Genomic DNA, 56,553 nt, shown 5'->3' with positions numbered 1-56,553 from the left:
AGGGGCTGGCGCAGTGGATGAAGGACCAGAACCGGCTTCTGATCACCGACACCACGATGCGCGACGGGCACCAGTCGCTCTTGGCGACCCGGATGCGCTCGCTCGACATGGTGAAGGCGGCGCCGGCCTATGCGGCGAACCTGCCGGAGCTGTTTTCCGTCGAGTGCTGGGGCGGCGCGACCTTCGACGTGGCCTACCGGTTTTTGCAGGAATGCCCGTGGCAGCGGCTGCGCGACATCCGCGCCAAGATGCCCAACATCCTGACGCAGATGCTGCTGCGCGGCTCGAACGGGGTCGGCTATACCGTCTACCCGGACAACGTGGTGCAGGCGTTCGTGAAGCAGGCGGCCGAGAGCGGCGTCGACATCTTCCGCGTCTTCGACTCGCTCAACTGGGTCGAGAACATGCGCGTGTCGATGGATGCCGTGGTCGAGGCCGGCAAGGTCTGCGAGGGCACGGTCTGCTACACCGGCGACCTGTTCGACGAGGCGCGGCAGAAATACGACCTGAAATACTATGTCGAGATGGCGAAGGCGCTGGAGAAGGCCGGCGCCCACGTGCTGGGCATCAAGGACATGGCGGGGCTTCTGAAACCCGTCGCCGCGCGCGCCCTGTTCAAGGCGCTGAAGGAGGAGATCGGCCTGCCGATCCACTTCCACACCCATGACACCGCCGGCATCGCCTCGGGCACGATCCTTGCCGCCGCCGAGGCCGGGGTGGACGCGGTCGATTGCGCGATGGACGCGCTGTCGGGCAATACCAGCCAGGCGACGCTGGGCACGGTGGTGGAGATCCTGCGCCATACCGAGCGCGACACCGGGCTGGACGTCGAGGCGATCCGCGAGATGTCGAACTACTGGGAGGCGGTGCGCGGGCAGTACGCGGCGTTTGAGAGCGGCATGCAGGCGCCGGCCTCCGAGGTCTATCTGCACGAGATGCCGGGCGGGCAGTTTACCAACCTCAAGGCGCAGGCCCGGAGCCTGGGGCTGGAGGAACGCTGGCACGAGGTCGCCAAGATGTATGCCGAGGTGAACCGGATGTTCGGCGACATCGTCAAGGTCACGCCCTCGTCCAAGGTCGTGGGCGACATGGCGCTGATGATGGTATCGCAGGGTCTGACGCGGGAGCAGGTGGAGGACCCCGAGGTCGAGGTGTCCTTCCCCGACTCGGTCATCGACATGATGAAGGGCAACCTGGGCCGCCCGCCCGAGGGCTTCCCCGACGCCATCGTCAGGAAGGTCCTGAAGAAGGAGAAGCCGCTGAAGGACCGGCCGGGCAAGCATCTGAAAGCCGCCGATCTGGAGGCGGCGCGCAAGAAGTGTGTCGAGAAGACCGGGCAGGACTGCGACGACGAGGACCTGATGGGCTACATGATGTATCCCAAGGTCTACACCGACTATGCGCTGCGCCATGCCGATTACGGGCCGGTGCGCACGCTGCCCACCAAGACCTTCTTCTACGGCATGGACCAGGGCGAGGAGCTTTCGGCCGAGATCGACCCGGGCGTGACGCTGGAGGTCCGGCTGCAGGCCCTGGGCGAGACCAACGAGGACGGCGATGTGCGGGTGTTCTTCGAGCTGAACGGCCAGCCCCGCGTGGTGCGCGTCCCCGACCGCAAGGCGACGGGCGGCGCGGCGGCGCGGCCCAAGGCCGAGATGAACAACCCCGCCCATGTCGGCGCGCCGATGCCCGGCGTCGTGGCCACGGTCGCGGTGCAGCCGGGCGCGACGGTCAAGCAGGGCGACCTGCTACTGACCATCGAGGCGATGAAGATGGAGACCGGGCTGCATGCCGAGCACGACGCCGTGGTAAAGGCGGTGCATGTCACGCCGGGCGCCCAGATCGACGCCAAGGATCTGCTGGTCGAGTACGAGGAGTGAGCGGGGAGTGAGGCGGGGACGCGGCGCGCGCGCCGTGATTAAACACGCAACGCGCCGTTTTGTTCCAAACGGCGCGATCACATTAAGTTCACGGAAAACGGTTAGACATCAGTGACTTCAGGCTACCTGCATTCGGTAATCGCGGCGCGTTCGACACGCGCCGCACCATCGAACGAATGGAGGGAAATCATGACCCGTATTATCGCAGCCGTCTGTGCCGCCACCATGGCGCTCCCGATCGCCGCCTCCGCGCAGGAGATGTCGGCCGAAGCCCAGGCGCGCCTCAAGGCCGCGCAGAGCGCCGAGGGCAGCAACGAGCAGCAGATCTACATCAACGGCAAGCTGCTCAACACCGAGACCGGCGCCTACACCACCGGGCCCGACGGCGAGGTCTTCATCCGGATGGACCCGGAATACGACCTGACGCCGTCCGAGGGCGACGACACCGGCATGGCGCTCAGCCCCTCGGAGTTGTCCCAGATCTGCCGCACCGGCAGCACGCTGGAGAAGAAGGGCATCAACTGCGAGGCGTACTGACCCCGCCGCGCAACTGCGCCTGACCCGGAAATGGGGCCCGCCGGGCCCCATTTTTTCGTGGCGTGTCGTCGCCCTGCGCCGCGCCCCCGCCTTGCCAATGACGCGCGCCGCGCCCATCTTCGCCGGACACCGGACGAGGGGCGCCGATGATCATTATCGTGACACCGATCTACGCCGGGCTTCTGGCCCTTCTGCTGGTCGTCCTGTCGGCCCGGGTGATCCAAGGAAGGTACCGCTACCGGGTTTCCGTGGGCGACGGGGGAAACGCCGATCTCGCGCAGCGCATGCGCGCGCAGGCCAACTGTGCCGAATACGCGCCGATCGGCCTGATCCTGTTGCTGGCGGGCGAGGCGCAGGGGATGCCCTACTGGATGGTCCATCTGTTCGGCGTCCTGCTCGTGCTCGGCCGGCTACTCCACGCCTATGGCTTCGGCCGCCGCGCCCAGGTCATGGCGCTGCGCACCGCCGGGATGCTGCTGACTCTCGCCATGCTCGTGCTGTCCGGCGCTGCCAACATCGCCTACGCCTTTCTCTGAGAGCGCCGGCGCCGGACGCGCCGCGGCCCCCGCGGGCAGGGAAAAAGTCCGCCCGGGCGTGCATTTTGCCCTTGCAGCCTGGGCTGGTTCTTTATATCTGACGCCTCACCTTACGGATGCGGGCGTAGCTCAGGGGTAGAGCATTACCTTGCCAAGGTAAGGGTCGTGAGTTCGAATCTCATCGCCCGCTCCAAAAGGTCTTCTCATACAGTCGCATCACACCGCCTGACGCCTGGAAATCCACGAGTCCGGGTCGGGCGCGTTTTCCGGGCGCCCCGGCACGACACAAGCACTGCCGGAGGGCGGCGAAGGGCGATCCGAAGCCCGCTGGAAGCGGTTCGCGCCGGCATCGCCGATCTGGACCCGCCGGGCGGGCGCTTCGCGCTCCGCACTCCGGAAATTGTCGCGGCCTTAGCCGCGCTCCCGCATCAGGCCGCTCAGGAACGTGTCGCCGGGCCAGTCCTGTTCTTCCTCGGCGTAGAACTTCAGCATCCCCTCGCTCATCCGGCTGGGGACGCCGGCCTCGGCGAACATGTGCGCGGCATAGCGGGCGTCCTTGGCGGCATTCGCCAGCGAGAAGCGGTGCGTGTCGTAGGTTCCCGCGATCACACCCTCCATCACCTTCATGTAGGTGCCCGACCGCGAATCCGAGGTCGATATGACGTCGTACATCATCTTCATGTCGACGTTGACGGCCCTGCACCGTCGCATCGCCTCGATCGTCAGGGCCGACTGGCCTTGCGTGATGAAATTGTTGATCAGCTTGGCGGCGTGCCCCGCCCCGGTCGGGCCGAAATGGAAGACCCCCTTGGAGTAGCATTCCAGAAGCGGCGTCGCCTTTTCGACAAGCCCCTCGCTGCCACCGACGAGCGAGTTCAGTTCGCGCGCCATCGCGTGCTGCGGCCCGCCCGTGACCGGCGCGTCGATGAAGTCGATCCCGTGTTCGGCCAGCATCGCGGCCATGTCCCGGCTGGTGTCCGGCAGCGACGTCGTCGTGTCCACCACCAGCGTCCCCGACCGCATCGCGGGCGCAAGCCGGGTCAGTACCTCGGCCACCAGGTCGGCATTGGGCAGGCACAGGAACAGTGCGTCGACCGAGGTGGCCAGGTCTTCCTGGCTGTCGCATATGTCGATCCCGGCCGCCTTCAGGCGCGGCTCCGTCTGGCGGTTGCGGTGCAGCCATGTGGCGACCACGTGGTGGAGCGCGAGGTTCACCGCCATGCCCTCGCCCATGAGGCCTGCGCCCAGAAATCCGATCTTCATGTCCATGCCTCGGTTGCATCCTGTTCGCGGCGCAGCTCAAGCAGGCGTCCGGCCGGCAGTTCGATATCGCCGCAGGTGATCATCGCACCCGCCCGTACGGGCCGCGCCAGCCGGGCCTCGATCGCAAGGAAATAGGGCACCGCCGCCGCGTCTCCGAGCGGGGCGTAGTCGGTCAGCAGGGGCGAGATCCCTTCGATCCGGTGATGGTGGCCAAGGTCGGCCAGCCGCTCGCCAGGTGCAAAGTCGCGATCGGCGCGCATCGCGACATCGCAGACGGGGCGCGCGCGCTGTGCGCCGGTCGACAGCCCCAGCCGGTGCGGGACCATGATCGACATCGGCGCCTCGACCCCCAGAAGATGCGTCGGATTGTAGACCAGCACGTGCCGCGCATCGCGGCTTACCGGGATGCCCTTGGCCCGGAACAGCTCTCCGGTGTCCGCATCCGGGGTTTCCAGCACGGCGAAGACGCCGCCCGCCGCGCTGATCTCGTCGTCCCGGCGCAGGCAGTTGAAGATGTCGAGCGTGCCGCCGGCCGTGAACGCGCCGCCGTATTCGGCCCCCCGAAACAGATCGGGCAGTTCCAGCGGACGCGCGATGGCGGCGATCATCTCCGGCCGGTCGGGACGCAGGCCGGAGGCATTGGCGACAAGGCACATCTCGCAGAAATCGGGCGGCGTGCGCTGCGGGATCGCAGAGAGGGCGTCCGCCCGCCGCGCGACCAGGTCCGGCAGGGGGATGTCGGACGCCCACAGATCCTCGGGAAAGGGGGCGGAGTGTTCCAGCCCTTGCGCCCGCACGCGCCCCATGGACGGCGACCAGACGAAATCGTGCTCCGAGGATTTCCCGGCCCCCGCCACCTTCAACCCGAGCGCCCGGGCACGCGACAGAAGCCCCAGCAGCAGGCTTGGCTGATCGCCGTCGACCTGGCTGAGCACGACACCCGCCGCCGCAGCCCGGCGTGCCAGGATCGGGCCGGCGACGCTGTCGGTCTCCTTGGACACCAGGCAGACGTGGCGCCCCTGCCCGATCGCCGCCTCGACATTGCGCGCGCCGGCCTCGGCATTCCCGGTCGCCTCGACCACCACGTCGGCGGGCAGCGACACGGCAAGCTCGGGATCGTCGGTCAGCACGGTCTGCCCGGCTTCGAGCGCCGCCAGCGCCCGTTGGCGGGATCCGGTGGCGACGATGTCGTCCTCGCCCAGCCCCGCCGACAGGGCATAGGCCGTCATCCGGTCGATGTTCAGGTCGCACAACACCCGCAGATCCAGAAGCGCGATACGCCGCGACTGCATCAGCAGGGTCCGGCCGAACTGGCCGACCCCGATCAGCGTGCCGCGGGTGGGCACCGGGCCCGACCGGGCAAGAAGCGTGGAGATGTCCATCAGATCGACAGGCCACCCGCGCCGAGCGGCATACGGATCGTCCGGAGTTCGTGCGCAAAGTCCGGCCGGGCGATCTCGTAGAAGTAGAACAGGTCCGTCCCGACGATCAGCGCCTCGACATAGCGCAGCCCGCCGCGCCCGTGGGGCGAGCGCAGGATGCCGCGTTCGTGCCCCAGCTTGTGGAAGGTCCGCAGGTCGAAGCTGATCGCCAGGCCGGGGTTTTCGCAATAGGCCGGACCGATATTGGGACGGCCGTCGTAGATGCAGGTGAAGAAGGGCGGCGTGTGGATCAGCGAGGTAAAGCGGGCAAGGTACCTGTCCCAGCCGTCGCCCGTGGGCAGCACGACGCCCTGCCAGTTCCAGTTGATACCGTCGTGACTGGTCGCCAGGCCCGAGGGACAAGGCATCTCGCCCGAGACGAAGGCGTTGCCCTCCTTGTGCATCCGGTTCAGTCGGCCGGGATCGCCTGCCTCGGGCGTCGGGCAGCAGTTGGCGAACATGTGCCACAGCCCGCCGACATTGTAGATCACCGGATCCTTCACGCCCTCGGTCCCCGTCATCTCGGAAGTCAGCACGACCTTGGCGGTCGCGGGGTCGAGGTTCGCAGGCGTGTCGGCCTCGATCATCGCGATACGCCAGCGATAGTCGAATATCGCGGTGTAGGACACGTAGAGCCGGAAGCGGCCGTCGCTGGTCTGCACGAGGCAGGACTTTTCGATCGACAGCGCCTCGAACGCGGATTTGTCGGCCTTCCAGACCTCGGAATAGGTCTCGCCGTCGGCGCTCTCCAGGATCGCGGTTTCCCCGCCGCGCCCCGCGCGCCCGTGTTCCAGGAGTTTCGTGCGGCGGCGGATCGACAGGTAGAGCTTCTGGCTGTTCTCGTCGAAGACCGGGCTCGGGCCGCCGACCCAGTACCCTTCCTCGTTGCCCGGCGGTTCGGCGATGACCGTTCCCGCCATCGGCTCGAAGATCGGCAATTCGCCGACCGACTTGCGATGCCCCGGGCTTAACGATGCAGGCGACGTCAGGACGGTCATGACAGTTTCCCTTTCAAGGTTCGACGATTCAAGATTCGATGGCGATGGCGCGCACGGGGGCGCCGTCGCAGTCCGGAATGCTCAGCGGCAGAGCGACGAACTCGACCCTGGGCCGTGAGATCGCGCCGAAATTGCACAGGTATTCCATCATCGTGATCCCGTGCAGAAGCAGCTCGACATGCGTGGTGTTCTCCTCGAGCGCGGGCTTGCGGGCGCCGGTGACGAAATCGCGGATGCACCGATCCTGCGGAAAGTCGAAGCCGACCGCCTTGATCCCGCGACTGCGCAGGAACCGGCAGCCCTCGGCCGCCATCCACGGCGCGGTGTCCCAGAAGCGCGGCTCGCTGATCGAGGCACGCCGGTCCCAGCCCGTGTGCAGCAGGGCAATGTCGCCCTCTCGAAGGTCGGCCCCCGCCCGTTCGATCAGTTCGGTGGGGATCGGCGCGTTTTCCTGCGCCTCGGTCAGGTCCAGCACCACGGCAGACCCGATGCAGCGGTCCAGCGGAATGTCCGAGGTCGTCTGCCCTCCGGGCTGGAAATGCCGCCCGGCATCCATATGGCTGAACCCGTGGATCGGCCAACCGATCCAGGTGGCCTGCGTGTAGCTGCCCGGCGTGTCGTGGCTTTTCAGCAGCCTTCGCTCGACAGTCCAGCGGAAATGCCCGGTCTCGATCGGGACCGACAGGTCGATGACGCGCCGGGTCACGGCTGGCTCCGGTCGAAGAACAGCTCGGGCAGCGTCAAGGCGATGGCGGGCACGAAGGTCACCACCAGAACCGCGCCGATCAGTACCGCGATGAAGGGCAGGCTTTCGCGGATGACCTCTTCGGGGCGGCACCCGGCCAGGGTCGCGGACATGTAGATCAGGATGCCGATCGGCGGTGTGCACAGCCCGATCAGAGAGGTCAGCACGAAGACGATCCCGAAATGGATCGGGTCGATGCCAAGCTCCAACGCGATCGGGTAGAAGATCGGGACCATGATGATCATGACGGGCAGGTTTTCCAGGAACAGGCCGATGATCAGAAGCGTGACGTTCAACAGCAGCAGAAAGACCCAGGGCCGGTCGGAGATCGAGAAGACCAGATTGGCGATGTCCTGGCTGACACGGAACTCGGCAATCAGGAACGCAAACAGCGACGCCGCGCCGAGGATCACAAGCACCTGGCCCGTCCCCGTTGCCGCCCGAACGAGCCCGCGCGCCGCCCCGGTCCAGCTCAGCTCGCGCAGCCAGAACCGGCCGATGACAAAGGCATAGAGCGCGGCGACCGCCCCGGCCTCGGTCGCGGTGAAGACGCCGCCGAGCACGCCGCCGATGATCAGGACCGGCGCCAGAAGGGCGGCGATCGCGCTGACGAAGCTGCGCCAGATCTCGCCTGGACCGGCCTGACTGGAAACCGGATAGCCGCGCCGGCTGCTGATGACGTAGGCAACCGCCATCAAGCCCACGCCGACAAGCAGCCCCGGCAGAATCCCGGCGACGAACATCTGGCCTATGGAGACCTCGGCCAGGAAGGCGAAGACGATCATGGGGATCGAGGGCGGAATGATCGGCCCGATCACCGCAGAGGTCTGGGTGACGGCGGCCGAGAACCCTGCCCCGTATCCCGACTTCTTCATCGACGGGATCAGCACCGAACCAAGCGCCGCGGTATCCGCCAGCGCCGAGCCCGAAATCCCCGCGAACATCATCGACGAGGCGATATTGGTCTGCGCCAGCCCGCCCCGGATATGGCCCACCAGCGAATTGGCGAAGGTCACGATGCGCTGGGTGATCCCGCCGGAGTTCATCCACTCGCCCACAAGGAAGAAAAAGCCGAGTGCGAGCAGGGGATAGTTCTGCACGCCGGCGACGAAATACTGTGCGAATATCTCGTCGGGGAAGAACGGGCGATAGATCGCGATCGTCAGCAACGAGGCCCCCAGCATCGCGAAGACGATCGGCACCCCCAGAAAGGCCAGGATCAGCATCGACCCGACAAGCACGAGCGTGTTCATGCGGCCGAGCCCCTCCAGCGCTCGTAAGCTTCCAGCCCGATGCGCACCGCCCAAAGCGGGCCGACCACGAGCAGCGGGATGTACAGCCATTGGCGCGACACCCGGGGCAGCGCGATGAAGAAGTCGTCTGCCGTGAATCTGGCCATGCCGAGGGCGGAGTCGGTCAGCACGTAGAGCGTTCCCAGGCAGATGATCGCGATCATGAGGTCAAGCAGCGGACGCAGCCGCGGCGGTGCGAGGTCGATGAAGAAATCCACCCGAATATGCGCCGCGCGCAACACCGAAAGCTGGATCATCCACGCCCACATCAGCATCGATGCCTCGACCGCCCAGGGAAGCGCACCTTCCCAGAGGTAGCGATTGAAGGTCGCCACCAGCGTTATTGTAACGATGGCCAGAAGCAGCAGCCCCAGCATCGCGTCGACGGTACGGTGAAACCAGGTTCTCCAGCCCGCCGACACGATGCTGCCGGACCCGTCAGCCACTTACCGCGCCGCTTCGATGGCCGCGGTCAGCTCGGTCCCGAACTGTTCCTCGTAGGCGCTCTTGACCTGCTCGTAGACGGCATCGCGCATCGCCCCGCGGTCGACGCCCTCGGACACTTCCATGCCCGCGTCCTTGAGGTCCTGAAGCCGCGCGGCGCTCTCCTTCGCGATAAGCTCGCGCTGGAAGGCGGTCGCCTCGACGGCGGCGTTGTGGATCCATGCCTGCTGATCCGCGCTCAGGCCGTTCCAGCGGCCTTCGTTCATGAAGACCGGCAGCGCCGTGTAGGCGTGCATGGTCAGCGTCATGTAGTCGGTCACTTCCTGGAACTTCATCGCGTAGACCTCGGTCACGGGATGCTCGGTTCCGTCGATCACGTTGGTCTGAAGCGCGAGATAGACTTCGCCGAACGGCATCGGCTGCGGGTTCGCCCCCAGAAGCTCGAAGGCCTGGATATGGGCCTTGTTGCCGGTGGTGCGGATCGTCAGCCCCTTCAGGTCGTCGATGCTGTTCACCGGGTGGGCCGAATTGATCACGTTGCGAAAGCCGATTTCCCAGAAGGCCAGCAACTTCAGGTCGTGTTCTCCGAGGCTCTCGCCGAGCTTCTCGCCCACCTCGCCGTCAAGCACGCGATAGACGTGCTCGGGGCCGTCGAAGATAAACGGGATGTCCAGCACGTTCTGCACCGGGTTGAACCCCGTCATCCAGGGATTGCCGGCCATGCCGATGTCGATCGTCCCGAGGCGGACGCCCTCGATCATCTCCTGCGCGTTGCCAAGCTGGCCGGCCGGGTAGATCGCGATGGTCAGGTCGCCCCCCGATTTCTCGGCGACCAGCCGCGCGAACTCTTCCGCCGCCTGGTTTTCGTAGCTGGTGGCAGAGTTGCCATGTGCAAAGCGCAGTTCGGCCGCGTTCGCGGCGCAGGCGATCAGAATGGCCGCGCTTGCGGCGACGATCCGGTTGAAAACGGTCATGTCGGTCCTCCCCTGAGAGCTCATTTCTCCCTGCGAAAGGGGTTAGCACACCAATTTTGGGAACGCTACCAAAAATCGCGGAGACGCCGCGTGCGGCCGTTCCGCTCCCTCGGATCAGCGGGTCAGCAAAAGGCTTCCGCTCCCGTAGGCAATGTGGCAAATGACTTGGAGCAATGGCTGTCGACGGCATTCATACCAAGCGGGACCGCGAGACGGTCACGCTGAAACAGGTGGCGGAACGCGCCGGCGTGGGCATCATGACCGTGTCGCGGGTCATCAACACGCCCGAGGCGGTCTCCGACAAGCTGAAGGCGCGGGTGAACGAAGCGGTCCGCGAACTCGGCTACGTTCCGAATCGCTACGCCGGCAGCCTCGCATCGGCGCGGACGAGCCTGGTCACGGTGATCGTGCCCTCCCTGTCCGGGCGCGTCTTCGGAGAGATCATCAAGGGCGCAGACGAGATCCTGTCGCCCCGTGGCTACCAGATCATGGTGTCCAACACGGCCTATTCGCTGGAGGACGAGGAACTGGTGTGCCGCCGCGTGCTGGGCTGGCGGCCGGAAGGTGTCATCATCTCGGGCATCGACCACACCGAGGGGACGCGCCGCCTGCTGCTCGATGCCGAGATCCCGGTGGTCGAGGCGCTCGAGCTCGGCGGGAACCCGATCGACATCAACATCGGCCTGTCGCACCGGGACGCCGGGCGTGCGGCCGTCGATCACCTTCTCGAACGCGGTTACCGCCAGCTCTCCTTCATCGGGGCGCAGATGCAGATCGATTTCCGCGCGCAACGACGGCGGCAGGGATTCCTCGACGGCCTGGCGGCGGCGGGACTTCAGGCCGTGCATGACATTTCGTTCGACGGCAAGGTCGCCTTCGAAGCCGGTGCGGCCGCCTTCGCGCAGTTGCAGGACACTGGCGAAGCGACCGACGCGGTGTTCTGCGTCAGCGACGAATTGGCCATCGGTGTGCTGGGCGAGGCGCAACGACGCGGCCTGCGCGTGCCACAGGACCTTGCCATCATCGGGTTCAACGATCTCGACGTCAGCTCGGCGGTCATGCCTGCGCTGACCACGATCCGGTCGCCCCGGAAGCAGATGGGCCGCCTTGCCGCGCAGGCCCTACTGGGCGATGGCGACCTGGCCAAGAAGATCGACGTCGGGTTCGAACTGATCCCGCGCGGATCGACGTAAGGCGCGTCGCGGCGTCTCGAAGAAACGGAAGCAGGATCAGCCGCGCATCGCCAGATCGCCTGCCGGGGACGGCAATTCATACATGCTCCCGGGCTCGTCCTCGGCTTGCGGCACAGGTCATATTATTTAGATTTAAAGTTTCGAACTTGAAATAGCCTCCGGCTGCAAGCCATACTGGAGCTCCGGACGCTGTTGGAAGGGGCATGTCATGCGAAGCGATACGGAACACTTCCAGTGCACGATCGAAGACGGGATCGCCCGCATCCGGCTGGACCGGCCGGAGCGCAAGAACCCTCTGACCTTCGACAGCTATGCCGAGCTGCGCGACTGGTTTCGCGATCTGGCGCATGACGACGAGGTGACCGCGGTGGTCATCCTGTCCAATGGCGGCAACTTCTCGTCGGGCGGAGATGTGCATGACATCATCGGGCCGCTCACGCGCATGACCATGAAGGAGCTCCTGGCCTTTACGCGGATGACCGGCGATCTGGTCAAGGCGATGATCGGATGCCGCACGCCGGTGATCTCGGCTGTCGACGGCGTCTGCGCCGGGGCCGGCGCGATCATCGCCATGGCCTCGGATCTCAGGGTGGCGAGCCCGGCTGCAAAGGTCGCGTTCCTGTTCAACCGTGTCGGGCTGGCCGGCTGCGACATGGGGGCCTGCGCGATCCTGCCGCGGATCATCGGCCAGGGGCGGGCGTCCGAGTTGCTCTATCTCGGCCGCGCCATGACCGCCGAGGAGGGCGCAGCATGGGGCTTCTTCAACCGCGTGGTCGAGGCCGAGGCGCTGGACGACACCGCGCTGGAGCTGGCCGGGCGGATTTCGAAAGGGCCGACCTTCGCGAATGCGATGACCAAGACGATGCTGGCGCAGGAGTGGTCCATGTCGCTGGAGCAGGCGATCGAATCCGAGGCACAGGCGCAGGCGATCTGCATGCAGGGCAACGATTTCAAGCGCGCCTACGACGCCTTCGTGGCGAAACAGAAACCCGTGTTCGAGGGCGACTGATGGCGGATCGCAGCTTTCTCGACTGGCCCTTCTTCGAGGACCGCCACCGCGCCCTGGCCGATGCGCTCGACGGCTGGGCGGCGGAGCGGCTGGGCGATCTCGACCATGCGGACACCGACGCGACGTGCCGGGCCCTGGTGCGCCATCTCGGCGCGGCGGGCTATCTGGAACACAGCGGCGCAATGGACGGGCAGCTCGATGTCCGGACCCTTTGCCTGATCCGCGAAACGCTGGCCCGCCATGACGGGTTGGCGGATTTCGCCTTTGCCATGCAGGGGTTGGGGACCGGGGCGATCTCTCTTTTCGGGACCGAGGCCCAGAAACGGGAATGGCTTCCGCTGACCCGGTCCGGGCAGGCGATTGCCGCCTTTGCCCTCACCGAACCGCAATCCGGCTCCGACGTGGCGAACTCCACGATGACGGCGGTGCGCGACGGCGGCGACTATGTCCTGAACGGCGAGAAGACCTGGATTTCCAATGGCGGAATCGCCGATGTCTACACGCTGTTCGCGCGCACCGGCGAGGCGCCGGGGGCGAAGGGGCTTTCGGCCTTCGTCGTCCCTGCCGGCCTTCCCGGCTTCGAGATCGCCGAGCGGCTGGAGACCATCGCGCCGCATCCGCTGGCCACGCTGCGCTTTACCGATTGCCGGATCCCGGCCTCCGCGCTGCTGGGCGAGCCGGGACGCGGGTTCGCCGTGGCCATGTCCGTGCTGGATGTGTTCCGGTCGACGGTGGCGGCGGCGGCGCTCGGCTTTGCCCGCCGGGCGCTGGACGAGGCGCTCGACCGGACCGCGACACGGACGGTTCAGGGCGCGCCCCTCTTCGATCTGCAGATGGTTCAGGGGCATATCGCGGATATGGCGCTCGATGTGGATGCTGCCGCGCTGCTGGTCTACCGCGCGGCCTGGACCCGCGATTCCGGCGCGCCCCGCATCACGCGCGAGGCGGCGATGGCCAAGCTCTTCGCGACCGACCGGGCTCAGCGGGTCGTCGACATGGGCGTGCAGCTTCACGGCGGCGACGGGGTGCGCAGCGGCCATATCGCCGAGCGGCTCTACCGCGAAATCCGCGCGCTCCGGATCTACGAGGGGGCGTCGGACGTGCAGAAGGTGATCATCGCCCGACAGACGCTCGCGGCCGACCAGGACCGCTAGGAGATGTCGTTGATGTCTAAATTTGTTGAGCCCGCGTCGCCCCGAAAATTGACCCTCGCTCGCAAGATATTAAGGGATCAGAAAGCTGTGATGATTGTAGCATACGTTTCATATTTAAAGTTTATATCCGGTCTGGTACGCTGCCTCGGACCAAGCGGGAGTACCTGGGCATGAAAATCGCCGTTCTCGGTGGCGGACCCTCCGGCCTCTATTTCGCGATCTCCATGAAGCTGCGCGATGCCGCCCATGACATAACCGTCTACGAGCGCAACCGGCCCGACGACACCTTCGGCTGGGGCGTGGTGCTGTCGGACGAGACGATGTCGAATTTCGACCAGAACGACCCCGTGTCGGAAAAGATGATCCGCGATCACTTCGCCTATTGGGACGACGTCAAGGTGATCCGCGGCGACGAGAGCATGGTGTCGGGCGGGCACGGGTTCTGCGGCATCGGGCGCAAGAGGATGCTCCAGCTCTTGCAGGAGCGCGCCCGCGATCTGGGCGTTACCATGGTGTTCGAACACGAGGTAAGCGAGGAGCGGCTGGAGGCCCTGCGCGCGAGCCACGACCTCGTGGTCGCCGCGGACGGGCTGAACTCGAAGACGCGCAGGATCCATGCCGACCGGTTCCAGCCCGAGATCGACATGCGGACCAACCATTTCGTCTGGCTCGGCACGCATCAGAAATTCGACGATGCCTTCACCTTCATCTTCGAGAAGACCGAGCATGGCTGGATCTGGGCGCATGCCTATCAGTTCGACGACGACACCGCGACCTTCATCGTGGAATGCGGCCCGGAGGTGTTCGAGGCCTTCGGCTTCGACAGGCTGAGCCAGCAGGAGAGCATCGCGCTCTGCGAGAAGATCTTTGAACGGCACCTCGGCGGCCATGCGCTGATGACCAATGCCAGCCACATCCGCGGCTCGGCCTGGATCCGCTTCCCGCGGGTGACCTGCGAACACTGGTATTTCGACAACGTGGTGCTTCTGGGCGATGCCTCGGCCACGGCGCATTTCTCGATCGGCTCCGGCTCCAAGCTGGGCATGGAGAGCGCCATCGCCCTTGCCGACGCGCTGAGCGCCGGCACGCCGCTGTCCGAGGCGCTTCAGACCTATCAGGACGATCGCAAGCTGCAGGTGCTGCGCGTCACCTCGGCCGCGCGCAATTCGACCCAGTGGTTCGAAGAGATCGAACGCTATCTCGATCTCGACATGATGCAGTTCAACTATGCGCTGCTGACCCGGTCGCAGCGGATCAGCCACGAGAACCTGCGCCTGCGCGATCCCGACTGGCTGGCCTCGGCGGAGGCCTGGTTCCAGGCCCGCGCGGGCAGCAATTCGGCGCGCAGCCCGATGTTCGCGCCGTTCCGGCTTCGCGACATGGAACTGGTCAATCGCGTGGTGGTCTCGCCCATGGCGCAGTACAAGGCGAAGGACGGCATGCCGACCGACTGGCATTTCGTGCATTACGCCGAGCGGGCCAAGGGCGGCGCCGGGCTCGTCTTCACCGAGATGCTCTGCGTCAGCGAAGAAGGGCGGATCACGCCCGGCTGCCCGTGCATCGGCGAGGCTCAGGTTCCGGCCTGGAGCCGGCTTGTCGATTTCGTGCATGAGGAAACGCCCGCCAAGATCTGCGCGCAGATCGGCCATGCCGGGCGCAAGGGCTCGACCCGGCTGGCCTGGGACGGCATCGACCAGCCCCTGCCCGAGGGCAACTGGCCGCTGATCTCGGCCTCGCCGATCCCGCTGATGGAGGGCAACGTCGTCCCCCGCGAGATGGACCGCACCGATATGGATCTCGTGCGCGACCAGTTCGTCGCGGCGGTGCGCGCCGCCGCCGCGGCCGGGTTCGACATGATCGAGATGCATGCCGCGCATGGCTATCTGCTGGCCTCCTTCCTGTCGCCGGTGACAAACAAGCGCCGCGACGCGTACGGCGGTTCGCTGGAGAACCGGCTGCGCTTCCCGCTTGAGGTGTTCGGCGCCATGCGGGCGGAATGGCCCGAGGCGAAACCGATGACGGTGCGCATCTCGGCGCATGACTGGATGGGCGAGGATGCCATGACGCCACAGGAGGCGGTCAGGGTGGCGGCGGCGTTCAAGGCGGCCGGGGCGGATGCGATCAACGTCTCCTCCGGGCAGACCGACAAGGCCGAGCAGCCGGTCTATGGCCGGATGTTCCAGGTGCCGTTCTCGGACCGGGTGCGCAACGAGATCGATGTGCCCACCCTCGTGGCGGGCAACATCTACGAACCCGACCACGTCAATTCGATCCTCATGGCGGGGCGTGCCGATCTGGTGCTGCTGGCCCGTCCGCATCTGGCCGATCCCTACTGGACGCTGCACGCGGCGGTGGACCTCGGCGACACCGAGCAGACATGGCTCAAGCCCTACGAGGGCGGACGGCGCCAGGCCAACACCCTGGCCGAACGCGAACGGGCCATGAACTCATGAGCCTCTCGGGGAAATCGGCCCTTGTCACCGGCGGCGGCTCCGGCACCGGCGCGGCCATCGCGCTGACGCTGGCCGAGGCGGGCGCGGCGGTGACGATCTGCGGGCGCCGCGCTGCGCCGCTGGACGCCGTGGCCGCGGGGCATGCCGGCATCCGCCCCGCGGTCTGCGACGTCACCGAGGAGGCGGCGGTGGCACGGCTCATGGCCGAGGCCGCGCCCGATATCGTGGTGGCCAATGCCGGGGCATCGGAAAGCGCGCCCTTCGTGAAGACCGAGCTCGACGCTTTCCGGCGGATGGTCGAGGTGAACCTGGTGGGCAGCTTCCTGACCCTGCGCGAAGGCGCGCGGGCGATGCAGGGCAAGCCCTGGGGCCGCCTGATCGCCATCGCGTCGACCGCCGGGTTGAAGGGCTATCCGTACGTCGCCCCGTACAGCGCCGCCAAGCACGGGGTCGTGGGCATGGTGAAATCCGTGGCGCTGGAGCTGGCCCGCAAGGGCGTCACCGCAAATGCCGTCTGTCCCGGTTTCCTCGACACCGAGATGACCGACCGCTCCATCGCCAAGATCGTCGAAAAGACCGGCCGCAGCCCGGAAGAGGCGCGCGCCGCGCTGGAAGCGACAAACCCGATGCACCGGTTGGTGCCGCCAGAAGACGTGGCCAAGACCGTGCTCTGGCTGTGCTCGGAGGGCACGGACATGATCACCGGCCAGTGCATCTCGGTCTCCGGGGGCGAGACATGAGCCAGGTTTTCTCTATCCACCGTCAGGTAGAGTTCAACCACTGCGACCCCGCGGGCATGGTGTATTATCCCAGGTACTTCGAGATGATCTCGGCGCTGACCGAACGCTTCTTCGCGGATGCGCTGGATTACGCCTGGAGCAGCATGGGCGAGGCCGCGATCGGAAACGGAACCCCGATGGGACGGATCGAGGTCCACTTCATGTCGCCATCCTTTCTCGGTGACTGGCTCGAACTGACGCTCGGCGTGGCCCGGATCGGCACCGCTTCGGCGACCTTCGAGATCGCCTGCCTCGGCGCCGGGGAGCGCAGGTTCTTCTGCCGCGCCACGGTGGTTCACGCGAAGATCGGCGGCGGCAGGTCCGTCCCCTGGCCCGCGCCCGTGCGCGCGGCGATGACGCCCTATCTCATCCCGTCCGACGAAACAGCCAAAAAGACACGCACATGCCCGCCATGACCCCTCACATGTTTCTCCAGCCCGACGGCTGGGTGCCCGCGAAAGGCTATGCCAACGGCATGCTGGCCGAGGGCCGCATCGTGTTCACCGGCGGGCTCGTCGGCTGGAACGCGGCGCAGCAATGGGAGCATACCGACATGGTGGGCCAGTTCCGCCAGACGCTCCTCAATATCGTCGCGGTGCTGGCCGAGGCCGGCGCCCGGCCCGAGCACCTGGTGCGGCTGACCTGGTATGTCACCGACAAGTCGGAGTACCTGGCGAACCTCAAGGAATTCGGCGCGGCCTATCGCGAGGTGATCGGTCGCCATTTTCCGGCCATGGCCGTGGTGCAGGTGGTGGCTCTGATGGAGGACGAAGCCAGGATCGAGATCGAGGCCACCGCCGTGATACCGAGCCCCGGCGCCCCTGCCCGCGAGGCATAGGTATTTCATACCGAAAGCATCCTCTGGCAGGACCGACCGCGTCGCGGCCTGCGGAGGCTGTCCGCAAGGCACTGGAATGCCGCATTTCTATCCGGTGCGCGGGTGTCGGTCCTGGCCGAGGGGGCATCCGTAGCCGGCCCCTTTACTTGCAGTCTGGAATGATTGATATGTGAGTATTGCGCATATGGAGACCTTCGGGACGATGAGCCAGAGCCAGGACCCTCAGCACGATGACGACCGCCTTGCCGTGCATCGTCTGCGTCTCTGGCTGCAGATGCTGAAGGCCGTGCGCCACGTGGAAAGCCAGCTGCGCGAGAAGCTTCGGGTCAACTACGACACCACCCTGCCCAGGTTCGACGTGCTCGCGGCGCTGCATGCACAGCCCGAAGGCATGAAGATGAGCGAGCTGTCGCAATTCCTCATCGTCTCCAACGGCAATGTCACCGGAGTCGTCGATCGACTGGTCACCGACGGGCTGGCCGAGCGCCGAAACCTGAGCACCGACCGCCGCGCCATCCAGGTCTGCATCACCGACAAGGGCCGCAGCCTGATGGATGCGATGGTCGAGGATCACCGGCTCTGGATCGACGAGATGTTCCGCGATGTGTCGGAAGCCGATGCCGCCCGCGGCATCTCGATCATGCTCGACATCCGCAAGGGATCGGCGGCCGTCGCCAAGAGCTGAGGTCCGCCGCAGCCTGGTTCCGGTCCCGCCCGTGCTGCGCATGCATCGGATGCAGCGGCAGCCGGAAAAAGCCATCAACTCCGCCGATCGAAACGACGCGCTGGACGCGCCTGCCGGGAAGCCCATCGCGGGCATCATGTATTTCAAACTCATAACATCCCGACTTGAAATATCAGGCCCGTCAGGTACAGTCCTTACCGGGCCATTGCCAACCTGGGATGTCGCGCCCGCCCGCGGGCCGCCATGCCAAACGAAACAGATGCCAGCCGTCCATGACGAAGCGAACGATCATCGAACAAGACCCTGCGGCATCTTTCGGATCGGGGCACCGATCCTGCGACACCAACAGAGAGATCAGTCATGCTCAGACCATCGGCTCATTCGGATACCTTCGCCCGGGATAACCTGCCCCCGGCGGATCAGTGGCCCGACCTGCTGCTCGACGGGTTCGACTATCCCGACAGGCTGAACGCAGCGGTCGAGTTGACCGATGCCATGGTTGCCAGGGGCCATGGCGACCGGATCGCGCTGATCGGAAACGGACGCCAGCGGACCTACAAGGAGCTGGCCGACTGGACCAACCGGCTCGCCCATGTACTCGTCGAGGATCTCGGGGTCAAACCAGGCAATCGCGTCCTGATCCGCTCCGCCAACAACCCGGCGATGGTCGCCGCCTGGCTCGCCGCCACCAAGGCCGGGGCGGTGGTCGTCAACACCATGCCCATGCTGCGCGCCGGCGAACTGCTGAAATACGTCGATGAGGCCGAGATCACCCACGCGCTCTGCGACACGCGGCTGATGGAGGAGATGCAGATCTGCGCGGCGCAAAGCACGACCCTCACCTCCGTCACCGGCTTCGACGGCACCTCCAACCACGACGCCGACCTCGACCGGCTCGCCCTTGAAAAGCCCGTCGCATTCGACGCAGTGGAAACGTCGCAGGATGATGTCGCGCTGATCGGCTTCACCTCGGGATCGACGGGCAAGCCCAAGGGCACGATGCATTTCCATCGCGACCTGCTGATCATCGCCGACGCCTATGCCAAGGAGGTGCTGGACGTGCAGCCCTCGGACGTATTCGTTGGCTCACCGCCCCTTGCGTTCACTTTCGGCCTCGGCGGTCTCGCCATCTTCCCGTTGCGTTTCGGCGCGACCGCGACCCTGCTCGAAACCGCTTCGCCGCCCAACATGATCGAGATCATCGAGAAATACCGCGCCACCATCTGCTTCACCGCGCCGACGGCCTACCGCGCCATGCTGCAGGCCATGGACGATGGCGCCGATCTCACATCGCTGCGCGCCGCGGTCTCCGCCGGCGAGACCCTGCCCGCCCCGGTCTACGAGGAATGGAAGGCCAAGACGGGCAAGCCGATGCTCGACGGGATCGGCGCCACCGAGATGCTTCACATCTTCATCACCAACAGGTTCGAGGATCACCGCCCCGCCTGCACCGGCAAGCCCGTCACCGGCTATCAGGCCAAGGTGATCGGCCCGGATGGCGCCGAGGTGGCCCCGGGCGAGATGGGGCGGCTTGCGGTGCGCGGCCCGACCGGATGCCGGTATCTGCGCGGCTATCGCCAGGGCGAATACGTGATCGACGGCTGGAACCTCTCCGGCGACGCCTTCACCCGGGATGACGAGGGGTATTTCCATTTCGCCGCCCGCAACGACGACATGATCGTCAGCGCCGGATACAGTATCGCCGGCCCCGAGGTCGAGGCGGCGCTGCTCTCCCACGAGGCCGTCGTCGAATGCGCGGTGGTCGGCCTCCCCGACGAAAACCGGGGCACCGTCGTGCAGGCGCATGTGGTGCTGGCGCCCGGCTTCGACGCCACCGACGAGATGCGCAAGCGCCTGCAGGATCACGTCAAGGCGACGATCGCCCCCTACAAGTATCCGCGCAGCGTTGTCTTCACGGAGGCCCTCCCAAAGACCGAAAGCGGCAAGATACAGCGGTTCAAGCTGAGGAGCGCCACATGACCGAGGGCGCGTACAATCCCGAGACGGATGGCGCGAAGACCGATTTCGGCAGCGCGATGTCCTACGGAGATTACCTCCATCTCGATGCTCTTCTTGCCCAGCAGCATCCGTTGAGCGATGCGCATGACGAGATGTTGTTCATCATCCAGCACCACACCAGCGAGTTGTGGATGAAGCTGATCATCCACGAAATGACCGCGGCGCGCGCCGCCCTCATCGCCGGGCAGATGCCCGAGTGCTTCAAGATGCTGGCGCGTGTCGGGCGCATCTTCGAGCAGCTCAACCAGCAATGGGAAGTGCTGCGGACCATGACGCCCGCCGACTATACCACGTTCCGCGAGTCGCTCGGTCCGTCCTCGGGCTTCCAGTCCTATCAGTACCGGCTGATCGAATACCTTCTGGGCAACCGCAATCCCAACATGCTCAAACCCCATGCGCATGTGCCCGAGGTCTCGTCGCTTCTGACCGAGGAACTCGCCCGCCCGAGCTTCTACGACGAGGCCATCCGCCTGCTGTTCCGCACCGTGGACGGCGACGAACGGAACGTGCCTGCACCGCAGCTGGACAGTCCGCACATTTCCACCCCGGAGATCCAGGACCGCTGGAAGACCGTCTACCAGAACGTCGACCGCTACTGGACGCTCTACCAGCTCGCCGAAAAGCTCGTCGATCTGGAGGACTACTTCCGGCGCTGGCGGTTCAACCACGTGACCACCGTAGAGCGCGTCATCGGCTTCAAGCGCGGAACGGGCGGAACCTCCGGCGTCGGCTATCTCCGCCGGATGCTCGAGGTCGAGCTGTTCCCGGAACTCTGGCATGTGCGAGGCGAGCTGTGAGTCTCCCCAGAAAGCACCTGTTCTCGATCCCCGAGGGCGTCATCTATCTGGATGGCAACTCTCTGGGGGTGCTGCCCGCCGCGGCCCGCGAGCGCGCCGCGCAGGTCATCGGCGACGAATGGGGCCAGCAGCTGATCCGGGCCTGGAACACCGCCGACTGGATGTCGCTGCCCCAAAGGGTCGGCGACCGGATCGCCGGGCTCATCGGCGCCCCGAAAGGCTCCGTCGCCACCGGCGACACGCTCTCGATCAAGGTGTTCCAGGCGCTCGCCGCCGCGCTCGACATGCGCCCCGACCGCAAGGTGGTCCTCTCGGACAACGGCAATTTCCCCACCGATCTCTACATGGCCCAGGGCCTGGCACGGCTGATCGACAAGGGCCACGAGATCCGCACCCCCGCGCCCGAGGACGTGCCGGACGCCATCGACGACAGCGTCGCCGTCGTGATGCTGACCCATGTCGATTACCGCACCGGGCGGCTGCACGACATGGCGGCGATCACCCGCGCCGCCCATGACGCCGGCGCGGTGATGATCTGGGATCTCGCCCACAGCGCCGGCGCGCTGCCCCTGGACATCGCGGGATCGCAGGCCGAATTTGCCGTCGGCTGCACCTACAAGTACCTGAACGGCGGGCCCGGCGCCCCGGCTTTCATCTATGCCCGGCCCGATATCGTCGAAGATCTCGCCCCCGCGCTCTGCGGCTGGATGGGGCATGACGCGCCCTTCGCTATGGAGCTTGGCTACCGCCCGGCGATGTCGACCGAGCGTCTGCGCGTGGGAACCCCGCCGATCATACAACTCTCGATCCTCGACACGGCGCTCGACGTCTGGGACGGCGTTTCGATGGAAGAGCTGCGCCAGGCCTCCATCGGCCTGTCGGAACTGTTCATCGCCGAGGTGGAAAAGCGCTGCCCCGGCCTTCGCCTCGCCTCGCCGCGCGATCCCGCGGCACGGGGCAGCCAGGTCTCGTTCGCGTTCGACCAGGGCTATGCCGCCATGCAGGCCCTGATTGAGCGCGGCGTCATCGGCGATTTCCGCGCCCCCGACATCATGCGCTTCGGCTTCACCCCGCTCTATCTCGACAAGGCCGACGTGCGCGCCGCCGCCGACCATATCGAGGCGGTCATCTCCCAGGAGATCTGGCGCGATCCGAAATACCAGGTCAAGTCGCGGGTAACCTGACGTTCAAGCCCCGGCCGACTCCCGCCGTCACCCGTGCAGCAGCTCCTTTTCCTTCGGCGCGCGGCGTCTGCGTCGCCGCGTATTCGCCATCAGCGGTCCTCGAACAGCAAATGCACCTTGACCGCGCGGCTTCGGTCGGCGGCCGCGCGAAAGGCCGCGACCGCCTCGTCGAGCGGATAGCGCGTGGTGATGATCGGGCGGACGTCGATCCGGCCGGAGGTGATCGCCTCGACGGCCTCGACGAATTCCTCGTGGAAGCGATGCGTGCCCTGGACGTGGATTTCCTTGGCCACCAGCGCGTTGATCGGCATCGGCGTGTCGCCGACCACCCCGACCTGCACCAGGATGCCGCGCGGGCGCAGGGCGGCGATGGCCCCGCGGATCGCCGGCGCCGCTGCCGAGCATTCGAAGGCGACATGGAAATATCCCTTCTCCTCCGAATACCGCTCCATCTCCACCGCGTCCTTTGCCACGTCGATGGTGCGTGTCGCCCCCATCCGGGCCGCGACCGCCAGGGTGGCCTCGTGCAGGTCGGTCACGACGACCTCGGCCGCCCCCGCCTGTGCCGCGACGGCCGTGCAGAGGCTGCCGATGGGGCCGGCGCCGGTGACCAGAACCCGCTTGCCGCGAAGGTCTCCGGCCATTCTCGCCGCGTGAAGACAGACCGCCAGCGGCTCGGCACAGGCGACCGCGTCCAGATCGGCATCTTCGGGCAAGGGCACGCATTGCGCGGCATCCACGACGATCCGGTCACGGAACAGCCCCTGCTCGTGCGGCAATCGCATCGCCGACCCGCTGAACCGCATGTTCAGGCAATGCATCGGCAGGCCCTCGGCGCAATAGGAGCACGTCCCGCAGGGACGGCTGGGGTTGAGGGCGACCTTGTCCCCCGGAGCGAGATGATCCACGCCGTCGCCCGCGGACAGCACCCGGGCGGACGCTTCGTGGCCCAGAATGATCGGCTCGCGCACGCGGATCGTGCCGATCCCGCCATCGGACAGGTAGTGCATGTCGGAGCCGCAAATCCCGCCGGCGGCCAGCGCGACGAGAACTTCGCCCGCGCCCGGTTCGGCCACGTCGTCGGTTTCGATGCGCAGGTCGTCCTGACCATAGAGACGGCAGACACGGGTTTTCATGGTCGTTCTCCTGATGGGCTCATAGCGGCGGAAGCAAGGTGGCGGAGGACGGGGCGAGCGTGTTCGGCGCGACTGTCGGGCTCCGGGCCGGGCGGAAGGGCCTGACGGTCCCCCGGGATATCGCGCGGGGCCCTTTTCATCGGCCGATCGGCGTGCAGAGGCGGACGCCGAGCTCGGCCGCACTGGCCGCGACGCGGGTCCAGACCTCCTCCGGCAAGGAGACCCCGTCCGACTGGCTCCGCGTGACGGTCTCGTGCGCCCGGTCGCCGGGCACGCGGACCGGCGGCCGTCCCGGGATCGGGCGGCTCGAACGGCACGCCTCGTTGAGCGCGGCGACTTCGCGTAGGAACGGCTCGAACCCGCCGAATGCGTCCGGATCGATCATCTGGACGAACACGTTGCCGCCCCAGCGCGTTGGCGCCTCCGCCCGCCCATGCCCGGCCAGGGCCTGGGTAAGCATTTCGATCATCAACCCCATCGAATAGCCCTTGTGGCCGTGATCCATCCCCCCGACCGGAAGGATCGATCCTTTCGGCTCCGCGTTCACAACCGCCGGATCGTTGGTCGGCCGCCCCTCGGCATCGAGCATCCATGGATGCTCGAACCGCGTTCCGTTGCCGATGTGTTCGCGCACCTTGGACACCGTCGTGATCGAGGAACAGGTGTCGATTAGGACCGGATGCCCGTCGGCGGGATAGCCGACCGCCCAGGGATTCGGCGTGAAGACCGGCTCGGTGCCGCCATATGGGGCGACCCATTTCCCGGACGGGTCCGACGTGGCGATGTAGCACACGAACCCTTGGTCCGCGGCGATCCGGGTAAGGGTCGACAGGCATCCGATATGGTGACTGCGACGGATCGCCAGGGCCGTCATCCCGAATTCCCGCGCGCGGTCCATGCAGATGTCCAGCGCCTGCGACATGAGCCAGTGGCCGGGCAGGTAGTTCCCGTCCCAGACCATCGTCACCCTGTTGTCCCGTACGACCTCGTGCCGGCCCGATGCCGTCATGCGGCCGGAGGCCAGTTCGGGCAGGTAGTACGGAACCATGGAGACCCCGTGCGTCGTAACCCCCAGCTCGTCCGTGCGGACGAGGAATTCGGCCACGACCTCGGCCATGTCGCGATCGAGGCCGGCCCGTGTGAGCATCGTGCGGGCCAACGCGGCGAGATCGTCGCGGGAAAAGCGTAGATCGGTCATGTGTCTCTCGGCTCGCCAGTGTCGCCCCGGTGCGCCGCCAGCGGGTGGTTCGTGTCAAAGGGAGGACGGGCGCGGGGTTTCACGGGGCGTCTCGCTTACGGGGTCAACAGAGAGGGCAGCCAGGTGGCCAGCGGCGCGAAGTAGCTGACGGCCAGCAGCACCAGGAGGTTGGTCAGCAGGAACGGCAGGATCGCCCGGACGACCGGCGCCAGCGGCAGCCGCGCGATGTTGGCGCAGACGAACAGGCAGACGCCGACGGGTGGCGTCGTCAGGCCGATCATCAGGTTCAGCACCGCGAAGGTGGCGAAATGCAGCGGGTCGATCCCCACCGCCTCGGCCAGCGACAGCAGCGGCACGAACAGGATGATGAGCGCCGCGATGGTTTCCATGAACATGCCCACGAACAACAGCAGCAGGTTGATCAGCAGGATCACCAGGAACCTGTTGTCGGTGAGAGAGAGAACGCCGTTGGCGATGGCCTGCGGGATGCGTTCGGAGACCAGGATCCAGCCGAAGACATTGGCGAAGCCCACCAGCGCCAGGATACCGGCGGCCGAAACCGCGCTATCGGTCACGATGCCGGGGACCGCGCGAAGCGGCAGCTCGCGGTAGACGAAGGCGCCCACGATAAAGGCGTAGACGGAGGCGACCACCGCCGTCTCGGTCGGCGTCGCGAGGCCGGACAGAAGCCCGTAGATGATGAGGAACGTCATCGCGATCGCCCAGAAGGCGCCGCCGAACGAGCGGGCCACTTCGCCGAAGCCCTGCCAGGGCTGATGCGGAAAGCCCTTGCGGACCGCGACGATATAGGCCGTCACCATCATCGCCAGCCCCATCAGAAGACCCGGCACCGCACCCGCCAGGAACATCCGGCCGACGGATATCCCCGACAGGGCGCCGACGATGATCATCGGCACCGAGGGCGGGATGATCGGGCCGACCGTGGACGAGGCGGCCGTCACCGCGGCCGAGAAGTCGCCGGGATAGCCCGCCTTCTTCATCCCGGGGATCAGCACGCCGCCGAGCGAGGCCGCGTCGGCCACCGCGGTCCCGGTGATCCCGCCGAACAGCATGGAAGCGGCGATATTGGTCAGCCCCAGCCCGCCGCGAATCCAGCCGACGATGGCATTGGCGAACCGGATGATGCGGTTGGTGATCCCGCCGCGGTTCATCAGGTTGCCGGCCAGGATGAAGCCCGGGATCGACAGCAGGACGAAGACGTCCATGCCCGCATACATCTTCTGCGGCATGACCACGGCCGGCATCCCGGCAAACAGCAGGTAGGACAGCGAGGACAGGCCGAGCGTGATCGCCACCGGGATCCCCAGGACGAGCCCCGCCACGAAGACCGAGAACAGGATCGCGACGTCCATGAGCTAGTCCTCTTCCCGCTTCTCGGGCAGCCCGTCCTCGGCCCCGGTGAGCATGCCCAGAAGCCGGACGAGACCGAAGATCGCGAGCCCGGCCAGCATTAGCCACACCGTGAAATGGACGAAGTGCATCCGGATCCCGAGGGCCGGCGCGGTCTGCATCCGGCCGATGGTCACGTATTTCCAGGCGTGCGGAAGGAGATAGAGGGCCAGCCCCGCCGTACAAAGCGCCGCGAAGAGGCGCAGGGCCCAGGGAAACCGGCCGGGAAGCGACTCGCTGACCACGTCCACATTCACCAGATCGCCCGTCCGGAACGCGACCCCGGCACCGAAGGCGACCATGTAGAGCAGGGCATAGCGCGTCAGTTCCTCGGTCCAGACCGGCGACGATCCGTAGAGCCGCCCGATCACCTGGGTCAGGACGGACCCCATCAGAACGGCGAACGCCGCCCCGGCCCCGACCCGGGCCAGCAGGATCACGATCTGGATCAGCCTTGCCGTGACGCTCATGTTCCCCCCTGCGGTCGGGCCGGCGCCGCACCGAAGCGGCACCGGCCAATCGCGATTCTGTCGGAGCTTACTGCGTGAACAGCTCTTCGACGATCGGCTTGATCTCCTCGTTGACGTTCGCCAGCACCGCGTCCTTGGCGGCGGCCTGGAAGGCGGCGGCGTCGACCTCGACGAAGGTCATGCCCTTTTCTTCGAGGAACGCGCGGTCCTCGGCGAGGCTCGCCTCGAACAGCTCCCGCTCGTAGGCCTGGGCCCGCGCGGCGGCTTCCATGACGGCGGCCTGATCTTCCTCGGACAGCTTGTTCCAGGTCGATTCCGCGATGGTCAGATAGATCCACGACCGCACGTGATCGGTCAGGTTCACATGGCTCTGCACTTCGTAGAAGCTGGCCGAGCGGATCAGCGCCAACGGGTTCTCCTGGGCTTCGATCGTGCCGTTCTGCAGCGAGGTGAACACCTCGGAGAAAGCCATCGGCCCCGGCGTGGCGCCGAGCGACTTCCAGACGTCGACGAAAAGCGGCACGTTGGGAACGCGCATCTTCAACCCGTCCAGCTCGTCCGGCGAGGTGATCGGGCGATTGCTGGTCAGCTCGCGCGCGCCGCGGGCGAAATAGGCGATCGGGCGGATCTGCACGTTGTCGATGATCTGCTGCTTGATCTCGTCGCCGACCGGCCCGGCGGCGAAGGCGTCCATCTCCTCGATTGTCTTGAAGGCGTAGGGAACGGCCAGCAGCGCCGCCTTGGGCGCCCAGTTCTGAAGGCTCTCGCCGGTGATGGTCATATCGACCGTGCCGAGCTGCATGCCGTTGATGAGGTCGATTTCCTTGCCGAGCGACTCGTTCGGGAAGACCTCGACGGCGATCCGGCCGTCGGTCAGGGCCGACAGCTCCTCGCCGAACCTGACCGACGCCTTGTGCCAGGAGTTCTCCTCGTTCGCGAGGTGGCCGAGCTTCAGCGTCATTTCCTGCGCCGAGAGCGGCGCGGCGACGACCGCGGCAACCGCCGCGGCGAGGGCGGTGAGCTTGAGATTCAGAGTCATGCGTTTTCTCCTCCTTGTATGGGTGCGTTCACCGGCGGAGGCATGTCCCCGTCCGGCAGGTCGAAATACTCGCGATTGGCGTCGACGATCTGCGGCAGATCCCGCAGGACCTCGCGCAGGTGAAATCGGATGGCGGAATTGGCGCCCGGCACGTCGCCGGCTGCGATCCGGTCGACGAGGGCCCGGTGCTGGACGATCAGATTGTCGATCCGGAATTCCGCCAGCGACAGGTAGCGCACCCGGTCCATCTGCGATTTCAGCCCCTCGATCTGCTTCCAGGTGCCGGCCTTTCCGGCGCCCTCGGCCAGCGTGCGGTGAAACAGTTCGTCCAGCTGGATGAATGCGCCGCACTCGCGCCGGTCCAGCGCCTGCTGCCGGTCGAGCTGGCTGCGCAGGTCCGAGATGAGGGCCGGATCGGGCCTGGCCGCGAGAATCTTGGCGATGTCGGCCTCGATCGCCTCGCGCAGGAACCGGGCATCGAGCACCGCGTAATACCCGATCCGGCTGACGATCGTGCCGCGCTGCGGGCGGATTTCCAGCAGCCCCTGGTCGGCCAGCTTGATGAAGGCCTCGCGCACCGGCTGCCGGCTGACGTCGTAGCTGCGCGCCAGCTCGGATTCCGAGAGCCGGTCGCCCGCCTTCAGGTCGTTCTGGATGATGCGCTTGCGAAGGATGCGCGTGATCTGCGGCGTGATCGACGCCGATGGGTCGAGTTCCCAGGCCGAATTGTGGTCGATCTTCATGATTCGGCATCCTCCCTGCGGTTCACTACCATACTTCCATACTAGTCAGCAACGATACGCAGTGTTAGTTTCGTCACAGGCTGCGAGTCGGGAGGAATGCATGGAACAGACTTGGCGATGGTTCGGCCCGCAGGACCGTGTGAGCATCTCCGATGTCGCCCAGGCCGGCGCCACCGGAATTGTCACGGCCCTGCATCACGTGCCGACGGGCACGGTCTGGTCGCCCGAGGACATCGCGCGGCGGAAAGACGAGATCGGCCGGAAGCGCGACGGATCGCCCTCGGGCCTCGCCTGGACCGTCGCCGAGAGCCTTCCGGTGAGCGAAGACATCAAGAAGCAGCAAGGTGACTGGAAGGCGCATATCGCGGCCTACAAGGAAAGCCTCGGCAACCTGGCCGCTGCCGGCATCCGGGTGATCTGCTACAACTTCATGCCGGTCCTCGACTGGACCCGCACCGACCTTGCCTGGGAACTGCCGAACGGCGCGACCTGCATGCGCTTCGACCTCACGGACTTCGCGGCCTTTGACCTGCACATCCTGAAACGCCCGGGCGCCGCGGAGGATTACGACGCGGCCCTGCAAGAGGCGGCGGCCCGCCGTTTCGCAGAGATGTCGGAGGCTGACGCAGAGCAACTCGCCGGAAACATCGTCTTCGGCCTGCCCGGCGCGGCCGAGCGTTTCAGTCTGGCCGACATCCGCGCGCATCTTGCCGAATATGCGGCGATGCGCGAGGAAACGCTGCGCCAGCACCTGATCGACTTCCTCTCCGAAGTCGCGCCGGTGGCACAGGCGCACGGCCTGCGCCTGTGCTGCCATCCCGACGATCCGCCGTTCCCGCTGCTCGGACTGCCCCGCGTCATGTCGACCGAGGCGCACTACAAGGCGATAATGGACGCGGTCGACAGCCCGGCCAACGGCATCACCCTGTGTTCGGGGTCGTTGGGCGCCCGGCCCGACAACGACCTGCCGGGGATGATGGACCGCCTCGGCGACCGGGTCCATTTCCTGCACCTGCGCAACGTGAAACGCGACACGACGGAGATACGGGGCTCCTTCTACGAGGCCGAGCATCTCGGCGGCGATACCGACATGGTCGCCCTTGTCCGGGCCGCCCTGAAGGAAGAGGCGCGCCGCAAGGCTGCGGGACGCGCCGATTGTTCGATCCCGTTCCGGCCGGATCACGGCCAGGACATCCTCGACGACCTCGGCCGGCGCGCGCAGCCGGGCTATCCCGCGATCGGGCGGCTCAAGGGCCTGGCGGAGCTGCGGGGGCTCATCGCCGCGCTCGAACCCGGGATCGCCCCGGCATGAGCAACCGCCTGCATTCACCCGACGATCTTCCCGCCGATGTGGCCCGCCCGGCCTACCGGCCCGCGGATCACGCACCGGGGATCGTCCATATCGGTCTCGGCGCGTTTCACAAGGCGCACCAGGCGGTCTATACCGACGACGCGCTGGCGGCGGCGGGCGGCGACTGGCGGATCGTCGGTGTCAGCCTGCGCAGCCCCACGCCGGCCGAGGAACTGAGACCGCAGGCGTGTCTCTACACCACCATCGAGCGCAGCGCCGACGGCAGCCACGCGCGGGTCATCGGGTCGCTCGCGGACGCGCTTTGCCTCGGGACCGACCGAGACGCGGTGCGCGACGCGCTGTGCGCGCCGGCCACGAGGATCGTCAGCCTGACCGTGACCGAGAAGGGCTACGGAATCGACCGGGCCAGCGGCGGCGCCGATCCGGGCCACCCGGCGATCGCCGCCGATCTCGCCGACCCCGGCACCCCTCGGGGCGTCGCCGGCCTGCTGGTCTGGGCGCTCGGCCAGCGCCGCACGTCCGGTACGCCGCCGTTCACGGTGCTGTGCTGCGACAATCTGCCGGAGAACGGCCGGCTCCTGCGCTCGCTGCTGATCGACTTCGCCCGCCGGGCCGCGCCCGACCTTGCCGATTTCATCGCGTCCGACGTCGCCTTCCCGGCCACCATGGTGGACCGCATCACGCCGGCCCGCGGCCCCGGAACCCTGCAGCTCGCAAGAGACCTCACCGGCCACGACGACCGGGCCGCGGTCGAATGCGAGGCGTTCCGGCAATGGGTGATCGAGGATCGGTTTCCCACGGGCCGTCCCGCATGGGAGGCGGGCGGGGCGCTGTTCGTCGCGGACGTGCGGCCGTTCGAGGAGATGAAGCTGCGCATGCTGAACGGCACGCACTCCATGCTGGCCTATGCCGGTTTTCTGGCCGGCCACACCCATGTGCGCGACGTCATGAAGGATCCCGTCCTGGCCACGCTGGTGCGCCGCCATCTTGCGGCCGCTGCGGCAACGCTGGACGACCTGCCGGGCGTCGACCTTGGCACCTATGCCGAAGATCTGGCGCGGCGCTTCGCCAATCCGCACCTCGCCCACGAGACTTACCAGATCGCCATGGACGGGTCGGAGAAGATGCCGCAGAGGATCTTCGCGCCCGCACAGGACGCGCTGCGGCGCGGGCAGTCGGTGGAGCCCTTCGCCTTCGCGACCGCCGCCTGGATGCGTTATGTCCTGGGCCGGACCGATACCGGCGAATACTACGATCTGCGCGACCCCCTTTCGGCCGCCCTCCGGCCGGAAGGCGACGGGCCCGCGTCCGCCGAAGACGTGGTGCAACATCTCTACGGGATCGAGGGACTGATCCCCGCGGCGTTGCAGGCGCATCCCGAGTGGACGGCGGAGGTGCTGAAGCATCTTGGGAACATGGTTTCCCTCGGGATGACCCAGGCCATAGCCGATGCCGCCAAACAAGCGGAGACCGAACGCCCGGCGCAGAGGCGCGGATAGGCTGCGCAGCGTCGCCAGGTCGTGTCCGAGAAAACGGTGCCGCGTCGTCACCCCCGTTTGCCACCTGACGCCCCTGCCCCGACACCGGCCGGCGTCGCGCGTCACGTGTCGCGCACAGGCGTGATGGTGGGCGTCGCTGCCCCTTCTCGCGCCAGCCGCCGGATTTCCGGTCGGAGCGAGGTGTACTGGTTCCGCCGCAGCAACTCGCGGAACTCGCGCGGGGTCCGCCCGTACTGCATCTTGAACGAACGCGAAAACACGGCCGGACCAACCTGACCGGACGCAAGCATAGGTGGCCGCCCTTGCCTTGGTGACGGCGGTGCAATCCCTTGCTCCAGCGGCACGACCTCCAGCTTGATCCGCTCGCCCTTGTCCTTGTGCGCCTCGTTGAAGGCGTCGATCTGGCGCGCCCAGACGTAACCGTCTGACGCGGTGAGCCAGGACCAATGCACCAGTTCGACGGGCCGGCTCTGGACCCAGACGCGGGTCGACACCAGTCGCGGAATCGATGCGGGATCCGAACTCTGTCAAACGCCTCCGATCACCGTCGGATCGAACATCTCCCGTATCCTCGGCACCGGCGGCGCACCCTTCAATGACCGTGGCAGCGCCGGAAAAAGGGCCTCCGCTCGGTTTTCGACATCGCGCCGTCGGCGGCAAAGAGATCGGCGTAGTGCAGGATCATCACTTCGGGGTCCGGGCCGCGCAGCGGGGCGTGGGTTGCGTGGGTGGCGACCGCGCCGACGATAGCCTCGTCGACGCCGAGTTCGACCAGAAGCAAGGCCCCCAGGACGCCGTGCGGGATGCGTGCCGAGACCGGCGTTTCGACGTCGCCCTCCTCGCGACGCTCCATAAGAAGCGGCTTGTCCAGGTCGTGCAGCAGCAGAATGCCCAGAAGATGTTGCCGGTTCACGGTCCATCCCCAACGCGACTCGGCGACCGAAAGAATCGCCAGGCCCGCTTCGGTGACGTCGTTCGTGTGATCCACCAGGCTGTCCTGGGAGCCATGCGAAAACGGCACGTCGGTAATCTGGCCGTAGGTGGATGAGGCAAGCACCGAAGCCCAGGCCGTGACGAAGGCGGATTGCAGGTCGGGCTCCAACTCCACGGCGCGCGGGAAAGCTTCGAGGATCCGCCGGCTCTGGTCCGCGTTCGGATTGACGATATGATAGCTTTTCATCCCGGAAGCGTCCTGTTCAGGTGGTGTCATGACAAAGAAGGATCCACTCGGCCCGGTGCCAAAGGCCGCCGCGGAAACGCGGCGCGCGGACCCCGCCGACAACCCCGGCGACCAGACGCTGGAGGGCCGGATCTATCGCGCCTATTCCTGGCTGACCCGGTCGGAGCAGCGGCTGGCCGATGTGCTTCTCGAACACCAGATGGACCTGCCGATCTACACGGCCGCCGAGCTGTCGGCGAAAGCGGGGGTGTCGAAAAGCACGGCGGCGCGGCTGATCCGTACCCTGGGATACCGCAGTTACCCCGAGGCCAAACGCGAGATACGCAACGAGCAGTTCTGGGGGTCGCCGCAAGGCGGGCTGAACCGGGCCGAGCACCCGCAGGAAGCGTCGGCCAAGCGCATGATGGAGGACGACCTCGAGAACATCCGCCAGACCCTCGCCGCGATCCCGGAGGCCCGGATGACCGAAGCGGCCCACGGTATCGCGACGGCGCGGCGGGTGTGGATCATCGGCCTGCGCAGCGGGCACGGGCTCGGCCTGCACATGGCGCACTACCTGACGTTGATCAGGGACAAGGTCCATCTGATGAACTTCGGCTCGGGATCCTTGTCGCATGACGTCGGCAGCCTCGAAGACGGCGATCTGCTGTTGGTCATCGCCTTCCGGCGACGGCCCAAGGTGCTTGTCGACGTGCTGGAGGCCGCGCGGGAGGCGGGCACGCGGACGCTGCTGATCACCGACCTGTCTGCCGGCGCGAGCGCCCGGGCCGCCGACATGACGCTGCGCTGCCGGACGCAGAGCCCCGCGCCGTTCAATACCTTCACCGCTGCGGTCACGCTGATCAACAGCCTGTCGTGGCAGGTGCATGCGATGATGGGGGAGGCGGCCATCGACCGCTATCGCCGGATCGACCAGCTGGTCGGCAAGTTGGACAACGTCTCGACCCCGCAACCCCGATCCTGACCCCATCCCACGCCTCAGCGCACAAGATGGCGGTGCGAGGGGCGGGCCAAGACCCCGGCGCGAGAGCTTTTTGCGCCGTGGCGCGCGGCGCGGGCGATGCCGTCGGTCATCGACGCGGTCGTGTTCGGGGTGGTGACGGCGACGCGGATCATGCGTCCGCTGTCGCGACGAAGGCGCGGGTCGGCGCGCCGTCGATGAGCGTGGCATAGGGGATCGGCGCGTCGGTCAGATGCGCATCGGCAATGCCCTGCTGCCACCGCGCGTAAGAGGCCTCGCCGATGCGCGGCGTGGTCCACATGGCGCTGGCGCGGTAGGTCTCCACGACCTGCACGGCGATGTCGGTGTCGATCTTCGGAAAGAGCCGCATCAGCACGCCGCGGTAGCTGGCGGCCTCGTGCCCGTTCACCCAGGCCATGCCGCGCCCGAGCGCCCGGGCGAACCGCTCGGGCCGGGTGTCGCCGGCCTCGAACGCTTCAGTGTAGTAGACACTCCACGGGATGTCCCCGCCGTCGCGGGCAAAAACCGCCGCAAGCTCGCCGTGACCCGCGGCCCGGTAGGCCAAGGCGCCGGGCAGATCGATTAGCAGGTAGTCGCCCATACCCCCGGCATAGCAGGCCTGAAGGATACCGGCGTCGAGATCCTGGATGTAGTTGACGGATTTCGGGTCGATGCCCGCCTCGCGCAGCATCATCTTGAGGTAGATGCCGACGCTGGCGCCGTTCGAGCCTTTCATCAGGACGGTCTTGCCGACCAGCGCGCGCGCGTCGAAACGCGGCGCGGCCTCCCGCCCGATCAGCGCCAGCGGCGCCCGGTTCGACACCTGCGCGAAAGGTACCAGCCGGCGGCCACGGCCGTGGAACATCGAGGGCACCCAGATGCCGCCAAGCGCCGCCTCGGCACTGCCCTCGCCGATATGATCGAGCACCAGGTCCCAGGGCCGTGGCACGACCTCGGTGACGTCGAGGCCCTCGTCGGCGAAATAGCCCTGCTCGGATGCGATGTAATGCGGCAGGTAGTTGAGGCTGTGGCCGGTGGCCGAAACGAGAAAGCGGTCCACGTCTATCTCCCTGGGATCTGTTACGCGAGGCGGACGGATGCGGCCGGAACGGCGACGTCCAGTGGCGCTACGCGCCCCCCAGCCGGCTGCACGCGCTGGCCGGTGGGCTTGTCGAACCACACCGCGTCGGCGTCGGAATAGTCGAGCGCGCAGGCGTCGCCATGTGCGAGGCCGGGATGGCCGGGCATCCGAACGAACACCAGATCCTCGGTCGAGATTCCGTCGCCCGCGTCCCCTAAGCCCAGCCGGCAGCCCATGATCGTCTCGGCGCCGAGCCGTTCGATCACCGCCACGCGAGCGGGGATGCGGCCTTCGCCGGCGGGACGCAGCTCCAGTTTCTCGGGGCGGATGCCGAAAATCGCCGATGTCGCGTCCTCGGGCGTACCGGCGTCATGGTCCCAACTCACCGCGCCGTCGGCAGATAGGCTCCGGCCGTCGATATGCACGGGGATCAGGTTCATCGGCGGCGAGCCCACGAACTTCGCGACAAAGGTGTTCGCGGGTGCGTCGTAGATCTCGTCGGGGGTGCCGATCTGCTGGATGATGCCGCCGTTCATCACCACGATGCGGGTCGCCATGGTCATGGCTTCGACCTGATCGTGCGTGACGTAGACGAAGGTCTTTTTCACCTTCTGGTGCAGGGTGGTGATCTCGGACCGCATCTGTGTGCGCAGTTTGGCGTCGAGGTTCGACAGCGGCTCGTCCAGCAGGTAGAGCGACGGATCGCGCACCAGGGACCGGGCCAGCGCCACTCGTTGCCGTTGACCGCCGGATAGACTGCCCGGGCGGCGTTCCAGCAGCGGCGTCAGTTCCAGCTGCTCGGCGATCCGCTCGACCGCGGCCTTGACCTTGGGCCGCTTCATCACCTGCCACCGATGGATCAGGTTGATGATCGGGATGTGGTGCCACTTCCTGAAATGGTCCATCACCAGCGGAAAGGCGATGTTGGCGCGGACCGTCATGTGCGGATAGAGCGCATAGCTCTGGAACACGAACGCGACGCCGCGCTGCTTGGGGGTCCAGTCGTTGGCGAGGGCGCCATCGAACAGCAACTCGCCGCCGGAGATCTCGGCCAATCCCGCGATCATGCGCAGCAAGGTGGACTTGCCGCAACCGGAGGGGCCGAGGAGGACGAGGAACTCGCCATCCTCGACGGTCGCATTGAAGCGGCGGATGACGGTGTTTGTCCCGAAGGTCTTCGAGATCCCTTTGAAGTCGATCTTGGGCATCGGATCACCCCTTGACTGCGCCGGAGGTCAGGCCGGCGACGATCTTGCGTTGAACGAGGAGGAAAAAGACGACCGCGGGGATGGAGAACATCAGGGCGGTTCCCATCACGGCCGAAAGCGGGGTTTCGTATTCGCCGATGAAGCTGGCCAGGCCGACGGCGGCGGGCCACAGGTCGGGATCCATCAGGAAGGTCACGGCAAACAGAAACTCGTTCCACCCCCCGAAGAAGCAGATCACGGCGGCGGCGGCGAGGCTGGGCGCGATCAGCGGCAGCACGATGAACGACAGGATGCCAATCCGGGGGCAGCTGTCGATGATGGCGGATTCCTCGATCTCGTAGGGGATTGCGTCGATCGCCCCCTTGAGGATGAAGGCCGCCACCGGCACCGAGAAACCGACATTGGCCAGGATCACGCCCCACAGGCTGTTCAGCAGCCCGAGCGAGATGAACATCGCATAGAGGGGCACCACCAGCAGCGCTTCCGGGATTACCTGCGTCATGAACATCAGAAAGCCGATCATGCCGCGGCCGTGGAACTTGAACCGCGAGAGCGCGTAGCCCAGGACCGAGCCGAGCATCAGGCTGAAGACGGTATTGCCGAACGCGATGATCGCCGTGTTGGACATCCATCTCAGGACCGGCACCTCGCTCAGCGCGAAGATCAGGTCGGGCAGGTTGGACAACTGCGGGTAAGGCACCTGCCCCGTGTTGAAGAGCTGCGTATCGGTGCCGAGCGAGGTGGTCGCCATCCAGTAGATCGGAAATCCGGCGAAGGTTACGAGAACCGCGATCAGCAGGACGCGCAGGAGCGAGAGGAGAGGGTTGGTTTTCATTTCGACATCACCAATGCGCGACGGCGCTCGAAGAGGAAGTGGACGAAGGCGACTGCAAGGGCGAGCACCAGCCCGACGACCCCGTAGGCGGAGGCCAGGCCTAGCTCGAAATCCTCGAAAGCGGTCAGGCGCAGCTGCACGACCAGGGTCGACGTCGACCCGATCGGCCCGCCCCCGGTCAGCAGGTAGATCACCTCGAAGCGGCGGATCGACCACACGGCGACCAGAAGCGCCACGATCTGCATGGTGGGCATGATGCACGGCAAGGTCACGTTGCGGAACACGTTCAGGCCGTCGGCCCCGTCGATGCGGGCGGCCTCGCGCACTTCTTCGGGGACCGACTGGAGCGCCGCCATCATCACCAGCATGACGAAGGGCGAGACCTGCCAGATGGTCACGAACATGATCGAGGTCAGCGCCCAGTCGACCGAGGTCAGCCACGGAATGCGGCCCAGCCCCAGGGCTTCGGTGATGTCGCTGGCCACGCCCGACGGACCGTTGAATATCCACAGCCAGACCAGCGTGGCCGCGACCGATGGCACGGCCCAGCCGAACAGCATTATGGTTCGCAGAAGCGCCCGGCCCTTGAACGGCCGGTCCAACGCCAGCGCCGACACGGTTCCGACCAGCACGCCGAGGATCACCGTCAGGATCGTGTAGACAATGGTGACCCTGAACGAGGTATAGAACTGGTCGTCGGTGAACAGATCCTCGTAGTTCTCGAGGCCAATGAAATCGCCCGCCGTGGGGTTCATCAGCCGCGTGTCGGTGAAGCTCATCCAGACTTGCTGGATGAGCGGGCCGAAGACGAACAGCGTCATGTAGGCAAGCGGGACCGCGACGAACGCATAGGGGACAAGTCCCAGCAGGCGCCCTCGCTTCAGAAGGGAAGAAGTCATGGGTCGCGGTCCTTTCACCCGTGGTCAGCGGCTCAGTTGTTGTAGTCCGCGTCGATTTCGGCCTGGGCTTCGTCCAGGGCTTCTTCGGTGGACGCGGCGTCCAGCAGCACCTTTTCGAGGCTGTTCATCAGCGGGCGCAGGATCGACTGGGTTTCCAGTTCATACCCCGGGATCAGTGTCGAGCGCGACTCCGCTGCCATCTCGGCGAAGGTGGTCGCCCAGGGGTTCGCCGCGACGAACTCTTCGGTGACCGGCACGTCGGTGGCCAGCGCGTCGGGGCCCGATGCCGCGCGGAGCGACAGCTGCCCTTCTTCCGAGATCAGCCAGGACAGGAACTCCTTGGCCGCCGCCTGCTCTTCCTCGCTCGACCAGACGTTCACACCGAGAAAGATCTGCTGGTGCGCCCCCGGATACGGGAAGGGCAGCGCCGTCGCGCCCAGCTCGTCGCCCGGCAGCGGGCCGCCGGTCGCGATGTTGAGCGAACCGCCGGAGTTGTCGATGGAGAAGGCGACCTGCTGTTCCTTGAAGCGGGTGCGCTGCGTGCTCATCTGGTCGCCGATCGGAATGATGCCGCTGTCATAGGCCGCCTTGAAGGCGTCGAAGGCCTGCGCCATTTCCGGCGTGTCGAAGGTGATCTTGCCGTCTTCGTCGACCAGCTCGGCGCCATAGCCATAGGCCCAGTTGAGGAAGTCCTTGGACCAGGGGCTGTACTCGTTCATCGAGTGACGCCCGGTGAAGCCGATGGCGCCGGTGGTCTCGGTCGCGGCCTTCGCGGCGGCGATCATCGCGTCGATGTCGGAGGGCAGCTCCACGCCGGCCTCTTCGAGAATCGCCTTGTTGAAGATCAGCGCATAGACGGCACGGTGCCAGCCGATGCCGTAGCGGGTGCCGTCGACCACGCCGTTGTCGTTGGTGGCGTTCAGGTTGTCGACGCCCTCGGTCACGTCATCGAGCGGGATCAGGAAATTGGCGCCGATCAGCGTGTAGAACAGACCGTCCTGCGCGATGATGATGTCCGGTCCCTGGCGCGCGCCCAGCTCGGTGATCAGGCGGTCGTTGAACTCGTTGCGCGAGATGGTGTGCTGTTCGAGCGTGATGTTCGGGTGGCTTTCCTCGAACTTCTTGACCGCGGCCCAGAGCTTTTCGCCACGCAGCGCATCGAGCCATTGGGTGTTGGCGATGGTCAGCGTGATCTGGTCCTGCGCGACCGCCGGGGCCGCGCCGCCGGCGATCATGGAGAGCGCGGCTGCGCCGGCCATCAGGGTGCGTCGTGTGAATGTCATGGGAGTGTCCTCTGGTTGGATCATGTAAGTTGGAAGCAAGGGCGTCACGCGGGAACGCGATGAACGCCGAGAGGCACGTGACGGGAGAGGTTCTCTGCCCCGGTATCCGTCACGAGATAGCAGTCGCCGATGTTCGCACCCGCGGTCAGCGGGTCGAGCCATTGCGAATGCAATACGAAGGTCATGCCCTCTTCGAGCTTGGCATGATTGTTCGACTGGATGTTGTAGGGTGGCATCTTGGGCATCGAAACCGAGTGCCCCACATTCGGATTGTGCGGCCCCCTGGTGGCCGGCCAGACATGGTTGATGCGGCGGCCCTTCGCTTCCCAGTCGGGGTCGGGCACATGCTGCCGGGGCACTCTCAGAGGGGCGCCGTCGTCGCCCGCGCTCCAGTTATAGGGCATCGTGCGGCTGTCGGCGTCCGACAGGTAGCCGCGGCGGATGTAGGGCTCGAACGAGGCATTGGCGACGTCCGAGATCAGCGTGCCCGGACGCACCAGCGCGGCGGCGGCTTCGACGCCCTCGGCGCACATCGCCAGGACGTCTTCCTGCTCGTCCGTGATGTCGCCGACGGCGATCATCCGGGCGATCTGCGCGGTGTAGCCGTGGTACTGCACGGCCGAGATATAGAGGTTGATGATGTCCCCTGGACGCACGACATGGCCGTATGGCTTCCCGCAATGGGTGCCGTACGGGTTGATCCCGATCTGGTAGCCGTCCCCGGTCTCGCCGCCGCGCGCCATCTGGGCAAAGGTGAAGGCGGCGTAGATCTCGTGATCCGTCACGCCGGGGCGGATCGCGTGATAGGCCGCCTGCATGCCGATACACGCCAGTTGCGCCGCGGCGCGGACCACGGCTTGTTCCGCCTTCGAGCGGCGGCGCTGCATGCGGTCGACGATGCCATGCGCCTTCGCAAACCGGCAGCCCGGCAGAACCGTCTCCAGCCCCGCCCAGTACGGCGCCGAGGTGCCGTCGCCGATGAGCCCGATCTCGGCCCTGGACAGGCCCAGGCTTTCCAGGTGTCTCGCCGTGGCCTCGACGACACGATCCAATGCGCGACCGGGCCGGTTGTAGGTCTCGCGGCCCCAGGTGCCGACTTGCCAGATATTGTCGACCAGCACCGGTTCGCCCGCCGGCGGCAACACGACCGAACTGGAGAACACCGTGTAAAGCGCAAGCGGAAGGTTCGTGTCGGTGGGAATGACCAGCATGCCCTCGCGCGCCCAGTCGCAGATGTAGCGCAGGTAGGAATTGGACACCTTGTAGGATCCGATGCTGTCGGCATGGACCAGCAGCACGTCATGCCCCGCGGCGCTGGCCTCCTGCCGGATCCGGCGCAGGCGATCGGCGAATTCGCTTTCGGGCAGAGGCGGCACGGGCTGGAATTCGAAATCCGGCTCGAAGCCGTCCAGAAGGAGCTCCATCCGGGGCATCGTGCGTGTGGCTTCGGCCAGATTCATCAGCGTCATGGGCGGGCTCTTCTTGCGTTTCGTGGGGCACCGTTTCGGCGCCGGACAGGTTCAGAAACCGCACGTTTCGACGTTCCGGCAAGCCAGAAGACGCCCGTCGCTGGCATCTGCAAAAAATTTACGCAGTCGCGATTTTCGAGGATTTTGACGAGTTTTGCGCCGGAAACTGGTAGAAAAATGCCAAAGGCGAAGACTTATCTATGCATCTGATATTGCTAAATGTAACACTTGCAGGGATGCCGATGTGGCGTTGCGTCCTTGAAAGTTTTTGGCACCTTGAGCAATAAAAGTTTCAGAGCCCGATTGGGGCATTGGCGATGTGTTGGGCACTTGCGAGACAGCCGAAACCCGGAAATGCCATGCGCGATTACGAGTCATCCTCGACCGGCATCACGCGATTCTCGAACCCGTGAGCGCCGTGTTCCATAAACCCGGGCAGCACGCGGTACCTTTCGGCCGGGTATTTCGTGGCCGTCACCGGGATCAACGTGACCATCATCACCGACCGCACATCGCCCGACATCCTCGCGACGCGGATCCGCGTCGGGTGACCGACCCACTGTGACCTCACGCCCAGCGCGACCGTCCGCACTGGAACCAGCGCTGGCACGAGCAGGCCCGGCAGCGGCGACGCCGTCAGCCCGCACCCCATGCCGAGGTTGATCTGCACGACGGCGGCGGCGAACACGATCGCCAGCCCCCGTCACGCGCCACGGCGGTTCCAGGTGATGCGCGGAACCGACCGCCTGCTATCCTGACGGCCGCGACCGGATGTTGTCGGGCAACCACGTCGCCAGGTCCGGGAACAGGATCAGGATGAAGACCATCACGACCATCATCAGGAACATCGGGATGGCCGCGCGCGCGATGAAGTTCATCTCGTGGCCGGTCATCCCTTGCAGCACGAAAAGGTTGAACCCGATGGGCGGCGTGATCTGCGCCATCTCGACCACGACGACGATGAAGATGCCGAACCAGATCATGTCGATACCGGCCTCGCGGACCATGGGTTCCACCACGGCCATGGTCAGCACCACGGACGAGATCCCGTCGAGGAACATGCCGAGAACGATGTAGAAGACGAGCAGGACCATCAGCAGCTCGAAGCGCGACAGATCCCATTGCGCGATCAGGTCGGCCAGCCCGCGCGGCAGTCCGGTAAACCCCATCGAGAGCGACAGGAACGCGGCACCGGCGAGAATGAGCGCGATCATCGCCGAGGTGCGCGTGGCCCCCAGCAAGCTTTCGGTGAAGCTCTTCCACGTCAGCGATCCCTGCGTCGCCGCAAGGATCAGCCCGCCGATCACACCGAAGGCCGCGGCCTCGGTCGCGGTCGCAAAGCCGAGATACATCGAGCCGATCACCACGAGGATCAGACAGATCACCGGGATGAGGAAGCGCGAGTTCTTGATCTTGGTTACGAGATTCATGCGATCGTCGCGGCGCGGGTTCCAGTCGCGCGAGAGCGTCGCGCGGATCGCCACATAGGCCATGAAGAACAGCGCCAGCACCAGCCCCGGCAGGACGCCGGCGAAAAAGAGCTTCGAGATGCTCTCGTTGATCGTCACGCCATAAACGATCAGCGTCAGCGACGGCGGAATCATCAACCCGAGTGTGGCCGCGCCCGCCAGCGTGCCGATGACCATCCGCTCGGGATAGTTGCGCGCGCGCAGTTCGGGAATGGACATCTTGCCCACGGTGGTCAGCGTGGCGGCCGAAGAGCCGGAGACGGCCGCGAAGACGGTGCAACCGACAATGTTGGTGTGCACCAGCCCGCCGGGCAGCCCGGCCATCCAGGGCGACAGCCCGCGGAACATGTCCTCGGACAATCGCGTGCGGTAAAGGATTTCCCCCATCCAGATGAACAGCGGCAGCGCCGTGAGGGTCCAGGAGGACGAGGCGGTCCAGATCGTGGTGAGCATCGCGTCGCCGACGGGGCGGGTGGTGAACAATTCCATACCCACCCAGGCCACCCCCATGAGCGCGAGCCCGACCCAGACACCGCTGCCCAGCAGCGTGAAGAGGACGAACAGGAAAAGGATGATGATCGAGACGTTCTCCACGGCGTATCACTCCCCGAAGCTCTGGTCGACGAGGTCGCGCCTGAGGCGGTGATCGCCGGTTACGATCAGATGGACCAGGTGATCGGTCAGCGCGATTGCCAGGATCACGGCGCCGGCCAGCATCACGCTTTGCGGAATCCACAGTGGCGTCGCATCCTGGCCCTGGCTGACGTCGCCGAATTTCCACGACCAGTAGACGAAGCGCTGGCCGAACCAGGCGAAATACCACATGATCGCCGACCCGATGCCAAAGCACCATATCTCAAGCCACCAGCGCACCCTTTTCGGCACCGAGTTCAGCAAGATCGACACCCGGATATGCGAGCCATGGTTGAGCGCGTAGGCGAAGGCAAGGAAGCTGGCCGCCGCCATGGCGTAGCCCGCGTAGTCCGTCGCGCCGATGAAGACCATGCCCGTCCAGCGCGCGAGCATCTGGAGAACGATCAGACCGAGGATAGAGACCAGGCAAAGGGCCGCAACGACGCCGGCCGCCTTGTAGATCGCGTCGAGTATGGTGCGCACCCCGCGGAACAGTTCCAAGGCAGGCCTCCTGTCAATATGCGATTGTCCGGTGGATGAAGATCCGGACGCCGCCGCGCGGCGGCGCCCGGAGGGCAGTCTGCTACTGCATCTCGCGGAACCGCTCGACGATCGCCTGTCCCTGCTCGCCGGCCTGTTCCAGCCATTCTTCGGTCATCGTCACGCCGATGTCCTTGAGCTCCGCCTTCATCGTATCGCTGGCGGGCTCGACGGTCATGCCGTTTGCGGCCAGCCCGTTGAGCGTGAACTGCGTGTATTCCTTGGCCCGCCAGGTGCCCGCGTATTCGGCGAGCCCCGCGCAGCCCAGGATCACGTTTTGATTGGCCTCGGAGGTGCTTTCCCAGGCGTCCGCATTGACGAAGACGTAGTTGCGCGGCAGCCAGGCATCGACCTCGTAGAAGTAGTTGAGGCTCTCCCAGACCTTGCGGTCATAGCCCGTGGCGCCCGAAGAGATCATGGAGTCGGCCACGCCGGTGGCGAAGGCCTGGCTGATCTCGGCCGCCTCGATCTGCACCGGCAGCATGCCCGTCAGCTCGGCCAGGCGGGCCGTGGCATTGTTGTAGGAGCGGAACTTGACCCCCTCCATGTCCGCGACCGATTCCTTGGCCTCCTTGAAGTAAAGGCCCTGCGGCGGCCACGGGACCGAGTACAGAAGCTTGAGGTTCTGCTCGGCGAGGATGTCCTCCATCGTGGGCTTGGCGGCCTCCCACAGGTCGTCGGCCTGGTCGAACGATGTGGCCAAAAACGGAATGGAGTCGACACCGAAGATCGGGTTCTCGTTCTGGTGCGCCGAAAGGAGCCGTTCCCCGATCGGAACCTGACCGGTCTGCACCGCGCGCTTGATATCGTTGCCCGCGAACAGCGAGCCGGAGGGGTGGGTCTTGATCTCGATCTCGCCGCCGGTGCCGGTCGTGACGCATTCGGCGAATTCCGCGCCGGTCACCGAATGGAAATTGGATCCCGAATAGGCCATCGGCATATCCCAGGTCTCGGCGATGGACGGGGCGGCCCCGGCGACCGTGAGCGCCGTGGCGGCCATAAGGCAGTTGAACCTTTTCATGTTGGATCTCCCTGTTTCTGGTTGGTTGTGCCTTGCGGCTGTCGAACCCCGGCTTCGGAAAACCGTGCCGGGGAATACGGTGTCAGGTCAATATTGGGTTGGTGTCCGACGATCATTTGTACCAGCAGACGCCCGGTTTTTGGGCCGCTCGTGAGGCCGATATGATGATGACCGAAGCCGAGATAGGCGCCCCGCAGCCCGGGCGCCTCGCCGATCACCGGAATCGAGTCGGCCGGCGCGGGTCGATGCCCCATCCATTCGCGCGTATCGCGCCAGGTCATGCCCGGGAAGACCGCGCGCGCATTGCGCTTCAGCAGCTCCGCGGGCCCCTTGGAGGCAGGGGCGTCGAGGCCACCGAACTCGACCACCCCGGCCAGCCGCAGGCGTCCGTCCATCGGCGTGGCCACGAACTTGCCCGATGCCACCATGACAGGCGCGCGCGGCATCACGCTGGGCTCCACGAACTCGACGTGATAGCCGCGCTCGCTTTCGAGCGGCACGTTGACGCCCAGCGCCCGCGCAAGCCGTCCCGACCAGGCGCCGGTGCAAAGCGCGATGGCGTCGCAGGCCAGCGTCTCGCCGCCCGCGCGCACGCCGGTCACCCGATCGGCATCGCGGACAATATCGGTAACTTCGGCCTGCAGAACCCGCGCCCCCTGCGCCTCGGCGTGCGACGCCAGGTCCTTGACGTAGCGGCCCGGATCGGTGATCCGACCATGCCCCGGCAGGCGGACCGCGAAGTCCAGCCCCTCGGCGAAGGCCGGATCGTAGTCGTGGAACGCGGCGCCCTCCAACTCCTCCCAGTCGAAACCGTGCGCACGGCGGATGTCCCATCCCAGCGCGTCGCCCTCGAAATGCACGCGGTCGTTGTAGACGAAGAGGTAGTCGCAGGGCGTGATCCAGCGCGCGGCCGGGGTGCCGTCAGCCATCGCCTGGTGATCGGCCAGGCTGTCCGACGTGATCGGGGCGAGCGCCTGCGCAATTCGGCGGGTGTCGGCGGCGTTGGCATGGCTCATGTAGCGACGCAGCCAGGGCAGCATCCGCGGCATGTAGCTCCACCGCACGAAGAGCGGCTGATTTGGGTCGAACAGCATCCGCGGCGCCTTGCGCATCAGCCCGGGCACCGTGACGGGAACGACCGAACAGGCCGCCAGCACCCCGCCGTTGCCAAAGCTCGCCCCTTCGCCGGGACCGGTGCGATCGATCAGGGTAACGTCCAGGCCCTCGCGCTGCAGAGAGAGCGCCGTGGAGACCCCCACGATCCCCGCGCCGATTACGATCACATGCCGGGGTCGCGTCGTCATGCCATCTCCCTCGCCGGGCTCCGCCGGGCAAATCTCTCGAGCGCATCCGGCGCGGGCACAACGCCCAGCCCCGGCCCGTCCGGCACGACGACGGCGCCGTCGCTGACCGGGAAGGGCGTCTCGAGGATGTCCTCCTGCAGGTAGTAGCGCGCCTGATAGAACTCGCAGCCGAGCTTGATTGCAGGGGTCGCCGCGATCATCTGTGCGCCGGCCATGTGGGCAAGGCCCGTCTCGAACATGTCGCCGCCATAGGCCGTCAGGCCGGCCGCTGCCGCGATCTCGGCCACGCGCTGCGCACGTCGAAGCCCGCCGGCCTTCATGATCTTGACCGCAACGCCGTCGCAGATCCCCTCGGAGGCGGCGCGCAGCATGTCCTCGGGGCCGAACACGCTTTCATCCGCGAGCAGCGGCACCTCGACCGCATGCCGGAGGCGGGCCATCAGCGCATATTGGTCCGCGCGCACCGGCTGTTCGATGAAATCGGGGGCAAGGCGCGCGACGTCGCGCAGCCGTGCCTCGGCATCCTCCGGACCCAGGCCCTGGTTGTAGTCGACCCGCACGCACAGATCGGGGTGATCGCTGCGCAGCCGCTCCAGTCGCATCATGTCGAAGCGGTGGTCTTTCACCCCGGTCTTGAGCTTGACGATGTTGACGCCATCCGCGCGCAGACGGTCGACCAGCCGCAGATCGGCATCGAAATCCGGATCGGCCAGCGAGCACGACAGAGGGATGGTGTCGCGGCACTTGCCGCCCAGAAGCGCCCAGACCGGCACGCCGACAATGCGCCCGCAAAGATCGAGCAACGCGGTTTCCAAAGCCGCCTTGGCCTCTGTGCAATGCGCGACCGCGCGCTCGGCATCGGCCATGAACCGGCCGATATGGCCGGCCGGCTGACCGAGAACAAGCGGGCGCAGGTAGCGATCGAGCGCGGCATAACTTGCCTCGGGCGAGCCAGTGAAGACGGCCCAGGCGGCGGCCTCTCCGAACCCCTCTGCGCCTCCTTCCGACGTCAGCCGCAGAACGATGGTCTCGCAGACGTCGGCGACCGTCCCCACGCCATGATCGCGCCGCGATACGACCGGCACCTCCAGATGCCACAGGTCGAACCCGGTGATCGGCTGGTTCAACTCGCCGGTCATGCAACCCACTCGGAGACCGGCGCCGCGGCCTCGTGCAGCGGCTGCGAGATCACGTCCACCAGCGCGGGGCCGTCGCAGGCCAGCCACTCGCCGATGACACGAGGCAATTCGGCGGGATCCTCCACCGTCCAGGCTCGCAGGCCGAAGGCCCGGGCCACGGCCGCGTGATCGGTCCGGTCGAAGTCGACGTTGTAATAGCGCCGGCCGAAGCCGCTGTGCTGCCCCGCCTTGATCCAGCCATAGGTCGCGTTCGAAAAGACCAGCGCCTTGACCGGGATGCCGTAGCGCACCAGCGTCTCCATTTCGCCGCAGCAAAACCCGAAAGAGCCGTCGCCCATCAGTGCCAGCGCGGGCGCCTCCGGGCGCCCGACCTGTGCGCCCATGGCGGCGGCAAGCGCGTATCCCAGCGCGCCGTGGGCGCGGTTGCTGATGAAATGCCGCCCGGCCTTCGGCAGCCGGTAATGGGCAGAGACATACGGGCACGGCGTGCCCGGATCCGCCACGATCGTGGCGTCGGGCGGCAGGGCGTCCATCAGCGCGGCGATCACGGCCTCGGGCCGGATCGGTCGCGCATCGCTCGCGGCCAGCGGGTCGAAATCCGCCAGCTTGGCCCGCCACGCGGCCTCGGCGCGGGCGCGGCCGCGCTGGCCGGGCAGATCATCGCGGCTGGACAGTTCCTCTGCCAAAACCTCCAGCGCCAGCCGCGCATCGGCGCAGACGGGCGCCTCGGTGGCGTAATTCGCGCCGATCACCATCGGGTCGCTGTCGATATGGATGACGCGCCGCCCTTGCGGCGGCGAGCGCCAGCGCTCGGTCGTCACCGAACCCGCGCGGCAGCCGATGAAGAGTACCACGTCCGCCTCGTCCACCACCGCCCGCGTCGCCGGCACGCCGCCGTTCGAGCCCACGACCCCCACCGCCTGCAGGTCGGTTTCCGCAATGGCGCCCTGCCCCGAGACGGTGGTCGCCACCGGCAGATCCAACAGCGAGGCGATCCGCGCAAGCGGGTCCTCGGCCCCCGCGATCACCGGCCCGCCTCCGCAGATCGCCACGGCGGCTGTCGCCCCGGCCAGCACGTCCGCCGCGGCGCGGATGGCGGCGGGATCGGGCGCGGTGCGGTTGGCCGGGAACCGGCCGTGGTTCGGCTCGGCCCAGATTTCGGACTGGGCCACCTCGCCTTTCTGGGTATCGAACGGCAAGGCCAGATGCGCCGCACCGGGCCGGCCGGTCGTCATCGCGCGGAACGCCGCGCGGATTTGCGCGGGCAGCCGCGCCGCGTTGTCCAGCACCGCGTTCCACTTGGTGACCGGGCGAAAGAGCGCGTCCTGGTCGAGCTCGGTCAGCGGGTAGCGCCCGGCGGCTGTGGTCGCCACGTCGGTCGTGAGCGCAAGCACGGGCACCGAACTTTCGTTTGCCTCCACGAGCCCCGGCAGGATGTAGGTCGCTCCGCCGCCCGACGGCCCCTCGCAGATACCCGGTTTGCCGGTGACGCGCGCGTATCCGTCGGCCATGTAGGCGGCGTGGCGTTCGTCCCGCGTCAGGAAATGGGTCATGCCGTGATCGAGCCGCGCCAGCGCATCGTAGAGCGGCAGCGTGGTATCGCCGCAGAGCCCGAAGATATGCCGGACGCCATGCGCCTGCAGCATCTGGACCGTCGCTTCGGCCCCCGTCAGATGGTTGACCGTGGACTTGTTCATCGCTCATCCTCCACGATAGGATATCTGTGCGCAGGGCTGTATACAGGTCTGTATGCTGGAAGATGGCCCTGTATGCTGTCAATGGTGTTTCCCGGTCGTTAAGGGGCGTGGCATGAGTGAAGGTCGAGTCGAATTCCTGTATCAAACCCTCAAGGCGCGTGCGGTCGGGTTCGAATTCCGCCCCGGCGAGCGGATCAACGAGGGGATGGTCGCGAAGGAACTCAACGCAAGCCGCACGCCGCTGCGCGAGGCGATGAACCGGCTGGTCGCCGAACAGCTCGTCGAGTTCCGGAGCGGTCAGGGCTTTTTCTGCCGCGCGCTCGATCCGACATCCATCTTCGAACTCTACGAGATGCGTATGATCATCGAAACGGCCGCTGCCCGACGCGCCTGCCAGCGCGCGACGACTTCGGATATCGCCGCGCTGCGCGACCAGCTGGAAGCCGACGGGCTGACCACGGCCGGCCTGACCATTCGCGAAGTGGTGACCCGGGACGAAGCGTTTCATCTGGGCATTGCACGGCTCGTCGGAAATTCGGAAGTCGTCCGGCATCTCGACCGCATAAACGAGCGCATACGGTTCATCCGCTGGGTCGATATGGGCCGGCGCGTGCGCACCACGAAAGGCGAGCATCTGAAGATCATGGAGGCGCTGGAAGCCCGCGATAGCGAACGTGCAGCGGCAGTGTTGAAGACGCATGTGATGCGCCGCATGGACGAAATCGTGGCCGCGGTGCGCGAAGGCTATTCCAACATTTTCATGGCCGACCCCGAGGAACTGTTCGACCGGCTCGTGCCGGACGGGGATTAACCAGATGCGGGTGAGCGGCGGAAAATCGGTCTACGGGGCTGCAGTCGGCATCCTGATGCTTGACGCCCGCTTCCCGCGTATTCCCGGCGACATGGGCAACGCGCTCACCTGGCCCTTTCCCGTGCACTACCGTGTGGTGCGCACGGCGTCGCCCGACCGCGTGGTAAGGCGCGGGGCGGAGGGATTGGTCGACGCCTTCGTCGATGCGGGCCGCGAGCTGGTGGCCGACGGGGTGGATGGGATCACGACGAATTGCGGATTCCTGTCGCTCTTTCAGAAGAGGCTCGCCGCCGAACTGGGCGTACCGGTCGCGGCGTCTTCGCTGATGCAGGTCGCGATGGTGGACCGGCTGCTGCCGCCGGGGCGGCGCACCGGCATCCTGACGATCTCGGGATCGACCCTGACGCCTGCCCACCTGGAGGCGGCCGGCGTGCCGGAGGGCGCGCCCATCGGCTCCACCGAGGGCGGCCGGGAATTCACCCGTGTGATCCTCGACAACGAACCGGAGCTCGACGTCGAGGCCGCCCGCGCCGACAACGTCGAGGCCGCCCAGGCGCTCCAGGCGGTCCACCCGGACCTGGGCGCGCTGGTGCTCGAATGCACCAACATGATGCCCTATGCCGCCGACATCGCCGCGGCGACGGGGATTCCGGTCTTCACCATGGAAAGTTTCGTCAGCTGGTTCCAGTCCGGCCTCGTGCCGCGGCGCTACCCGCTCTGAGGCCGCCTCTCAGCCCACGACCGCATAGCACGACCGGCGCGGATCGGCGCCGCCCATCAAAAGCCCGTCCGGCTGGCGCGATATGACATTGGCACCTCCCATCAGCCGCGACCACGGGCCGACGCGGGACACCTGCCAGCCCTCGGCCGTCAGCGCGGCGTCCCACGCTTCCGGGCAGCGGTCCTCCAGCAGAACGGTATCGCCGGTGTCATGCCGCAGGCGCGGCCATTCGACCGCCTGCTGAACGTCGAGCCCCTGTTCGTAGTGCCGCCGCAGGATCTGGTAAAGGCTCTGCGGCTGGCCGTGATCGCCGGGGGTGGCCAGCGTCATGGCGAACCCGCCCTCGCGCGTCATGATCGCCGGGCACAGCGTGTGGAACGGGCGCATGCCCCCCTGCGCGCCCCGCATCGGGTCGCCGTCCAGTGTTTCCAGCCGCGCGCGATTGTGCAGCACCAGCCCGTGATCGGGGCAGGTGACGCCGGAGCCGAATTCCTCGAACAGCGACTGCACCCAGGAGACGGCATTGCCGTCGCGGTCCGCGACCACGAGCGTGGCGGTATCGCCGCCGCCCGAGACGGGCGGGCGCCCCTGCATCTCGGCCGCGAGGCGCCGCAGCGCTGCCGGCTCCAGCAGGTCCGCAGGCAGATCAGCACGGGCCGGATCGGCGCACCAGCGGTCGCGGGCGGCAAATGCCGCCTGCTTCTGCGCCAGGTAGGCCAACGGGTCGATCACCGGATCGCCGGAGGCCTGCGCCCCGGCGCCCGGAGCGTCCTCCTCCAGCCGGGCCAGCGCGACCAAGGCGAGGCCCTGGGAATTGGGCGGGGCGGCGTGGAGCGTCATCCCCCGCCATGGCACGCCGAGCGGGGCCTGGAACTCGGTGCGGTGCGCGGCCAGATCCTCGGGCGAGAGCAGCACGCCTCGTTCGCGGGCCCGCGCCAGCCAGCCGTCGGCCAGCGGACCGGAATAGAAGGCCGTCCAGCCCGCCTTGGCGAGATGGCGAAGTGTGCGCGCCGCGCCGGGCTGGCGCAGCACCTGTCCAAGCCGGCACGTCCCCGGCGGAACGAACATCTCGGCGAGTTCGGGGTGGTCGCGGCAGAGCTCCGCGTAGACGGGTCCGTTGAAGAAGGTCGTGCTGGTCGCATCGGCGGGAACGCCCCTTTCGGCGGCGTCGATGGCCGGTTGCAGCACCTCCGCCAGGCTGCGCGTGCCGTGGCGCTCCAGCGCCTCGCCCCATGCGGCGACCACGCCCGGGACGCTCACCGTCAGCGGCCCGGTGGCCGGCAGCGCCGTGTATCCGTCGTCGACCAGCGCCTGAGCGTCGAAGGCGGCCGGAAGGCGTCCCGAGCCGTTGATCGTCTCGACCGTGCCGGAGCTGTCGCACCAGAGCGAGATCGCGTCGCCGCCGATCCCGTTCATGAAGGGCACGGCGATGGCCAGCGTGGCCGCCGCGGCGATCGCGGCATCCATCGCGTTGCCGCCGCTCTGCAGCATCTGCGCGCCGGCATCGGCCGCCAGGTGGTGGCCGGCGACGACCATCCCGCGATGACCGGTCATCACGACGGGCCGGTGTGCCAGTACCGCAGTCATGGGCAGCTCCTGTTCAGGTCTTGATGAAAAGCTCGCGCGGCGAGTCCGCGAAGACCTCCGCTCCGTCCTCGGTGGCGGCGAAGGTTTCCGAGATGACCACGCCGTCGTGGTCCCGCCAGATCGCCGGGATGCAATGGAACGTCATGTTCGGCTCCAGCACCGTGGTGTCGCCCGACCGGATGCTTGCCGTCAGCTCGCCCCAGGTGGGCGGATAGCCGATGCCGACCGGGTAGCCGATGCGGCTGTCCTTTTCGACGCCGTGCTTGCGGCTCACCGTCTGCCACACGGCGGCCAGCTCCTCGCAGGTCACCCCGGCCTTGACCGTGTCGAGAACCGCCTGAAGCCCCTCGGCGATCACCTCCGCCAGGCGCTTCAGCTCGTCGGGCGGCTCGCCCAGGTAAATGCAGCGCGACAGCGGGCTGTGATAGCGGTGCCGAATACCGCCCAGCTCGATATAGAAGATGTCGCCCTCCGCAAGCGGCTCGTCGGTCCAGGACAGGTGCGGGGCCGAGCACATCTCGCCCACCATCGCGTTGGGTGGCTTGCAGGGAAAGGTGCCGCCGAACTCCGGCAGACCGGCGGTGGTCACGCGGTACACCTCGGCCATGACGTCGCATTGGCGCACCCCGGGCGCTGCGGCCTCGAAGGCGGCCTGCTGCGCGGCGGCGGCGATCTGCCCGGCCTGGCGCATGTAGGTCAGTTCCTGCTCGGATTTCACCATGCGGCAGCGGTTGACCAGCAGGAAGGCGTCGCGGATGTCCGCGTCCGGCAGGCGGCGGCGCAGGATGTGGTCCCAGCGCGCGGTGTAGTAGTACTCGTCCGTCTCGACGCCCACCACGCGCCCGCCCAGCCCCATGTCGATCAGCCGTTCGGCCACGAAGTCCATCGGGTGGAGCGCGTCGGATCCGACATACTCGTCCGGATAGGGCACCACGTTCTCCGGGGAAAGATAGGCGGTGAATTTCGCGCCTGCCGCGTCCATCTTGCGGCCGATCCAGACGGGCTCTTCCCGGTCGGCGGCGACGACGACCATCTGCGGCGTGTAGAACGACCAGCCGTCATAGCCGGTCAGCCAGAACTGGTTGGCCGGCGAGGCGACGAGCAGCACGTCGAGACCGCGCGCGTCCATCGCCGCTTTCACGCGCTCCACGCGCGCCTGATACTCGGATTTCTCGAATAGCAGCACTTTGTCCTTCCTCTCGTCAGCCCAACTTCAATTCTTTCGTGGCCCGCCCCATGCCGACGCAGAGCAGCCTCACCGGTCGCCGAGGTCAAACGCGTCCGAAAGGTCGCGGTCCAGGGCCGCCTTCCGGATACGCTGGCTCGGCGTCCGCTCGAAGCCGGCCACCCGTTTCCAGTAGCGCGGCACATGACGGCGCGACAGGGTCTTCCGGCTCCACTCCGCCAGCGCCCGAGGGTCATACGCCACCCCGTCGCGCACCAGAACAAAGCACAGGATATCGTGCTCGCCCACCTCGGACTCCACGCCCACAACCGCCGTCTCGGCAATATCGGGATGCGACGCCAGCGCCGTCTCGACCTCCCAGGCCGAGACGTTCTCTCCGCGCCGGCGCAGCGAATCCGTCTTGCGCCCGGCGAAGTAGAGGTTTCCGGCAGCGTCCTGGCGGCCGAGATCGCCGGTGAAGAGCCGTCCGTCCCGCAAGAGCTCCGCCGTCGCCTCGGCGTTCCCCAGATAGCCCGGCGTCAATAGCCCGGCATACGCCGCGCGCACCACGATTTCGCCCGTCCCCCCAGGGTCGACGGGGCGGTCGGAGCCGTCGCAAATCTCGACCTCAAGCCACGGCACCGTCTGGCCCACCGAGTCCTCAATGCCGTCCACGTTTACCGTGGTGAAGCTCGAGGCCTCGGTCATGCCGTAGACTTCGCGCAGGGGAATGGCGAACCGGTCTTCGAAGGCGCGCTGCACATCGGGCCGCGCGCCGCCGCCGAAGGCAAGCGCGACCGGGTGATCGCGGTCCCCGGGCGAGACCGCGCGTTTGAGCAGGATTTCCAGAATGCCGCCCAGGTAGTGCATCTTCGTCACCCGGTGACGGCGAACATCGTCCCAGAAACGACTGGCGCTGAAGCGTTTCACGAGGACGAGCCGCACCTGCCCGGCGAGCGCCATGGCCAGAAGCTGCGGCCCGCCGATATGGTGCATCGGCTCCCACATCAGGTAGCTGTCGCCGGGCGTGCAGTCGCTGGCATGGGCGCAGCCGGCGGCCGAGGCGACAAGCATCCGTTCGGTCACGATCACGCCTTTCGGCGGCCCGCTGGTGCCCGAGGTGAACAGAATGGCGCGGTGTGCGTCCGGCTCCCCGGGCGCGGTGTCGGTCGTGGCGGTTCCGGGCACAGCGGCGGGCGGCCAGGCCCAGCCATCGCGCTCCTCCAGCGGCCGGTCGGCCGGATAGCCCGCGTCGCGCAGAGCACCCGTGGCAGCGGGCGCGACCAGCGCCAGACCCGGCTTCGCGACCGAGAGCGCGTGCGCCAGCGACGGTCCGCGCGCGTCGGGCGCCAGCGGCACCCACAGCGCCCCGACGAGCGCCACGCCGAGAACCACCGCCACATGCGCCGGGCCCGGCTCGAGCATGGTCAGCACCGGATCGCTCTGCCCGATGCCGCGCGCCCGCAGTGCGGCGGCTTCCGCCCGCGCGGCGCAGGCGACCTCGGCCACCGTAATCTCGCGGTCTTCGTGAACCAGCAGGACACGATCGGGCGCCTGCCGCTCCTGCTCCAGCAGAAGGCCGGCCAGCGTCCGGTCGAAGGGAGGCTGCAATGGACCAGGCAAGGCCGGCATGTCAGTCGCCGCCCCGGTCGAGAAACTTTCGCGTCTCTTGCTGCATCTCTCCGGACTCGAAGGACAAGCGATGATACCGCTTGGCCGCGGCGATCGCATCGTCGAGCCCCGGCTCCAGCACCTCGAAGAAGCGCTGCTTGATCAGCCGCATCGCGATGCTCGGCTTGGCCCCGAGTTCGGCGGCCTTTTCCATCGCGCGCGGCAGAACGCGCTCCTCGGGCACGACCTCGTGCAGCGCGCCAAGCCGTTCGGCCTCTTCTGCCTCCATCAACCGGCCCGAGAGCGTCAGCTCGATCGTCCGCGACAGCCCCAGAACCTCGCGCATGATCCAGGGTCCGGTGATGCTGGCGATGCCGGAGTTTATTTCGGGCTGACCGACGCGCACGCCCGGGTGGCCAATGCGGTAATCGGTGAGCAGGACGAACTGGAAGGCCGAGCCGGCCGCCACGCCGTTGAGCGCGGAGATGACCGGCACCTCCAGCGCGCGCACGGCGCGGTAGAGCGCGGCAAAGCTGTCGATCCACAGCTCCGCCATGTCGGCGCCGTAGGAGTTGATCTCGTTGAGATCCTGCCCGGCGCAAAAGGCGCGGTCGCCGGCGCCGGTAAGCACCACGGCCCGCACGTCCCCGTCGCCAGACGCGCCGTTCAGCTTGTCTATGAGCCGGGCACGCATGTCCCGATCCCAGGCATTCATCCGCCGGGGCCTGTTAAGCGTGAGGCACAGGCAGCCCTCGGAACGGGTCTCCAGAATCGGTTGGTCGTCCATGCCCTTCTGCCTCCGTTTGTTGCATCGATTCACTTCTTAACGCGCCAGCGGCCCGGGTATTGATGTCGGACCAGGCGCGGCCCTGCTTCTTCAAGGCCGGTGTTACTCGTTGACGGGGCGGCGATCATCGGTGCAGCTTCGGAAACGTTGCACATGGCAATCGGCATTTCCACCGGCATGTCGCGGCGGGAGGGCAATGGCACATTTACCTTGCGGCCATCGCCTTGGGCTGACGGAGGAGTTCTGCATGCGGCCCCTCATCTGCTGCAAAGGGTCGGAATGAACCGCGATTCAGGCGATGGCGTCTGGTTTCGGTCAGCAGGTGCAAGGAGCGCGGACGAAATGCCTTCCCCTGCAAATGACTGCCCGGCGGGCACCGCGCCGGCCCCCTGGTGTGCGCGGTGTGGAGCGCGCTGCCACACCGCGGCAGGCGCGCGCTGCAAATGACCGCGCCCAGCCCTTTCTGCCAACACGGACAACATCCGAAATACCGATCTGGCCGGCGCGCATGCCGCGCTCCGAACCCTTCTGCGTCGTGGGTCGCGATCTCCTGCGGCTCAAGCCTTCAGTAGTTCCAAACCAAGAGCCTCGGCGGCGCTGCGCAGGATGGTTACCAGAAGCGTCGCCTGATGCGCGGGCCGCTCTTCCGGGGTCATCAGACTGATCGTGCGATCGGCATCGGCCATTCGGAGTGGCATGACGTGGACTTCGCTGCGGTGAACGCCCTGCCGGCGCGCGAACAGATCGGGAAGGATACCGATTCCAGCGCCCGTCGCGGCCATCAGGATGATCGAGTCGAGGCTGGTGCCTTCGTAGTCGTCCGAGACGAGGGCGCCGCTCGTCCCGGCAATGCCGTACACGATCCGCGCCAGGCGGTGCCCCGTGTCCAGCGTCAGGAGCCGATGCCCCGCAAGATCGGCGGCCCCCACACTCTGGCGATCCGCCAGTTTGTGATCCTGCGCCACTGCGACCCACAGCGGTTCGACGAACAGCGGGTGCTGCAGGCTGTTCGGATGGTCCTCGGGCGTCGAGATGATCGCGTCGAAACGCCCGTTCCTGAGCCCTTCATCCAGGCTCAGGGTGTTCTCCTCGCGCACGATGACACGCAGATCGGGCTGTTCCTTGTGCAGGGTCTTCATCACCTGCGGCAGAAGGTAGGGGCCGATCGAGGGTAGCACGCCCAGCCTGAGGCGCCCGCCGAACGGCAGGTCCGAAAGCATCGTGGCCCGCAGCGCATCGACATCCGACAGGATGCGGCGCGCCCGGGTGACGAACTCCAGCCCGCGCGCGGTGGTGCGGACCCCGGCGCGGCTGCGGTCGAAGAGGCGAATGCCGAGGTCCGCCTCGACCGTCGCCACCTGGTTCGACAGGCTCGGCTGGCTGACGTTCAGCTTTTCCGCGGCCAGGCTGAAGCTGCCCAGCTGGTGAACCGTGACGATATAGTCCATCTGGCGCAGGGTCGGGCGCATGCATTTCCTCAGGCTATGAAACGTCAGCGTTTATTGTATTTAAGCTATGCGCGAAAACCGGGCAACAGGCGCAAAACCTGTTCCGGTGCCCCCCGTCATGCAAATCTTCGAAAGTCTTGTGGGCAACCTGATGGTGCCCACGATCCTGTTCTTCGTCCTTGGCCTGCTGGCCGCCATCGTGCGCAGCGACCTGTCGATCCCCGAAGGCGCCGCCAAGTTCATGTCGCTCTACCTTCTGCTGGCGATCGGCTTCAAGGGCGGGCACAGCCTGGCCGACAACGGCCTGAACGCCAACGTCTTCGCCGCGCTTGGGGCGGGACTGGTCCTGTCCTTCGCGATCCCCTTCATCGCCTATGCGCTGCTGCGGGGCATGACACGGCTGAACGCGCTGAACGCTGCCGCGGTGGCAGGGCATTACGGCTCGATCTCCATCGTGACCTTCGTGGCGGCGTCGAGCCTGCTGGAGCTGACCGGCATCGCCTCCGACGGCTTCATGGTCGCGGTGGCGGCGATGATGGAGGTGCCCGCGATCCTGTCGGCCCTGTGGATCGCGCACCGTTTCGGGCGCGAGGGCGTGGCAGGCAGCGTGCCGATGCGCGAGCTTTTCGCCAACGGCTCCATCGTTCTGCTGACCGGGGCCTTCGTGATCGGCGCCGTGACGCAGGACAAGGGGAT

Annotated in this window: 54 protein-coding genes and 1 tRNA gene (1 of these 55 only partly in view); 21 read left to right on the top strand and 34 right to left on the bottom strand. The window is 66.7% G+C overall.

The features are described 5' to 3' along the window. The 4 genes from P1J78_RS03175 to P1J78_RS03160 all read left to right on the top strand — a co-directional run. Positions 1–1,880, top strand: the 3' portion of a protein-coding gene (locus P1J78_RS03175; protein WP_275565875.1) for a pyruvate carboxylase. The gene continues 1,564 nt to the left of window position 1, outside the view; 1,880 of the gene's 3,444 nt are visible here — the last part of the coding sequence; its start codon lies beyond the left edge, outside the window; its stop codon occupies positions 1,878–1,880. A 189-nt stretch (positions 1,881–2,069) separates the two neighbouring features. After that, a complete protein-coding gene (locus tag P1J78_RS03170) occupies positions 2,070–2,417 on the top strand; it encodes a hypothetical protein (RefSeq protein WP_275565874.1) in 348 nt (115 codons plus the stop codon). Between the two features lie 146 nt (positions 2,418–2,563). Continuing rightward, positions 2,564–2,953: an MAPEG family protein gene (locus P1J78_RS03165; protein WP_275565873.1), complete on the top strand. Its 390-nt coding sequence runs from the start codon at positions 2,564–2,566 to the stop codon at positions 2,951–2,953. Between the two features lie 118 nt (positions 2,954–3,071). Further along, positions 3,072–3,146 (top strand) — tRNA-Gly (locus tag P1J78_RS03160). A 218-nt stretch (positions 3,147–3,364) separates the two neighbouring features. Here P1J78_RS03160 and P1J78_RS03155 read toward each other — a convergent pair. Genes P1J78_RS03155 through P1J78_RS03125 form a run of 7 tightly spaced genes read right to left on the bottom strand, consistent with a single transcriptional unit; the run spans position 3,365 to position 10,090 of the window. Then, positions 3,365–4,222: an NAD(P)-dependent oxidoreductase gene (locus tag P1J78_RS03155; protein WP_275565872.1), complete on the bottom strand. Its 858-nt coding sequence runs from the start codon at positions 4,220–4,222 to the stop codon at positions 3,365–3,367. Further along, positions 4,213–5,598 carry a flagellar biosynthesis protein FlgA gene (locus P1J78_RS03150; protein ID WP_275565871.1) on the bottom strand — a complete coding sequence of 462 codons (1,386 nt, stop codon included), beginning with the start codon at positions 5,596–5,598 and terminating at the stop codon, positions 4,213–4,215. The genes P1J78_RS03155 and P1J78_RS03150 overlap by 10 nt, the downstream gene beginning before the upstream one ends. After that, the gene (locus tag P1J78_RS03145) at positions 5,598–6,635 is read right to left on the bottom strand and encodes a hypothetical protein (protein WP_275565870.1); all 1,038 of its coding nucleotides are present in this window, start codon (positions 6,633–6,635) and stop codon (positions 5,598–5,600) included. The genes P1J78_RS03150 and P1J78_RS03145 overlap by 1 nt, the downstream gene beginning before the upstream one ends. Positions 6,636–6,663: 28 nt before the next feature. Continuing rightward, positions 6,664–7,341, bottom strand: coding sequence for a cyclase family protein (locus tag P1J78_RS03140; RefSeq protein WP_275565869.1), 678 nt, complete (start codon positions 7,339–7,341; stop codon positions 6,664–6,666). Continuing rightward, complete coding sequence (locus tag P1J78_RS03135; RefSeq protein WP_275565868.1) at positions 7,338–8,633, bottom strand: TRAP transporter large permease; 1,296 nt, start codon at positions 8,631–8,633, stop codon at positions 7,338–7,340. Before P1J78_RS03135 ends, P1J78_RS03140 begins: the two co-directional genes overlap by 4 nt. After that, positions 8,630–9,118, bottom strand: a complete 489-nt coding sequence (locus P1J78_RS03130) for a TRAP transporter small permease (protein ID WP_275565867.1) — start codon at positions 9,116–9,118, stop codon at positions 8,630–8,632. Before P1J78_RS03130 ends, P1J78_RS03135 begins: the two co-directional genes overlap by 4 nt. Further along, positions 9,119–10,090 carry a TRAP transporter substrate-binding protein gene (locus P1J78_RS03125; protein WP_275565866.1) on the bottom strand — a complete coding sequence of 324 codons (972 nt, stop codon included), beginning with the start codon at positions 10,088–10,090 and terminating at the stop codon, positions 9,119–9,121. A 173-nt stretch (positions 10,091–10,263) separates the two neighbouring features. Between P1J78_RS03125 and P1J78_RS03120 the strand changes: the two genes are divergently transcribed. The 11 genes from P1J78_RS03120 (at position 10,264) to kynU (ending at position 22,201) form a co-directional block, all read left to right on the top strand. Further along, positions 10,264–11,283 carry a LacI family DNA-binding transcriptional regulator gene (locus P1J78_RS03120; protein WP_275565865.1) on the top strand — a complete coding sequence of 340 codons (1,020 nt, stop codon included), beginning with the start codon at positions 10,264–10,266 and terminating at the stop codon, positions 11,281–11,283. Between the two features lie 208 nt (positions 11,284–11,491). Next, a complete protein-coding gene (locus P1J78_RS03115; RefSeq protein ID WP_275565864.1) occupies positions 11,492–12,292 on the top strand; it encodes an enoyl-CoA hydratase family protein in 801 nt (266 codons plus the stop codon). Further along, entirely contained in the window at positions 12,292–13,446 is a 1,155-nt protein-coding gene (locus tag P1J78_RS03110; RefSeq protein ID WP_275565863.1) for an acyl-CoA dehydrogenase family protein, read from the top strand. Before P1J78_RS03115 ends, P1J78_RS03110 begins: the two co-directional genes overlap by 1 nt. A gap of 170 nt (positions 13,447–13,616) precedes the next feature. Further along, positions 13,617–15,899, top strand: a complete 2,283-nt coding sequence (locus P1J78_RS03105; protein WP_275565862.1) for a bifunctional salicylyl-CoA 5-hydroxylase/oxidoreductase — start codon at positions 13,617–13,619, stop codon at positions 15,897–15,899. Continuing rightward, complete coding sequence (locus P1J78_RS03100) at positions 15,896–16,639, top strand: SDR family NAD(P)-dependent oxidoreductase (RefSeq protein WP_275565861.1); 744 nt, start codon at positions 15,896–15,898, stop codon at positions 16,637–16,639. Before P1J78_RS03105 ends, P1J78_RS03100 begins: the two co-directional genes overlap by 4 nt. Then, positions 16,636–17,094, top strand: a complete 459-nt coding sequence (locus P1J78_RS03095) for an acyl-CoA thioesterase (protein WP_275565860.1) — start codon at positions 16,636–16,638, stop codon at positions 17,092–17,094. Before P1J78_RS03100 ends, P1J78_RS03095 begins: the two co-directional genes overlap by 4 nt. Before the next feature lie 8 nt (positions 17,095–17,102). Further along, entirely contained in the window at positions 17,103–17,516 is a 414-nt protein-coding gene (locus P1J78_RS03090; RefSeq protein ID WP_275565859.1) for a RidA family protein, read from the top strand. A 169-nt stretch (positions 17,517–17,685) separates the two neighbouring features. Next, a complete protein-coding gene (locus tag P1J78_RS03085) occupies positions 17,686–18,201 on the top strand; it encodes a MarR family winged helix-turn-helix transcriptional regulator (protein ID WP_309568088.1) in 516 nt (171 codons plus the stop codon). Positions 18,202–18,561: 360 nt separating this feature from the next. Further along, positions 18,562–20,181 (top strand): benzoate-CoA ligase family protein, encoded by a 1,620-nt coding sequence (locus tag P1J78_RS03080; protein WP_275565858.1) that lies wholly within the window; start codon positions 18,562–18,564, stop codon positions 20,179–20,181. Further along, the gene (locus tag P1J78_RS03075) at positions 20,178–21,017 is read left to right on the top strand and encodes a tryptophan 2,3-dioxygenase (protein WP_275565857.1); all 840 of its coding nucleotides are present in this window, start codon (positions 20,178–20,180) and stop codon (positions 21,015–21,017) included. Before P1J78_RS03080 ends, P1J78_RS03075 begins: the two co-directional genes overlap by 4 nt. Beyond that, a complete protein-coding gene (gene kynU / locus P1J78_RS03070) occupies positions 21,014–22,201 on the top strand; it encodes a kynureninase (RefSeq protein ID WP_275565856.1) in 1,188 nt (395 codons plus the stop codon). Before P1J78_RS03075 ends, kynU begins: the two co-directional genes overlap by 4 nt. 89 nt (positions 22,202–22,290) lie before the next feature. Here the strand turns inward: kynU and P1J78_RS03065 are convergent, their stop codons facing one another. From P1J78_RS03065 to P1J78_RS03040, 6 genes are all read right to left on the bottom strand, one after another. Then, complete coding sequence (locus P1J78_RS03065) at positions 22,291–23,337, bottom strand: L-idonate 5-dehydrogenase (protein ID WP_275565855.1); 1,047 nt, start codon at positions 23,335–23,337, stop codon at positions 22,291–22,293. A gap of 136 nt (positions 23,338–23,473) precedes the next feature. Then, entirely contained in the window at positions 23,474–24,535 is a 1,062-nt protein-coding gene (locus tag P1J78_RS03060; RefSeq protein WP_275565854.1) for an Ldh family oxidoreductase, read from the bottom strand. Between the two features lie 95 nt (positions 24,536–24,630). Further along, positions 24,631–25,908, bottom strand: coding sequence for a TRAP transporter large permease (locus P1J78_RS03055; protein WP_275565853.1), 1,278 nt, complete (start codon positions 25,906–25,908; stop codon positions 24,631–24,633). Positions 25,909–25,911: 3 nt separating this feature from the next. Beyond that, complete coding sequence (locus tag P1J78_RS03050) at positions 25,912–26,415, bottom strand: TRAP transporter small permease (protein WP_275565852.1); 504 nt, start codon at positions 26,413–26,415, stop codon at positions 25,912–25,914. 67 nt (positions 26,416–26,482) lie between these two features. Further along, positions 26,483–27,454, bottom strand: a complete 972-nt coding sequence (locus tag P1J78_RS03045; protein WP_275565851.1) for a TRAP transporter substrate-binding protein — start codon at positions 27,452–27,454, stop codon at positions 26,483–26,485. Next, positions 27,451–28,197 carry a GntR family transcriptional regulator gene (locus P1J78_RS03040; RefSeq protein ID WP_275565850.1) on the bottom strand — a complete coding sequence of 249 codons (747 nt, stop codon included), beginning with the start codon at positions 28,195–28,197 and terminating at the stop codon, positions 27,451–27,453. The genes P1J78_RS03045 and P1J78_RS03040 overlap by 4 nt, the downstream gene beginning before the upstream one ends. 100 nt (positions 28,198–28,297) lie before the next feature. On the opposite strand from P1J78_RS03040, the gene uxuA reads away from it, so the two are divergent. Together uxuA and P1J78_RS03030 are read left to right on the top strand one after the other, a co-directional pair. Further along, positions 28,298–29,509: a mannonate dehydratase gene (gene uxuA / locus P1J78_RS03035; RefSeq protein ID WP_275565849.1), complete on the top strand. Its 1,212-nt coding sequence runs from the start codon at positions 28,298–28,300 to the stop codon at positions 29,507–29,509. Next, positions 29,506–31,008: a mannitol dehydrogenase family protein gene (locus P1J78_RS03030; RefSeq protein WP_275565848.1), complete on the top strand. Its 1,503-nt coding sequence runs from the start codon at positions 29,506–29,508 to the stop codon at positions 31,006–31,008. The genes uxuA and P1J78_RS03030 overlap by 4 nt, the downstream gene beginning before the upstream one ends. Positions 31,009–31,109: 101 nt before the next feature. Here the strand turns inward: P1J78_RS03030 and P1J78_RS03025 are convergent, their stop codons facing one another. Then, entirely contained in the window at positions 31,110–31,502 is a 393-nt protein-coding gene (locus P1J78_RS03025; protein ID WP_275565847.1) for a hypothetical protein, read from the bottom strand. A gap of 98 nt (positions 31,503–31,600) precedes the next feature. Then, positions 31,601–32,188, bottom strand: coding sequence for an HD domain-containing protein (locus tag P1J78_RS03020; protein ID WP_275565846.1), 588 nt, complete (start codon positions 32,186–32,188; stop codon positions 31,601–31,603). 28 nt (positions 32,189–32,216) lie between these two features. Between P1J78_RS03020 and P1J78_RS03015 the strand changes: the two genes are divergently transcribed. Beyond that, positions 32,217–33,152, top strand: a complete 936-nt coding sequence (locus tag P1J78_RS03015) for a MurR/RpiR family transcriptional regulator (RefSeq protein ID WP_275565845.1) — start codon at positions 32,217–32,219, stop codon at positions 33,150–33,152. 148 nt (positions 33,153–33,300) lie between these two features. Here the strand turns inward: P1J78_RS03015 and P1J78_RS03010 are convergent, their stop codons facing one another. From P1J78_RS03010 to P1J78_RS02950, 13 genes are all read right to left on the bottom strand, one after another. After that, positions 33,301–34,209 (bottom strand): ABC transporter substrate-binding protein, encoded by a 909-nt coding sequence (locus tag P1J78_RS03010; RefSeq protein WP_275565844.1) that lies wholly within the window; start codon positions 34,207–34,209, stop codon positions 33,301–33,303. 20 nt (positions 34,210–34,229) lie between these two features. Further along, positions 34,230–35,438: an ABC transporter ATP-binding protein gene (locus P1J78_RS03005; protein WP_275565843.1), complete on the bottom strand. Its 1,209-nt coding sequence runs from the start codon at positions 35,436–35,438 to the stop codon at positions 34,230–34,232. A 4-nt stretch (positions 35,439–35,442) separates the two neighbouring features. Continuing rightward, positions 35,443–36,273 carry a carbohydrate ABC transporter permease gene (locus tag P1J78_RS03000; RefSeq protein ID WP_275565842.1) on the bottom strand — a complete coding sequence of 277 codons (831 nt, stop codon included), beginning with the start codon at positions 36,271–36,273 and terminating at the stop codon, positions 35,443–35,445. Then, positions 36,270–37,172, bottom strand: coding sequence for a carbohydrate ABC transporter permease (locus P1J78_RS02995; protein WP_275565841.1), 903 nt, complete (start codon positions 37,170–37,172; stop codon positions 36,270–36,272). Before P1J78_RS02995 ends, P1J78_RS03000 begins: the two co-directional genes overlap by 4 nt. 32 nt (positions 37,173–37,204) lie before the next feature. Continuing rightward, entirely contained in the window at positions 37,205–38,455 is a 1,251-nt protein-coding gene (locus tag P1J78_RS02990) for an ABC transporter substrate-binding protein (protein WP_275565840.1), read from the bottom strand. Positions 38,456–38,499: 44 nt separating this feature from the next. Then, positions 38,500–39,924 (bottom strand): M24 family metallopeptidase, encoded by a 1,425-nt coding sequence (locus P1J78_RS02985; RefSeq protein WP_275565839.1) that lies wholly within the window; start codon positions 39,922–39,924, stop codon positions 38,500–38,502. Positions 39,925–40,291: 367 nt separating this feature from the next. Further along, complete coding sequence (locus P1J78_RS02980) at positions 40,292–40,612, bottom strand: hypothetical protein (protein ID WP_275565838.1); 321 nt, start codon at positions 40,610–40,612, stop codon at positions 40,292–40,294. A 61-nt stretch (positions 40,613–40,673) separates the two neighbouring features. After that, positions 40,674–41,987 carry a TRAP transporter large permease gene (locus P1J78_RS02975; protein WP_275565837.1) on the bottom strand — a complete coding sequence of 438 codons (1,314 nt, stop codon included), beginning with the start codon at positions 41,985–41,987 and terminating at the stop codon, positions 40,674–40,676. A 6-nt stretch (positions 41,988–41,993) separates the two neighbouring features. Then, positions 41,994–42,527 (bottom strand): TRAP transporter small permease, encoded by a 534-nt coding sequence (locus P1J78_RS02970; RefSeq protein ID WP_275565836.1) that lies wholly within the window; start codon positions 42,525–42,527, stop codon positions 41,994–41,996. An 82-nt stretch (positions 42,528–42,609) separates the two neighbouring features. Next, positions 42,610–43,587 (bottom strand): TRAP transporter substrate-binding protein, encoded by a 978-nt coding sequence (locus tag P1J78_RS02965; protein ID WP_275565835.1) that lies wholly within the window; start codon positions 43,585–43,587, stop codon positions 42,610–42,612. Continuing rightward, on the bottom strand, positions 43,584–44,891 hold the full coding sequence (locus P1J78_RS02960) for an NAD(P)/FAD-dependent oxidoreductase (protein WP_275565834.1): 1,308 nt from the start codon (positions 44,889–44,891) through the stop codon (positions 43,584–43,586). Before P1J78_RS02960 ends, P1J78_RS02965 begins: the two co-directional genes overlap by 4 nt. Further along, a complete protein-coding gene (locus P1J78_RS02955) occupies positions 44,888–46,030 on the bottom strand; it encodes an enolase C-terminal domain-like protein (protein ID WP_275565833.1) in 1,143 nt (380 codons plus the stop codon). The genes P1J78_RS02960 and P1J78_RS02955 overlap by 4 nt, the downstream gene beginning before the upstream one ends. After that, a complete protein-coding gene (locus P1J78_RS02950; RefSeq protein ID WP_275565832.1) occupies positions 46,027–47,727 on the bottom strand; it encodes a thiamine pyrophosphate-binding protein in 1,701 nt (566 codons plus the stop codon). Before P1J78_RS02950 ends, P1J78_RS02955 begins: the two co-directional genes overlap by 4 nt. 112 nt (positions 47,728–47,839) lie before the next feature. Here P1J78_RS02950 and P1J78_RS02945 point away from each other — a divergent pair, with 112 nt between their 5' ends. Both P1J78_RS02945 and P1J78_RS02940 read left to right on the top strand, forming a co-directional pair. Then, positions 47,840–48,538 (top strand): GntR family transcriptional regulator, encoded by a 699-nt coding sequence (locus P1J78_RS02945; protein WP_275565831.1) that lies wholly within the window; start codon positions 47,840–47,842, stop codon positions 48,536–48,538. 4 nt (positions 48,539–48,542) lie between these two features. Then, positions 48,543–49,259 carry an aspartate/glutamate racemase family protein gene (locus P1J78_RS02940; RefSeq protein WP_275565830.1) on the top strand — a complete coding sequence of 239 codons (717 nt, stop codon included), beginning with the start codon at positions 48,543–48,545 and terminating at the stop codon, positions 49,257–49,259. Positions 49,260–49,268: 9 nt separating this feature from the next. Here P1J78_RS02940 and P1J78_RS02935 read toward each other — a convergent pair whose 3' ends face one another. The 6 genes from P1J78_RS02935 to P1J78_RS02910 all read right to left on the bottom strand — a co-directional run bounded on the left by P1J78_RS02935 (position 49,269) and on the right by P1J78_RS02910 (position 55,857). Further along, positions 49,269–50,846, bottom strand: coding sequence for a gamma-glutamyltransferase family protein (locus tag P1J78_RS02935; RefSeq protein WP_275565829.1), 1,578 nt, complete (start codon positions 50,844–50,846; stop codon positions 49,269–49,271). 13 nt (positions 50,847–50,859) lie between these two features. Beyond that, the gene (locus P1J78_RS02930; RefSeq protein WP_275565828.1) at positions 50,860–52,032 is read right to left on the bottom strand and encodes a M24 family metallopeptidase; all 1,173 of its coding nucleotides are present in this window, start codon (positions 52,030–52,032) and stop codon (positions 50,860–50,862) included. Positions 52,033–52,101: 69 nt separating this feature from the next. Beyond that, positions 52,102–53,622, bottom strand: a complete 1,521-nt coding sequence (locus P1J78_RS02925) for an AMP-binding protein (RefSeq protein WP_275565827.1) — start codon at positions 53,620–53,622, stop codon at positions 52,102–52,104. Between the two features lie 22 nt (positions 53,623–53,644). After that, entirely contained in the window at positions 53,645–54,409 is a 765-nt protein-coding gene (locus P1J78_RS02920; protein WP_275565826.1) for an enoyl-CoA hydratase/isomerase family protein, read from the bottom strand. 29 nt (positions 54,410–54,438) lie between these two features. After that, the gene (locus P1J78_RS02915) at positions 54,439–54,588 is read right to left on the bottom strand and encodes a hypothetical protein (protein WP_275565825.1); all 150 of its coding nucleotides are present in this window, start codon (positions 54,586–54,588) and stop codon (positions 54,439–54,441) included. A 378-nt stretch (positions 54,589–54,966) separates the two neighbouring features. Further along, positions 54,967–55,857 carry a hydrogen peroxide-inducible genes activator gene (locus tag P1J78_RS02910; RefSeq protein ID WP_275565824.1) on the bottom strand — a complete coding sequence of 297 codons (891 nt, stop codon included), beginning with the start codon at positions 55,855–55,857 and terminating at the stop codon, positions 54,967–54,969. Between the two features lie 118 nt (positions 55,858–55,975). On the opposite strand from P1J78_RS02910, the gene P1J78_RS02905 reads away from it, so the two are divergent. Continuing rightward, positions 55,976–56,553, top strand: a 578-nt coding sequence (locus P1J78_RS02905; protein ID WP_275565823.1) for a sodium-dependent bicarbonate transport family permease, incomplete at its 3' end; no start/stop codon positions are given.

The sequence above is a fragment of the Psychromarinibacter sediminicola genome (genome assembly GCF_029168335.1).
GTDB lineage: Bacteria > Pseudomonadota > Alphaproteobacteria > Rhodobacterales > Rhodobacteraceae > Psychromarinibacter > Psychromarinibacter sediminicola.
The sequence above is the reverse complement of the archived record's forward strand: the minus strand, read 5'-3'. Positions and strand labels throughout refer to the sequence as shown.

What these genes read in the sequence shown, in the direction of transcription:
- P1J78_RS03105 (WP_275565862.1), top strand. Translation starts at nt 13,617, where the DNA reads ATGAAAATCGCCGTTCTCGGTGGCGGACCCTCCGGCCTCTATTTCGCG.
- P1J78_RS03095 (WP_275565860.1), top strand. Translation starts at nt 16,636, where the DNA reads ATGAGCCAGGTTTTCTCTATCCACCGTCAGGTAGAGTTCAACCACTGC.
- P1J78_RS03020 (WP_275565846.1), bottom strand. Translation starts at nt 32,188, where the DNA reads ATGAAAAGCTATCATATCGTCAATCCGAACGCGGACCAGAGCCGGCGG.
- P1J78_RS03080 (WP_275565858.1), top strand. Translation starts at nt 18,562, where the DNA reads ATGCTCAGACCATCGGCTCATTCGGATACCTTCGCCCGGGATAACCTG.
- P1J78_RS03005 (WP_275565843.1), bottom strand. Translation starts at nt 35,438, where the DNA reads ATGCCCAAGATCGACTTCAAAGGGATCTCGAAGACCTTCGGGACAAAC.
- P1J78_RS03000 (WP_275565842.1), bottom strand. Translation starts at nt 36,273, where the DNA reads ATGAAAACCAACCCTCTCCTCTCGCTCCTGCGCGTCCTGCTGATCGCG.
- P1J78_RS03075 (WP_275565857.1), top strand. Translation starts at nt 20,178, where the DNA reads ATGACCGAGGGCGCGTACAATCCCGAGACGGATGGCGCGAAGACCGAT.
- P1J78_RS02915 (WP_275565825.1), bottom strand. Translation starts at nt 54,588, where the DNA reads ATGCCGGTGGAAATGCCGATTGCCATGTGCAACGTTTCCGAAGCTGCA.
- P1J78_RS02950 (WP_275565832.1), bottom strand. Translation starts at nt 47,727, where the DNA reads ATGAACAAGTCCACGGTCAACCATCTGACGGGGGCCGAAGCGACGGTC.
- P1J78_RS03100 (WP_275565861.1), top strand. Translation starts at nt 15,896, where the DNA reads ATGAGCCTCTCGGGGAAATCGGCCCTTGTCACCGGCGGCGGCTCCGGC.
- P1J78_RS03115 (WP_275565864.1), top strand. Translation starts at nt 11,492, where the DNA reads ATGCGAAGCGATACGGAACACTTCCAGTGCACGATCGAAGACGGGATC.
- P1J78_RS03170 (WP_275565874.1), top strand. Translation starts at nt 2,070, where the DNA reads ATGACCCGTATTATCGCAGCCGTCTGTGCCGCCACCATGGCGCTCCCG.
- P1J78_RS02920 (WP_275565826.1), bottom strand. Translation starts at nt 54,409, where the DNA reads ATGGACGACCAACCGATTCTGGAGACCCGTTCCGAGGGCTGCCTGTGC.
- P1J78_RS03015 (WP_275565845.1), top strand. Translation starts at nt 32,217, where the DNA reads ATGACAAAGAAGGATCCACTCGGCCCGGTGCCAAAGGCCGCCGCGGAA.
- P1J78_RS02955 (WP_275565833.1), bottom strand. Translation starts at nt 46,030, where the DNA reads ATGACCGGCGAGTTGAACCAGCCGATCACCGGGTTCGACCTGTGGCAT.
- P1J78_RS02960 (WP_275565834.1), bottom strand. Translation starts at nt 44,891, where the DNA reads ATGACGACGCGACCCCGGCATGTGATCGTAATCGGCGCGGGGATCGTG.
- P1J78_RS02910 (WP_275565824.1), bottom strand. Translation starts at nt 55,857, where the DNA reads ATGGACTATATCGTCACGGTTCACCAGCTGGGCAGCTTCAGCCTGGCC.
- P1J78_RS03150 (WP_275565871.1), bottom strand. Translation starts at nt 5,598, where the DNA reads ATGGACATCTCCACGCTTCTTGCCCGGTCGGGCCCGGTGCCCACCCGC.
- P1J78_RS03030 (WP_275565848.1), top strand. Translation starts at nt 29,506, where the DNA reads ATGAGCAACCGCCTGCATTCACCCGACGATCTTCCCGCCGATGTGGCC.
- P1J78_RS03090 (WP_275565859.1), top strand. Translation starts at nt 17,103, where the DNA reads ATGTTTCTCCAGCCCGACGGCTGGGTGCCCGCGAAAGGCTATGCCAAC.
- P1J78_RS03145 (WP_275565870.1), bottom strand. Translation starts at nt 6,635, where the DNA reads ATGACCGTCCTGACGTCGCCTGCATCGTTAAGCCCGGGGCATCGCAAG.
- P1J78_RS03110 (WP_275565863.1), top strand. Translation starts at nt 12,292, where the DNA reads ATGGCGGATCGCAGCTTTCTCGACTGGCCCTTCTTCGAGGACCGCCAC.
- P1J78_RS02940 (WP_275565830.1), top strand. Translation starts at nt 48,543, where the DNA reads ATGCGGGTGAGCGGCGGAAAATCGGTCTACGGGGCTGCAGTCGGCATC.
- P1J78_RS02935 (WP_275565829.1), bottom strand. Translation starts at nt 50,846, where the DNA reads ATGACTGCGGTACTGGCACACCGGCCCGTCGTGATGACCGGTCATCGC.
- P1J78_RS03135 (WP_275565868.1), bottom strand. Translation starts at nt 8,633, where the DNA reads ATGAACACGCTCGTGCTTGTCGGGTCGATGCTGATCCTGGCCTTTCTG.
- P1J78_RS03045 (WP_275565851.1), bottom strand. Translation starts at nt 27,454, where the DNA reads ATGACTCTGAATCTCAAGCTCACCGCCCTCGCCGCGGCGGTTGCCGCG.
- P1J78_RS02990 (WP_275565840.1), bottom strand. Translation starts at nt 38,455, where the DNA reads ATGACATTCACACGACGCACCCTGATGGCCGGCGCAGCCGCGCTCTCC.
- P1J78_RS03055 (WP_275565853.1), bottom strand. Translation starts at nt 25,908, where the DNA reads ATGGACGTCGCGATCCTGTTCTCGGTCTTCGTGGCGGGGCTCGTCCTG.
- P1J78_RS02995 (WP_275565841.1), bottom strand. Translation starts at nt 37,172, where the DNA reads ATGACTTCTTCCCTTCTGAAGCGAGGGCGCCTGCTGGGACTTGTCCCC.
- P1J78_RS02945 (WP_275565831.1), top strand. Translation starts at nt 47,840, where the DNA reads ATGAGTGAAGGTCGAGTCGAATTCCTGTATCAAACCCTCAAGGCGCGT.
- P1J78_RS03065 (WP_275565855.1), bottom strand. Translation starts at nt 23,337, where the DNA reads ATGAAAACCCGTGTCTGCCGTCTCTATGGTCAGGACGACCTGCGCATC.
- P1J78_RS02965 (WP_275565835.1), bottom strand. Translation starts at nt 43,587, where the DNA reads ATGAAAAGGTTCAACTGCCTTATGGCCGCCACGGCGCTCACGGTCGCC.
- uxuA (WP_275565849.1), top strand. Translation starts at nt 28,298, where the DNA reads ATGGAACAGACTTGGCGATGGTTCGGCCCGCAGGACCGTGTGAGCATC.
- P1J78_RS02985 (WP_275565839.1), bottom strand. Translation starts at nt 39,924, where the DNA reads ATGACGCTGATGAATCTGGCCGAAGCCACACGCACGATGCCCCGGATG.
- P1J78_RS03165 (WP_275565873.1), top strand. Translation starts at nt 2,564, where the DNA reads ATGATCATTATCGTGACACCGATCTACGCCGGGCTTCTGGCCCTTCTG.
- P1J78_RS03155 (WP_275565872.1), bottom strand. Translation starts at nt 4,222, where the DNA reads ATGGACATGAAGATCGGATTTCTGGGCGCAGGCCTCATGGGCGAGGGC.
- P1J78_RS03060 (WP_275565854.1), bottom strand. Translation starts at nt 24,535, where the DNA reads ATGACCGATCTACGCTTTTCCCGCGACGATCTCGCCGCGTTGGCCCGC.
- P1J78_RS03125 (WP_275565866.1), bottom strand. Translation starts at nt 10,090, where the DNA reads ATGACCGTTTTCAACCGGATCGTCGCCGCAAGCGCGGCCATTCTGATC.
- P1J78_RS03050 (WP_275565852.1), bottom strand. Translation starts at nt 26,415, where the DNA reads ATGAGCGTCACGGCAAGGCTGATCCAGATCGTGATCCTGCTGGCCCGG.
- P1J78_RS03120 (WP_275565865.1), top strand. Translation starts at nt 10,264, where the DNA reads ATGGCTGTCGACGGCATTCATACCAAGCGGGACCGCGAGACGGTCACG.
- P1J78_RS03040 (WP_275565850.1), bottom strand. Translation starts at nt 28,197, where the DNA reads ATGAAGATCGACCACAATTCGGCCTGGGAACTCGACCCATCGGCGTCG.